Source organism: Vibrio sp. 10N.261.51.A4 (assembly GCF_041471945.1).
GTDB classification, from domain to species: domain Bacteria; phylum Pseudomonadota; class Gammaproteobacteria; order Enterobacterales; family Vibrionaceae; genus Vibrio; species Vibrio crassostreae_C.
The window spans coordinates 1-57671 of sequence record NZ_JBFRPJ010000024.1 but is presented as its reverse complement, the minus strand read 5'-3'; the positions used below and the strand labels follow the sequence as shown (position 1 = coordinate 57671).

The following is a 57671-nucleotide window of genomic DNA, read 5'->3' as shown; positions in this document are numbered from 1 at the left end:
GTTGCGATTTTGTCCATGCCGAGTGCGCGACATGCTTCCCACTGCCCTGCTGGAATGGCGTTGAATGCGCCTCTGAACAGTAGCGTGCTGTATGCCGCGGTGTTCAAAGCTAATGCTAACATTGCGCAGAACCAAGGTTGGCTTAACCAAGTCCACATGAAGCTTTCACGAATCCAATCGAACTGACCCGGGCCGTAATACACCAAGAAGATTTGAACCAACAATGGTGTGCCAGTGAACAGCGTGATGATGCCACGAGTGAACCAGTGAATCGCCGGTATTCTTAGAATTAGCGTTACCGTCATCAGCAGTGACAAGATACAACCAACAAGCAATGAAGCGCCTGTGAGTTGAAGACTGGTCACTAAGCCTTCAAGCATTTGAGAGAGGTATTGTTGATTCATGCCATTGCCCCTTTGTTACCCAAACCTTGAATAGAGAACTTACCATCAATCACTTTTACCAATCTTTGTGTGATTAAAGTGATGACCAAGTAGATTGCTGCTGCTGTCGCGTACCAAGTAAATGCTTCGTGCGTTGCCGCTGATGTTAGTTGTGCTTGTTTCAGCAAATCTGTTACGCCAATCAGCGAAACTAATGCAGTGTCTTTCAATAACACTAACCATTGGTTGGTTAACCCTGGTAGTGCGTGTCTTACCGCTTGAGGTAACACGATACGAAAGAATGAACGCGATTGAGAGATACCAAGCGCGCTTGCTGCTTCTCTCTGCCCTTTGCTTACTGCTTTCAAAGCACCACGGATGGTTTGTGAAGCGTAAGAAGCAAAGATAAGTGACAGTGCAACAACACCAGATAAGAACGGGCTCACTTCTATGAAGTCGCCAGTGATCATGAACAGAACTTGTGTCGAACCAAAGTAGATAAACAGTACGACCAGAATTTCTGGTAAACCACGAACAATCGTCACAAATGCAGTCGTTGGCCATTTGATTGCAATACGACGAGACATCTCACCACTTGCAAACAAAACTGCTAGAACCAATCCAACCAATAGGCTTACGAACGCAAGCTGAACAGTCATCCAGCTTGCTTCGACGAGCCCTAAAGAGTAACCCGTTAATTCCATAAATTACTTACCGAAGTACTTGTTGAAGATCTTATCGTATTCGCCGTTCGCTTTTACTGCTGCAAGTGCAACGTTAAGCTGGTCTACAAGTTCTTGGTTGCTCTTGTTTACTGCGATGCCAAAGCCGTTACCGAAGTACTCTTGGTTTGTTACTTGGTCGCCAACGTACGTTAGGTTGTCTTCTTTCTTGAACCATTCTGCTACAACGGCTGTGTCACCGAATACAGAATCGATACGACCGTTTTTCATGTCGATGAATGCATCTTGGTAGCTTGAGTAAGGTACCGCTGTTACGCCAGTCATTTGCTCAAGTAGGAAGCTCTGGTGAGTAGAACCGTTTTGAACACCAACACGCTTACCTTCTAGTGCTGCTTGATCTGCGACTTTGCCTTCAAAAGAGATGAATGCTGCAGAGTTATCGTAGTATGCGTTAGAGAAGTTCACTTGTTTAAGACGCGCTTCTGTGATGTCCATTGCCGAGATAGCCGCATCGTAACGTTTGAATTTAAGTGCAGGGATCAAGCTATCGAATGCTTGGTTGTGGAAAGTACACGTTGCTTTCAGCTCTTCACAAAGTGCGTTTGCTAAGTCTACGTCAAAACCCTGAATTTGGTTGTTCTCATCCATGTATTCGAATGGTGCGTACGTTGCTTCCATCGCGAATTTGATTTCTTCTTGAGCTGCTGCGTTAAAAGAAGCAAGGCCGATAAGTGAAGCTAGTAGAATCTTTTTCATTTTGTTACTCCGAATACTGTGTAATAGCGGCCTGTGGCCATTCTTATAATTTGATTGTTTTAATTGATGTTGTGTTTAGCTAGATCTAGTGAGTCAACTTTCTTTTAATAAGTGACTTACTTAATGAGTCAGATACTCGGCAAACTCAGGTGTCTGCGGATTAACGAATGAATCGCTGGTGCCGTGTTCAACGATGTACCCTTTTTCTAGGTACAGAACGTGGCTAGCAATCTTCTTCGCGAAATCGACTTCATGCGTCACGACCACTTGGGTAATGCCCGTTCCGCTCAATTCTTTAATAATGCTCACGACTTGGTTGGTGATCTCAGGATCAAGCGCCGCTGTTGGTTCATCAAACAACAACACATCCGGTTTCATCATCAGCGCACGTGCAATCGCAACACGCTGTTGTTGACCGCCAGACAGTTGAAGTGGCCAAGCGTCTGCTTTGTCGGCAAGTTGAAGTGTCTTTAGGACTTCTTGCGCTTGCTTAATCGCTTTTTGCTTATCCAAACCCGCTACTTTGGTTGGTGCTTCAATCAAGTTTTCCATCACCGTCATGTGTGGCCATAAGTTGTATTGCTGGAACACCATGCCGACTTTACGACGAAGTTTAAGCCCCTGCTTCTCTTGGATTTGGCTTGAAAAATCGAATTGCTCATTCGCAATGTCTAATTCGCCGTTGTCCGCGATTTCAAGCAGGTTCAATACACGCAGTAATGAACTCTTGCCCGCGCCGCTTGGGCCAAGCAATACCAAGGTTTCGCCACTCTCACAGTCGAAACTGATGTCGTGAAGAACTTGGGTATCACCGTATGATTTGTTGATGCTCTTTACTTGAATACTCATGCTACAATACTGCATTAATTGTCATTTGTTGGTTATTCTATTCAATCCGAGGTTTTATGCAAGAAAAATGTATAAAAAACTACTTTGTTGAATTTTTGTAACAAATATTCCACAAAAAACAGTCGCTATAACTGGTCTTACAACCAAAACTTACAAGTCATTGATAAAGCTAATATCGAGATAAATAGCAAACGTTTTGCTATCAATTTATAAATCATCGCACGGTTGCTTGTTTATGTGTGCACTCTCCTATCAACGCTAATTTACTTGCATAAAAATTAGGGTTAAATAGCTTGGTTTCCTATCAAACTGACTGGATCAAAATGCTTAGTTTTCCTTTAAGGTCGTTTCGAATTATTCACTTAGTGTTGATGAAATATTGGAAATTGAGTTTCCTAGGGAGCGTCACAGCGCAATAAATGCTTTAATGGGTTCGATTCTCAACAACAATTACTGCCCAGCGAACAACGCGCAGTACAGGCAATAAGTCATAAAGCAATTAGCCATAAGCAACAAGCAACAAGCCATCTATTTTTAAAGCGACAACACATTAAGGCAGTCATATGCAAAACGATGTCTCTTCTACGCTCGACTCGAACCAGCGACAGACTCAGCGATCGACTCAACAAGCGCCAGAACCCAAACCTGAGAAAAAAAGCCTCAGTATTTTGTTTGAGCTGAGTAAATTCATTCAGCCTTATAAAGGTCGTGTTATTGCTGCGTTGATCGCGTTGATCTTCACAGCGAGCTTAACCCTTTCAGTCGGACACGGTATTCGTCTTCTTATCGACCAAGGCTTCAGCCAACAATCGTTGTCAGACTTAGGCAGCGCGATTCAATTCATCATGGTGGTGGTTGTGCTGATCTCGATTGGCACCTTCTTCCGCTTCTATTTGGTCTCTTCTGTTGGTGAGCGAGTAAGTGCGGATATACGCCTGTCGGTTTTCAATCATGTCGTGACGCTGCATCCAAGTTACTTCGAGACCAATGGCAGTGGCGACATCATGTCGCGCATTACTACGGATACCACTCTGCTTCAAAGCATCATAGGTTCATCGTTCTCTATGGCGATGCGCAGCGCGTTGATGTGTATTGGTGCAATCATCATGCTGTTTGCGACCAATATTAAGCTGACGTTGATTGTATTGGCCTCGGTGCCGTTTATCTTGATTCCGATTCTTGTGTACGGGCGTCGTGTGAGAGCCCTATCTCGCCAAAGCCAAGATTCGATGTCTGATGTGGGTTCTTATGCAGGTGAAGCGATTGAGCACATTAAAACGGTGCAAAGCTACAGCCGAGAAGAGCAAGAGAAAGCGTCATTCGCGGTTGAAGTTGAAAAGGCATATGAGATTGGTCGCCAGCGTGTAAAACAGCGCGCGATTCTTATTTCTGGCGTTATCGTGATTGTATTTAGTGCTATTGCAGGCATGCTTTGGGTTGGCGGCAGTGATGTTATCAACGGCACTATGTCGGCTGGTGACTTAGCGGCGTTTGTGTTCTACGCAATTATGGTTGCTTCATCGTTAGGTACGATTTCTGAAGTGATGGGTGAACTGCAACGCGCGGCAGGTGCGACCGAGCGATTAATCGAGATCCTACAAGTTGAAAGCCATATTGTTGCGCCAGTTGCGAATCCAACTTCGCTTGCTAACGTAACGCCAGAAGTTGCATTTGATGATGTGACCTTCTGTTATCCATCAAGACCGGACCAACCCGCAACAAGCAACCTCACGCTTACTGCCCATGAAGGCAAAGTGTTGGCACTGGTTGGCCCGTCTGGCGCAGGTAAAACTACCCTGTTCGAACTGCTGCAACGTTTCTACGACCCACAAGTGGGTAAGGTCACCTTAGGCGGTGTTGAACTGAATCAGTTTGATCCTAACGAGCTAAGAAAGCAGATGGCATTGGTACCGCAACAACCTGCTCTGTTCAGTAACGATGTGTTCCATAACATTCGCTACGGCAACCCGCAGGCAACAGACGAGCAAGTGATCGAAGCGGCGAAGAAAGCGCACGCACACGAGTTCATTCAAAACCTACCTGATGGCTACAACAGCTTTCTTGGTGAACGTGGTGTAAGGCTTTCTGGTGGGCAGAGACAACGTATTGCTATCGCACGTGCCATCTTGAAAGATCCAAATATTCTATTGTTGGATGAAGCAACCAGCGCACTAGACAGTGAAAGTGAGCATCACGTACAACAAGCGTTAGAAGAGTTAATGCGTGGCAGAACGACGATCATTATCGCCCATCGATTATCAACAATTAAACACGCCGACCAAATTGCGGTGCTCGATAAAGGACAACTAGTAGACATCGGCGACCACCAGTCTCTCATCAATAGCTGCGAATTGTACCAACGCTTGGTTGAGCTGCAATTCAAACACCTTAGTGCCTAACTATTGAGTGGATGTGCAACTAAGTCACTGACATTGTGTGGTTTCAAGCTTCAAAAACTTAGATCACGCGTGTTGCAGTTTTGTTAATTTAGCGGTAGGGTTTTTATTCCAATAACAACTTATTTCGATGAAGGATAAGTAAATAACGTTAATTACACAGATAACAATAAGAGAGTTCGCATGGAAGCACTATTATCTGACTACCCGGTAGTAACAGAAATCCCTGTCGCTTGGGGAGAAATGGACGCACTCAATCACGTTAACAACGCTGTATATTTTCGCTATTTCGAAACCGCTCGCTTAGATTTTTTCAAGCACGTCGAGCTGATGGAAGAGATGGCGATTACCAAAGTTGGTCCTGTTCTTGGTGACACTTACTGTAAGTATTTCCGCCCAGTCACGTATCCAGATACCTTGATGGTCGGCTCACGTGTTACCGATATTCAAGATGACCGATTCACCATGGAATACGCGATTGTCAGTAAGGCTCAACAGAAACTGACGACCGTTGGCACTGCGACTATCGTGATGTTTGATTTTGCTTCGAACCAGAAAGCCCTGCTCTCGCTGCGCTTAACCAATGAAATCGAAAAGATGAACACGTTGAAAAGCCCATGCTTCAAACAAGAAGCCGTGACGGAATAACGTATTCGCTGATTGAGAAAGACTCAGACATTAAAAAGGCCACTCGATTGAGTGGCCTTTTGTATATTGGTTCAGAGTGCTTATAAGCGGTTGAGCGTTATAAACCTTGAACGCTCTTTGCGTTAGAAGCTATAAGCCTTACAGCCCATAGACATTGAACCCTATAAACCTTGTACGCTATAGACCTTGCACGTACTGAGCATTAGTTCGAACTTCAACCATCAGCTCTAGGTTCTGTTGTGAACCTTCAACGCCGTTCAGTAGCGCTTCGAAATGCTTGATAAGCTCAACTTTGTCTTTCACTTCTTTAGAACCTGCACCGATGTTGGTTAGGTCAATGAAGAACTCGTCGAACAGACCAGAGAAGTCAGTTACTGCGTCGTGGTTCAAGAACTGCTCGTGGTTGTAAATGCTTGGGTAGCCACCCTTCTGTTTATCAACCGCAAAAGAGATGCCTTTCACGTTGGTAATCGTGGTCGCTTTCTCACACTTCAACATACAACCTGCTTCGATGCTTGGCTTGTTACAACCCACGGTTCTTTGGAAGAAACACTGACGGCTGGTCATCATCAAGATTGGGTGGTAAATGCTGTAGAACAGTTTGAAGTTCTCTGGGCGACGAATATGACGAATCTGACCTTTGTTGATCTCGTTCGAAATGAATGCGCCTGCACAGTTCAGCTCTTCTTTCAGAGTAACCAGTGCGTGAGAGTTGGTCGTGTTCATGAACGGGCCTGCAACCCACTCAATACCCATCTCGTAAGCTTTGTAAGCAATACCCGTGTTGTTGGTTACGATGCGAGCTGGCTTGATCTCTTCAAGAATACGAACCGCTTCGTCGTAATCTTTACCGATCAATACCGCTGGGAACCAAGGAATCAAACGTGGGTTTGCTGCCAAGATGTCGATGTACTTGTTACAACGCTTCTTGAAGCTTTCTGGAAGTTTGAAGTAAACATCCGCGTCAGTCACGTCACACAGGTGTAAGTCTTCTACATCGGCGATAAGCATCGACATAGTCGGCTTCTCGTTCACTTTAGGGTGCTGAGGCAGTGCTGGCACTTCAACGTGCTTAATCACTTCCACAGAGCCGTTCAGAATGAAGTCGATCTCGTCTTTTAGGTCTGAAACTTCTTTTAGAGGAATCAACAAGCCTGCATCCACTTCACTGAAGTCGTGGCTTTCTAGCGTGTGAACTGCACTCTTCACGTTTTTGAAGCGCTTCTCAAGTAGCTCTTGAGTAATCGCCTTCTCTTCAACCGCTTTCAATAGCGATTTAGATTGAAGAGTAAAGTTCTCTTTTGGCGTGTTCACAGTCACCGTAAATGGTTGACCCACTTTTGCGCTGAACGACAGTGCTACTGGTGTCTTGCGAATATCAAGGAACTCGATCTTGTCACGCATTTCGTTACCAAGAACGTCTTTCGCTTGGTGAAGTTCGTTGGTCACTTCTTGAATCTGTACAACTGAGATTTCGTTGTTCTGCTCCGTCGCTTTTTCAACAGCGTAGTTCATGCTGTTGTCGCGCGGGTTATCGATGAACATGTCTTTCGTTAGGTTGCCCTTTAGGAAAGAGTTGGTGAAATCACGGTTGAATACTTTGTGTAGGTTCGAATCGTCTTCGATCAACAAACCACTTTCTACAAAGCTATCAATCTGTTTACGCCATGTGTCTACCACAGTGTAAACGTAGTGTGCGCCTTTAATACGGCCTTCTACTTTCAATGAGTCGACTTTCGCATCAACCAATTCAGGTAGGTCGTAGTAAGCTGAGTTATCTTTCAGGTTAAGTGGGAACTTGTTGCCCGCGTTGGTGATTTCGTACTCATCACGACACGCTTGGCTACAACGACCACGGTTACCTGAGTTACCCACACTTACTGAGCTTGAGTAACATTGACCAGAGAATGCGATACACAGAGCGCCGTGTACGAACACTTCGGTTAATACGTCGTGATCGTGTGCCACTTCCGTCAGCATCTTGATTTCAGGCAGGTTCAACTCACGAGACAAGTTAACGCGCGTCGCGCCAATCTTAGACAAGAACTTAATCTGACCTTCGTTGTGCGTAGTTAACTGAGTCGACGCGTGAACGTCTAACGATGGGAAATGCTTCTTAACCAGGTTGAATAAACCCAAGTCTTGAACAATGATGCCGTCCACTTTGGTGTTCACAAGCTGGTTCAGCAGTTTGGTGATGCTCTTAGTCTCGTGCTCCAGTAGCACAACGTTAAGAGTCAGGAACACTTCACAGCCGTATTCATGAGCAAGGCGAATCACACCATTCAATTCGTCTAACGACAGGTTAGAGGCTCTGTTACGAGCGTTGAATGTGTCTAAACCACAATAAACTGCATTAGCACCCGCTACGATGGCGGCTTTTATCGCTTCTACATCGCCACCTGGGGCTAATAACTCAATTTTTCTGCTCATTTTTGAAGTCGCTCACTTACTTATAATTTTTAAGCCGCGTATTCTACCCACATCACGATCTCTTTACCACCGTACAACACTTTTCAAACTAAATGACCTCAATAATGCCGAACGAATCCGATCTACCTATCCTTTATTCTTTACGCCGTTGCCCTTATGCAATGCGCGGACGAATGGGCATCGCACTATCACAGCAAAAAGTGTTACTTCGAGAAATCGTTACCAAAGACAAGCCTAGCGAACTATTGGCCAGTTCGCCAAAAGGAACAGTGCCTGTATTGGTGTTACCCAATGGACAAGTCATTGAACAGAGCTTGGATGTGATGAACTGGTCACTTCAACAAAACGATCCTCAAGATCTTCTGCGTTCAAGCAATCCAACGCTTAGCGAACAAGTTCAGCAGCTCATTAAAACCAACGATGAAGAATTTATTGGTCACTTAGAAAGGTATCGTGCATCGGTTCGTTACCGAAACATCGATGTTGAACAACGCCGACAAGCCTGCGAAACCTTCATTAAGCAGTTAGAAGTGCGACTTACCGATCAGCCCTACTTTTTTGGAGAAAGCCCAAGCTTGGCCGATTTTGCGGTGATGCCTTTCGTCAGTCAGTTTGTGCGAGTCGAAAAGAAGTGGTTTGTGAAATCGGAATATCAAAACGTAGGACGTTGGTTAAGAGCGCACCTTGAAAGTAAGCTCTACACCCAAGTCATGAAGCAATACCCTTTGTGGAATGAAACCAAGCAAGATTGTCTTTTTGGATAACTTAAGAGAATTTTGGGTGACTTAAGGGTATCTAGGGTGATCTAGGGTAATTCTGGAATAGATAATTCCTAGGTATTAAAGTAGTTACGTGACACTGTATCTTCTTTGTAAAGAACAGATATTCAAAGGCTTAACTGGGATTCCGTTGTCTCTTTACCGGTAACTACTGTCTCTTAACTGGCAAACACAGTCTAAGCTAAGCCTTTTGTTCATTTTAACCTGATCACTGAATCGCTATCGAAATCTCGACTTCAGTTTCACCTTTGTATAGTTCAAAATCTGTCGTGTAAGTTCTCACATGTGGGCAGTCAGCAGCGCTGAAATACGCCCACACTTCACCCCATAGATCGATGACCGCTTGAGGAAGTTCACCTTCAGCAGAAAACGTCAGATATTTGCCAGCTTGTATTTCGGTTTCTACAAGCGTATCAACATTCTGATCCGTAAGTGCATTAGTACACGCGATAACATCAAATTCGCCCGTAAAGTCAGACTCGTAATTAGTGTAGACACCGTACACTTTTGAATCCGGCGTCAGTTTGGGAAAAGCCTGATCAAAAAAGCCCTGCCACAATTGACCTATCTTCGCTTTAGTTGGGTCAACCTCATCCTGATTAGTGGTTCTTACTGAAAACCCATACGCCTTTACGGCTTCAATCGTTTCTACTTTCATTCGTTTTATCCCTAAGCCAACGATGGTTTGAGCATATTGAATCGATACCTAATCTTCAATCTCTTTGTGACCACACTTCTCACACACTATATGACGAGAAAATTCGTCCATAGATGCGATAAATGGGCCAAGAAACCAACCTTTTATCATGCCTGCCCAAAACTCGCTTCGCTTTTGGTTAGGTTTCTCTGCAAACGCACTCGTCTTTCTGACCAACACCACAACGTGCTGTGTATCTTCTCGGCATGCGGTGCAATAGCATTGTTCTATGGTGTTATTCATTTGAAAGCCTATGACGTTTTGAATGAAATCTGCTGAAAATGAGGGTTGTCGACACAAACTTCTAGTGTGGAAAGGTCTGTGAGTACGACAAGTTGTTCTAAACCTTGAATACTGACCTTAATGCACTCTTCACGGCTATCATTGCGTTGAGTATCTAATCCGAAACATTCAATCTGCTCGCCAGACTTCAGCGTTAATTTGATTGGGTATCGGTGCATACACACAATCTCAATATAATCGTAATCGTAATCGTTGCAACTAATCATAATACCCTTCCAATTCATCCACCACGCTAATGCGACATGCCATACTATTCAATATCTTTACAATCAATAAGTTACTCGTATCACAATCGCATTGCCATAATCAGATTATTGAGTAATTTGTTAAATTTAATCTCGTTCTCACCATTCACATTTCATCTGTGAACGACAATTTAAGGCTTCAAGAATCCTTTCCAATAATGGTACAAACCACCAATGTCTGAAGAACACATTAGCGACATTGCGCCTTTGATTTGTTCTTCGCTCCATTCCCACCATTTCATTTCTAGCAACTGAGCGATTTCAGTCTCATTGAAACGATAACGGATATGGCGTGCTGGGTTTGAACCGACAATCGAGTATGGCGCAACGTCTTTAGTCACAACCGCTCGACTTGCGATGATGGCTCCGTCTCCGACCTTAACACCACTCATGATCATGGCTTCTGTGCCAATCCACACGTCGTTACCAATCACGGTATCACCAGAGCGTTCAAAGCCGTCTATCGCACCTTCAAACTTCTCATCGTCTTGATAGAAGAACGGGAAGGTACTCGCCCACTGATTTTGGTGGCCTTGGTTGCCCGCCATCATAAACACAGCGCCAGAACCAATCGAACAATAGCTGCCGATGATCAGCTTATCGATGTCGGTTCTATCCGGTAATAGGTAACGCGCACAGTCATCAAAACTGTGGTTATGATAATAACCCGAGTAATAGCTGTGCTCGCCCACGATGATGTTTGGGTTGGTCACTTGTTCTTTGAGTGACTTTCCAACAAACGGGCTTTCAAAATAGTTTTTCATGGTTGTACTCTTAGTTTCGTTCTTTTAGTTAGGTACTTTTGTTGCGTGTTGATGGTTGTAACTTGTTTATATTAGTGTAAAGGCAAACGTGCCCTATCGACCGCCTGCAATATCAATAAACGAGCCGGTGACATACGAAGCTTCGTCTGACAATAACCATGCGATAGAGTTAGCGACTTCTTCTGGTGTGCCACCTCGTTGTAACGGTAACTGCGAAGCTAGTCTGTCTACGCGATCTGGCTCTCCGCCGTCTGCATGCATCTCAGTATAAATACAACCTGGCCTTACGCCATTCACTCGGATATTGCGTGAAGCTAATTCAAGCGATAAGCCTTTGGTGAGTGAATCCATCGCACCTTTCGATGCTGCGTAATCCACATACTCAAACGGTGCGCCAGTGCGAGAAGCGGCAGACGATACATTCACAATCGAACCCGCGCCATCGGCTTGTTTGATAAAGGCTTTACTGCACAGAAAGCAGCTTGATACGTTGGATTTCATCACCTTTTCAAAGCGATCCAATTCAATATCAACCAATGGTGACTGGGTAAACAAAATCCCGGCATTATTGACCAAGTGCGTCACTGGACCTAGCTTATTACGAGCAATCTCAAATAAAGATTTCACGTCCGATTCAACAGACACATCCGCACGCACACTAATCGCGGTTCCGCCTTGTTCGCGAATCTCATTCACTAGATCTTCAGCTCGCGACTCATTGTGTATGAAGTTAACGCATACAGCATAGCCTTTACTGGCCAACAATTTAGACGTCGCTGCGCCAATGCCTCGGCTTCCGCCGGTTACAACCACTACCTTGCTCAATGAAACCTCCTAATGTTTACTTATTCTGTGCAACCTGATTATTCGATACGACCTAGTTGTTCGTGACAAACTGATCGTATCGATACAAACTAATTGTTCGATACGATCTGAACCCACTGCGATCGCCACGCCGGCGCTTCGAATGGGTCTGGCCAAAACTCAGTTTGCTTTTGAATTAAACCGTCAACCACCGTGTGAAAGGTGATCACTCGGCCTTTCAACACACTGTCAGTGACCGAAACGTCCGTTACTACAGTATCACCTTCACAGACAATTGAATTGAGCGCGAACTCCCAAACACCATTAGCTGGGTATTCAGCATTGACTGCCGTGAAGTTGTCGCGCCCTACCGTCAATTCAGACGACTGCGGCCAATAGCCTTCAAAATCTGCGGTTAACCATTCACCTGCCTTTGCAAAATCATTACTGCGCATTGCATCCCAAATCCCAATACCACTTGTTTTGGTGTCATTATTCTTCCTTAAAGTTATTTACGTGTGGTGATTTTTAAATGTCTGCTTCGTTATGCGTACTTGCTAATGATCGTTAAAAGATCATCGACACTGTTAGCAATGTAATCGGGCTTGGTTTGCCAATTTTCAGGTTTCGATCGGCTATAACCTGCTGCAACGGCAATCACTTTTGCGTTTTTACCCAGCGCGGCTTCAATATTGCGAGCAAACTGTGTGTCCGCTTCATGGTCACCGATGTACATCAAACAAAGCTCGTTAGTCGGATCGGCGCCAAATATGTTCTCGACACATTTCACACCACCAAATGGATGGGGTTTTTGGTTACCGTTCGAGACATCGTCATAGCCCACGACCGATTTAAACAAATCACCAATGCCATAACTGTCGAGCACACCACGAATATTCAATTGAGAGTTTTGAGAGCAGATCCCATGTGGAAGATGAGCAAACTGATTAACCACGGTTTCCATTCCTTCAAACAAGGCAACGGCTGTTTGGTTTTTCTCTTGATGCTCTGCCCACATTCCACCAGCGATCAACATTTCATCGTGTGATAAGCCGTAATAGTCGATATATAAGGCTTGCCAGTTTTTAGCCCCGTGGTTGGCTTCATGATAAAGCGCTTCGCTGAGCAAATATTTAGGTAAGTTATCACCTGACAAGTGTGGCGCGACTAAAGAGATAATGTCTTTTGTGATTGCGATATTCTTTGGAACGGAATTGACTATGGTTCCATCGTAATCCCACAGGATGGCATCTAACTTCATACACTATCTCTTTGTTTCGATTAATAATTTGAATTTATCATTCATAAGCCTATTTAGGGCAATTTTATTGTCTTGAATTTCGAAATTTGTCGAATAGAAGCAAAGCTAGAGAACAAACCGTTACTAGCAAACAAAAACCAAACCGTGTTTGCTCACATCACTGCTTTATCAATTGCAATATATGCGTATAATCCCCGCTCCATTGCGCTATCGCCGTTAAAAATAGCGCCATTCAACATTTTTAATGAGTACCCAATGTCGAAACTATTTTTCAAAGGCCGTATCGAAACAAGACAGAACCACGTTCTTGCTGGCTACAACGTAAACCGCGATGTAAAAGCGGGTACTGAAGAATCTCCAATCGCAGTAATGGTTCAAACTGAAGCGCGCAAAGCAGAAGTTGAAGCACTAGCCGCTGAAAATACTATCTTCGTTACCGTTACAGTCGACGCAGACAAAGAAGAGAACACCATCGAGCTTGATACTCTACTAAACAAGCCAAAAACGATGACGTTTGAAAAGACCCCTAACCGTAACGATCCATGTTCTTGCGGCAGCGGTAAAAAATACAAGAAGTGTTGTGCATAAGCGCTTTGACTTGAAGAATTTAAAAACGGACCGGTAGCAATATCGGTCCGTTTTTTTATACGCTAAGCAAGCTTATTCAGCGTAAGACAAATTATTAGGCGTCAGACAAACTGAAGCCACTAAATTTGGCGAAATTAGGCGTCGCCTTACTGCCACTGAACGTATAAAGCATCACACCCTGTTCACTGCCTACTAACGAATCAAACGTGATCACTTCCTGCCATTGTTGTTTTTCTAACGGGCGGAAATGAGCGCTGACTTTTCCGCCTTGTTTGACGAGCTTTACCGACACACTAGATTCACTAAACAACAGACGTTCCTTGATCTGTGGCTGACCATTTTGTTCTACAACGAACACCAATGAACGCTCGCCCATGAACATCTCTTTGCTCACTTTAATGTAGTTGTCGTTATCCCAGTAAATACCTAACCCAGCTTGTTCAAATGCGAGGTTTGGATCTAATTGAACCGTCACTTCTGTGCTGTAATCCGAGCTAGATACTGGATGAACGAAGATATTATCAACATCAGCTGAACCCGCACCAAAGATATTGCCCTCTTGCACTTGCATCGTCAGCACGCCGTTTTCCAAAGACCGATGTTCCGGATTTTCATTTCTGATTTGCCAGTTAACGAGGTTATTCATGTTATTAGTCCTTGCTGCTAGATCATGCGTTGACGGAGTTGGTAAAACACATTGTCGAGTTCATCGGGATTTTGCTTTTGAATGCGATTAAGCTCTCTTTGTACAGAATCGTACATAAGTTGGTTATCCATGTCTTTCAATGCGGCGTAGTAATGAATGCGACGTCCCAAGATAAAGTTATTCTGGTCATTCTCACTCATCATATTGAAACGGTCTATTGTCGCTAAGAACTTCGCTTTATCCTGTGGCAGCTGTCCGTTCAGTTCCATCAACAAATTAATACCGTGATAGTTACCATAGTTGCCCGTCACGCGGTTTAGTTTACTGATCAATTGATATTGTTCTTCAAGCATTTCACGTTCGCTAAGTGGCGTGAACTCTCCATTCTGCACCAGTTCATCCAATTCGGTTCCAGGCTTCACAGCAAGCGACAGAATGCGTATTTCATCTGGGTTGATTTGGTTAAGTAAGGCCGCCGTTTCTTCAACATGCTGCGCCGAATATTCTTTACCACCCAAGCCAAGGATAATGAAGGTCATCATCTTCATACCCGCTTGCTTCGCGTATTCGGTCGATTTCAAAATAGATTTCGGAGTAATGCCTTTTTTCATCAATTTGAGAACATCAATAGAACCCGATTCCATACCGCAATAAAGCATGTTGAGCCCTGCATCACAGATGGCTTTCATCTCTTCAGGCGACTTCTTAGTCATGCTTTGCGCTCGTCCATAAGAGCTGATCTGCTTTAACTCTGGGAAGGCTTGTTTGAGTGTATTCAACACATCCAGCAAGTCTTCGGTATCCATAGTGAATGAATCACCGTCTTGCAGAAAACAGGTCTCAAATTTACGGTTCTTATAGAATGCTTTCGCAGCCCAAATGTCTTTCTTAATCTCTTCAACGGGACGAATTGCAAACTCCATCCCCTCAAACAGCGTACAGAATTTACATTTGTTCCAAGGACAACCTTGGGTGGTGCGAATCAATAAGCTATCCGCTTCTGAAGGTGGGCGAATATGCCCTTGTTGGAACTGATACTGTGTCATTTGAATGCCCAATAATTAACTATTCGCATAGACTACTAGAAGTTCATTCAATGAAAAACACGGTACAATTTGAATTATTATCAAATGAAAACGGATAATTAAAGAAGAAGAATGTTGAAGTATTAAGTAGGTTAAAGGCTAATCAAGGTTGTCCGGTGTACGTAAATTGGTTCCACACTTTGTACATTTATAGTCACCGTTTCCGCCACTTGAAGCTAGCGACGATAAAATCATTCCAAGCAACCCTGGCTTCTTTTCATGTTGTGGCGCTTTTTCGGCTTGGTTACTGAACATAGTGTACTTGTGCAGTGTCAGTTCCTTACAGTTACTACAGAACGCTCTCGTCTTCTCACTTCCATACATAATATCTATCTCCTTAACTCAAAGCACAAACTAAACATATGGCAAATATGCCACACGTAGAGTTAAATCTAAATATTTTCATGAAGTTATGAGTAAGTAAGAGCGTTTTAAAGAAAAGTAAACTCTCGACTGTTAAGTGAAGTGTTGGTGAACAAAGTTATTCAATTCAGTCACGCTTCTGATGATGTAAACCTCTTTCTCTTTAGCGCGCAATTCTAACTGCGCTCTAAAGTCGTCATTCCAAAATTTAGGACACAGTTGTAGTGTCTTATAGCTTTGTATCGTGCCTTTTATCACTGAGCTTCCAGCAGGCCAGCCTTCAGGTTTAACAAATAAACCTTTGAGCATTCTCTTGGTTACAAACCAGTAGCTAGTTGAATAAGGAATGTCGATATAAACCAAGGTATCAGCTGCATCTAAACGTGTGTTGAACGAGCCTAGAGGGCCAAAACCATCGATGATCCAGCTTTCTGACTTAAGTATGCTCTCATGAGCCTCCTCAAATACTTCACGTTCAACAAACTCTCCGTTGGCCTTGTAAACAATAGAGTCCAACTGGTGAAGCTCTATCCCTGTAGCTAGTGCTAACGCCTTGCTGACTGTGGACTTTCCACTCCCAGGCTTACCAAAAACCGCGATCTTTTTCATATGACTTCCTCTATTCAGATAAAACCCATAAGACAGCGACAAAAAACCCACCTTACGGGTGGGTTCGATAAACAAAGCGCATCAACAATCCCACCATTCTTATGGAATGATGATAATTCGTTGGTTAGATGGCGCTAAATTCAGTTTCATAAAACTACTTTTATATATTGTTGCTTAGTTGTCAATGCAGCCAAACGTTGATTGGGAAGCTATATCCTCGTCAAGTCGCACCCATTAATAGTCTTAATGAGTGCTAATTGGTCTTGGTTATTTCGCTTTCTTTTTCGCCACTGTCGCTTCTGATAGCTTGCTTAGTACACCCGATACTTTCTTAACGACCTCGTCACAGCCATTGATCGCGTGACGCTCTACCAAGTAATTAGGATCGTTGTAAGACAACCATACTTTCTTATTTGAATCTTCAGTGACTAACACCTTCTGCGGTAAATCTATCGCGACTTCTTGAGCACATTGCATTAATGGTGTCCCTACTTTCGGGTTACCAAAGATGATGACTTCCGTTGGTCTCAATTCAAGATCGACCTTACTCGCGTTTTTCTGATGGTCAATTCGCGCAAACAACGTCAAACCTTTGCTTATAGCGAGTTCTTCAAAGCGGTCAGCGGTCTCTTTCACTGAGTAATTACTTTGGTATTTAATCAAACCATCAGAAGCCGCAGCTAAAAATGATGCAGAGAGTAAAATGGCGCATAGTGGTAGTAATTTTTTCATCGTCACCTCAGAGATTTAACCTAATCAAACTTACATTCATAGCGCCACTTCTAAAATCAGCGACGTAACCCATGTCAGTATAGACGCGATTCGATTCTCAGTTTGCAGAGAGGATCACTTTTCTAATGCGTCTTATTATCATCAGTTTAGGTTAACTCGACGCTAACCATTGGCTTTGAAGCTTGAATGTTTGGTCATCAAAATCAATAGTGCCTTGCACACCTAGTGGCGTGACTAGCATGGGATGGGTGTGACAACTGTCGAAGCCATACAGGATCGGGACATTTTTACCGTTCAGCACTTCAAGAAGTACATCGAGTGGTGTTCGCCCTGTCCCTTTGTCATCAAACAACTCATGTTTGCCGAGTACAATAGCGCCTACTTTATCGAATACTCCGCAAGCCAATAAGTGCGCGAATGAACGCTCGACCGCTTCAATGCCTTTTAGTGAATCTTCAATAAGCAGAATATCGCCAGACTGAATTTCTGGCATGTATTCGCTGCCCCAAATCCCGGCCATCGTACTCAGGTTGCCGCCAATCACGCGACCGCTTACTTGACCTCTTCCCATGAAGTGCCATTCGTTATTGTAAACTGGCTTTGCAGAGTCTTGAGTTTCCCAATCGTGTTTAATGTCCGTCCAACTCTCAGGCATCGTGTACTGATGTTGGCTTGAATCCGAGCATAAGATGTCAGTAAACGATTGGAAGGTTTCGTCGACTAATGGCGGGAACTCACCAAATGACGCAACAAGTGCAGGGCCATAAAAAGTCACCAATCCAGTTTTGGCGTAGATGCCTAACAGTAATGCTGTGGCATCTGAATAGCCGACGATGATCTTAGGGTCGTCTCTAAGGGCATCATAATCGATGTATGACAACAGTGAGTTACTGTTGTTACCACCAATGGTCGACATAATGCAGCGCACGTCAGGATCTCGAATGAGCTGATTGAGTTCTTCGGCTCGCGCTTGAATGGAACCAGAACGATACCCTTCTGACTCTCCAGTTAACAAACCTTCAACTAGAATGAAGCCCTGCTTTTCCAAATAACGTTTAGCACGAGCAAATCGATTAGGTGCAAAGACCGTTGCGGGCGATGACGGTGAGAAAAATCCGATTTTGTCACCAATATTTAAAGCTTTTGGGTATATCACTCGTTTGTCCTCCATAACAAAATTGGAATAATACGCCTGACTGAAACTCACTAATTCTTAAAGCAAACGAGTTCTTTAAGCGAGTTGATTTCGGGGTTAGAGCTCAAAAAATTAAGGTTGAATCAAATTTTCATCCCCAATCAGTGCCACGACTTAGTCCCACACTTTTCACACTGGTATTCGTAATCACTGTCGACATAAAAACCGGGAACATTATGGTCACCTTTAAACAATAACGTCATCAGGTACTCCATCAACACGCCTAGCTTCCATTGTTTCTTTTCAGATTCAGTGTCCGCTTTAGATTCAGCATCGGAAGCGTTAACAGCAAGGTGCGGGGTAAGTGCGTTACACTGTTCGCAGTGATAAGGATGTTTAATATACTTATTATCAAGCATTTATATAAGCCAACCAATATTTATAAAGTTGATGCATACTAACAACTTATCACTCGGTTCTCGAACTTATTGTTGTCCACTAGATCTTTATTTGAAAGAAATGAGACACAAGGTAAGTGCCATGCATCTTGAATCAGTTGCCATCGAGATTTCCCTCATTGAACAGCTAAAGCTATTGTTACGCTTAGGTACGAAATTAACTTTTACTTTAATAGCCCTTTGTCCGCAGCACCTTCAAGCTGCACTTCTAGCTCTTTCCATAAGGCACGACTGCCTTTAGAAATACGCTCGCCATTGAAGGTCAGGACTTTGTCTTTGGATATGTTGTGCTTCTTCCAGCTATGACCACCACCATGGATGTTATGAAGCAAAGGCGGCACTCTATCGATCGCCTTACCAAATCTGGCTTCCGGTGACTCACCGGCTTCGAACTCAAGCCATAAATCCAAATACTCGCTTCTTGAATGGCTCGGCAATGATTTCAGCAAGCGCTCGACGCAGTTTCTCTCTTTGAGCTTGTTTTCTTCGGTTTCACTGGCATAAATGATGGTATCTCCCGCATCGATTTCCCCAAGGTCATGAATCAGCAACATCTTCATTACTCGGGTAATATCGATTTCTTCATTGGCATAGTCTTTCAACATAAGAGCGCTCAAACAGACGTGCCAACTGTGCTCGGCCGAGTTTTCATATCGGTCCAATCCAACTGGTTTCGTCTGTCGATGAACATCCTTTAATTGTTCAATTTCGACCATGAATTGCAGAATGCCTTTGATTTCTTCCACGATAAGCTTCCTTAACTTAAGTTGATGATTGAGCGGTGCGGAGGGTTAACCTAGCGACAAAGAAGCGTTACTCCCAATGAACCGACATTTTGTAATACGCAACACCCGATGGTTGTGGGCTAAGCTTATCTACCTGTTAGCCATAGGGTGTTCAGGATTTAACTGAAGCAGATCCCACAAGTTACCGTAAAGATCTTCAAACACAGCAACGGTGCCGTAGCCTTGCTCTTTAGGCTCTCGGACAAAGTTAATGCCCAAAGACGTCATACGTTCGTAATCACGCCAGAAGTCATCGGTGTTTAAGAATAGGAATACGCGTCCACCAGCTTGGTTGCCGATGAAATCGAGTTGCTCTGGCTTGGAAGCTCTAGCAAGTAACAGGCTCACACCGGTTGAATTTGGTGGAGCAACAACAACCCAGCGCTTATCTTCTTCTGGCAGATACGTGTCTTCGATGAGATCAAACTTAAGCTTGTTTACATAGAAATCAAGCGCTTCATCGTAGTCTTTTACCACGAGTGCAATGTGGACAATATTCTGTTTCATAACATACCTTGTTGGGGTTTTAGCTGCGTGGAATGATGCCATGAAGCAGGTAAAGACACTAGGTGTCGCATCATAAATCGTAGTATCTCGTCCGTCACAATCTAAAAGGTATACATCATTTATAACTGCCAGAATCCGAGCTCGACGCCACCTTGAATGACAATGGCACACATCCCGTGACGTGGTAACTCCATTGGCGGCACCGCAACTTCGGCGCCTAGTTTCTCGGCTGCAGTTACTGCAGACTGAATATCCTCAACCAACGTGTAATGACGAACAGTTGGTTCTTCAGTTTCACGAAGCGGTGCTCGAATGCCAATTACCCCGCCATTAGATAGCTTTGCAGTGCACGCCCCACCAAGGTTCACATCTGCACCACTGAATTTCACGTTGTAGAGCTGAGCGTATGTTGCACAAACGACATCGACCTCTGGGGTAACCACTTCAAGATATTGAACCTTCATCAAATTTCCTTCTCGTGTTCTTTAAGACTCTCAACCTGCATACAGCTGTGCAGGTGTTTCTCATCAATAATTTATTACTAAGCAATTCGACCGCGCATGATAAATTGCGGGCCTGCTGCGCCACCTAAATACTGTTGATTGATATCTTCGAAGCCGCCTTTCTTATAACAGTTGAATGCTGCCGGATTTTTGCAATTCACAGTTAAGTAAATCGACTCATACGCTGAGTAATTCGCTTTTAAATACGGAAACAAAGCCTTCACCGTGCCTGTTCCTAAACCTTTACCTTGCTGGTTTTTATCAAGCACAAAAGCTCTCAAGCCAATGCTTCCTTCAGGGCAGAATTCGTAGTGCTCTGCGTAAGCGATATCCAGCTTAAAGAAACCCACAACTTCGTTATCAGACTTAATCACGTGCAAGTGCGTCGTTTCACTGCCGTCTAATAAAAACTCTGCAGCTGTACCAGCGAACTTAACCTGTTCATCGGCGAGTTGGATGGCCTGAACTAACGCCACATGTGAATCTTCAAGCCTTTCGATAGTTATCATTGTTGTTCCTTCTGTATAACACGCGTGAAAAACCGACTAAAGCTCATCGCTAGTGTCTCGAGAACCGTAGTTTGGGAAGTTGATATTAAGAACGTTATCGTCCTCAAGAGTGAATAGAACACTTCCATTCTCTACACCGGTTTCGTTTCTATCTGAACAGCCTAGAAACAGCTCCCAATCAAACGAATATTGAAGTCGGTATTGATTCGCATTGATGTGGAGAACGCCTTTGATTTTGATACCGTTCACCACATGTGCCATATCATCGATGTATGACAGATCAGGGATTAACTTTTCTTCGAAATCACTCTTATGCTCGGTTAAGAAATTGAGCAGTTCAGAACATAACTCGGAGCCATGAACCTATGGTTTAGACAGACTAGAAAACAACATTTCTAAATACTCCAAGGATTGTTTTGATATTGGGAAGATGCGCGCGAGTCTGTTACAAATTCAAGCTCAATCGGAAACGGTAACTTCAAATTCCGACACTACATTAGAGTTTTGGATGTGTTGATACCAACTTTTTACGTCTTCAACCAGCAAGTGCATCATGTAATTGTAACAGTGCGCAGGTTCATAAAAGTTTTGCAGAAGGAAGGCACAACCGCCGTGTCGTAGATAGGCGATATCGTGAAATTCAGACATCACTTCAAAGCCGATTGACTGGTAAAAACGCTTGGATAAATCGAAGTCTTTCGAGGGTACGAAAGACTTAATCTCTGAGACTTTGAGGTTTTCCATCCTACATCCTTATAGTGTTGATGTTCTTGTGCTGACACGCTTAACGCTTTAAGTGGTTACGGTGTTTATTCAGAGTCTTGCTGAAATGAGTCGACTTCGGCTTTAGTTAGATAACGCCACTGGCCTGCTTCAACATCCAAACGAACGTCACCAATCTGTTCACGGTGTAGGCCAACAACTCGATTCCCGACCGCAGCAAACATTCGTTTTACTTGATGAAACTTACCTTCTGTAATGGTCAACAGCACTTCTTTACTGGTAATCACTTCGAGCTCTGCCGGACGCGTCGGTTTTTGTTCGCCCTGCAATTGAATGCCCGCTTTAAACTTATCAGCGACATCGTCTTTGATATCTCGTGACAATGTCACGCGATACACCTTCTTACACGACTTGGTTGGCAGAGTGATGTTGAATGACCATCGCCCATCATCGGTAATCAAGACTAAGCCTGTGGTGTCAGCATCTAAGCGCCCTGCAATGTGCAGTTCTGATGCTTTGTCTATCTCGATGTAGTTGAACAATGAAGGATAAACTTCGTCGATGTTAGAGCAGATAGTACCCGCAGGCTTATGCATTAAGAGGTAACGAAATTCACGTAATTTAAGAGGCGTGCCATTTAATAAGATGGAGTTGCTTTCATGAACCTGAGTCGATTCATCGGTGACAGTTTCACTGTTTACGTTCACCTCGCCATTATGGATGCGTTCAGTCGCTTCAGGCTTGGTTAGGTCAGTGCTTTTACATAGATATTTATCAAGGCGCATTAATCGTCGGCACCACATTTTGCGCATGGCTTATAAGTACGTTCGCCTTGAGCAATCACCACATAGTCTCGAACGCAGTTATCACATACTGCCAACTTTGGATAAGCGTCTTTCTGTTTCTTTGCGTTGATGTCGCCTTCGGTGGTGTATACGGTTCTCATCTTGATGCCTTTGCTTGAATAACGTGAGAGGCGCAAATTGTATCACTGTTTACAGCTTTGATTGGAGTGGCGGTTCATAGATAAATTGATTTTAAGTACCGCTATTCCAAGTTCCCGCCCGTAACGGCTTAACCATGAACAACAAAATCAACGTGCCACGCCTATCAGTGGTAAAATGATAAAAGCTCACCAACTTATGAAGCCGATAATGAAAGATTGTAATCAATGCGGAAAATGCTGTATCAAATACGGAGATGGCGACCTTGCCGCGACTCAAGAAGAGATCGATTTGTGGGAGTTGTTCAACCCAGACATCTTTGAATATGTTCGAGGAAGCGAGATCTGGTTCGACCCTGAATCTGGCGAACGTTTAACTCGCTGCCCTTTTCTGGAGCTGGTTCCGACGAAAGACACCAAGGCTCAAGCCAAGTACACATGTAGCATTTACTTAGACCGACCAGAAGATTGCCGACACTACCCAAGCCTAATTAATGAGATGGTACGAGATGAGTGTGAAATGATTGAGGTGGTGGATTTACAAAACACGAAGAAAGCTCAAAGGAAACTCGACCTATTGATGAAAGACAGCCGCCCTTCAAGCTATTCGTAAGCGATGATCTTTTGAAGATCAATCTTCAGTATTAGCTAGTAGCCGCTAAAACCTTAAGCCAAATACTGGTTCGCTTCTAACCAATCAAGCGCAACCAGTGCTGCCAATGAACATACCGCTCTGTCGTTGATATCCACATACTTAAGCTCTTCGATTTCAGCATCTGGAGACAGTTCGCCTGTATAATCAGCAAGATAACAAGTCAATTGCACTGATACGCCTTCCGCTTTACCATCAGCTTGGCCTGTAAACGTCTCGACGTATTTGATGGAATCAGGCACTAAATCGACTGAGATCTCTTCTTTGATTTCGCGAACCAGTGCTTGCTCATCACTTTCGCCAGCTTCACGCTTACCACCCGGTAGATAGAACAGTTCTTTGCCTTTTGATCTCACCATCAACAACTTGCCGTCTTTGATGAATATCCAAGCCAGCTTATCAATTACCTTATGCATGTCGTTAGACCTTATTTCTGTTTTAGTTCTCGTTCTTACTGAATCAAGCCACACCATTAGTCGCGACCAAACAAAGCCTGGGTATGTTACACGCTGGAAGGAATATACTCTATTGAATCGAATAGGAAATATCATCGCCAAAACGAAAAATGACAGCGTTCGAGACAATTCTCGTCAACTGTCATTGGCAATGTTTACTGATTGTTCGTTAGCTGCTCGCGAATATTATCAATCGACCAACCACTTAAGCGCAGAGTCATGGTCTTCGAATGACTTTATCTCACCGGACACAAACCAGCTCCCTACTTTTGAAGCGAATTCTTGCCAGCTTTTATCACCATATATCGCGATTTTGTCTATCTTCGAATTGAGCTCTAATCCAAGTTTAAAATCGTCCCAAGCAGCACGTAACTCCCAACCCGTTAAGGTGGAGATGTCGACCAGCATCTTGAGTTCAGATGAATCGAGTTCTTCTAGCGTGGTATTTAGAATTGGCATCATTGCTTGATAGTCATCGTGTGTAAGCTTGCCTTTCGCTTTAAACACAACGATGGTTTCACCGCTAACACGTTCAATTCCAACCGATATTCCATGACGTTCGATACTCATAACCTAGCCCTCATAGTGGAAACTAGAGTGTCGCCTACCATGGTGATCTCTTGTGGTGAAACACCGAGCTTAGAAATAATGGCAGGATAGAACCCCGACTCGAACTTAGAAAAGCCAATGCTCGCCTTACAAAAGTAACCCAAGATATATTGAGACAGGCCAACACGCTCAAAGGCTCGAATGATGTCGTCTTTACTGGAATCACCAGCATTGGTAGCAACATAAACTAGATGAGTTTTCGACAACTCCCCCAGTAATGCACGAGCACCACTCACTTCTTGTACGGTTTCCCAGTCACACATCTTCCCTTGTGCGTCTGGGAAATCGACCATCAGCGTATTGCCCCAGTCGAATAAGACTATTTCTGTTAATTCGATTAGCTTTGTCATCTTGCCTCCTGCATACGATGAATTATCTAATGTTTAAGCGAGCCTATAAAAACTTCTCGGACGGTTAGGCTCATTATGGACAACCTTGTTACTGTTTATGGAGCACGATCTTCTAAACACAAAATACCCTTTATTGATAAACCACTTTGAAACGCTCCAACATAAGTAACATGTCTTCACTTGGTGAGATCTTGAGCTCTTCACATTCACGAGAGAAGAAGTTCCAGTGAGCTTCTTTCCACCATTCGAGTGTTTTGTCACCCTCGCCTTCGGCAGCAGCAAACTCCGCCGTCACTTCGTTATATTTGCACTGTGAGACTGAAGTGATCTCTACAATGCAAACTGGCTTGCCATCCCAGTCAGTGACGACTTGCAAGTGACCAACTACTGGTCTCGTCTCGCCTTCATGGCTGTACCAATATTCAAGGCTGCAAGACGCTTGTTTTTCACCCTTGAGAATTAACTGGGCGCAGAGGTTGGCGTTGTATTCATCAGCACAGTAATAGTCGGCACTAAAAGAGGTGTATTGCGAAGCAACGTCTGCTGGTAATGTGTTGAGGTAGCTATCAAGATAAGCTTTGCTTCTTTCTTCCATGATCTTTCCAAATTCAATATCAGGTTGAGCCGATAAACACTTATAGATTAAGCATCTGGGTGCAGTGGGAGTAACCTATCAAGTCAGGTTATAGCTGTAAACCGAGTGAATATCAAAATGCGGGCTGAGAAAGAAGAATATAGGTAGGATTTCGAGGCCAGTACAAGGAGATCCAAAAAGTGAAAGAAGAGCCAAAAGCACCTTTAGTCGGTGCTTTTGGCTCTTAGTATCTCGTTACTAATAGCTCGTAACTGACGGGGTATTAACGGTTCAAGAAGTCGACCGCTTTGTCTGGGAAGTCGGTAAACACACCATCAACTTTGACTTGGTTGTAGAAGACATCCAACATGCCATCAAAGTTATCAGCATAAGCTGGGATTCTTCCTGGGTCAGCACGGAACGTGTACGGGTGAACATCTAAGCCCGCGTCTTTTGCTGACTTCATTAACGGTTTAATAATGATGTTATCTTTGGTCGATGCATCGTCCACCAACATTGGCTTCCAAGGGCCTATTCCTTCCGCATAAGACGCCACTTTTTCCATGCCACCAGCTTCAAACATCCAGTCGTAACTGTACGGTGTTGCTTTGTCACCTTGGTAGGTCATGGTTTCATTCCAATCTGTATAGGCCATCAACTGAACGAGCTTAAGGTCCATTTCCATCGCTGGCATGAGCTCATCATTAATGCGTTGAAGTTCATTGGCGTCGAAACACTGCAAATACACTTTGTCGTCTTTCGATAGGTAACCATATTGATGCAAGGTCGCAAGTACCGCTTTGGAGATGTCTTTGCCTTCGTGACGATGGAACCAAGGTGCTTTAATTTCAGGATAGATGCCCACGTCATAACCTAAGGTCTTATTTAGGCCTTGGATCAGCTCGATTTCTTCTGCAAAGGTAGCGACACGGAAATCAGACTGCCACATTGGGAAGCGCGTTGGGTACCCTGCCACTCTGTTGCCTTGTTCATCTAACTTAAAGCCTTCGGTCACCTTTAATGATTTGATCTCAGCGAGCGTAAAATCAATCGCGTAGTAACGGCCATCTGAACGAGCACGTGTTGGAAAGCGATCCGCGACATCGGTGACGCGGTCTAGATAATGATCATGCAAAACCACCAATTGGTCGTCTTTGGTCATCACGACATCTTGTTCGATGTAGTCGGGTTTCATTGCATAAGCGAGCGCTTTAGCGGGTAATGTGTGTTCAGGTAAATAACCAGAAGCACCGCGATGCGCAATCACTAAAGGGTCGGCGAACGCATTTGCAGATAAGCTTAGTGCTAATAAGGTCAGAGACAGTGACGTTGTTTTCATTATTGTTTCCCTTGATAAAACAGAAGCAGGATATACCTGCCTCTGTTGTTATTTATAGATGTGATTCAGTAAATACACTACTGAGCTAGCGCTTCTCTCTCTCGTTCGAGATCTTTTTGTTTATGGTGCGCACGCTCACCTAAGAAGGCGTAAAGCAGACAGATGATTGAAGCCACACAAGCGCCGACCAAAATAATGAAGCCGCCATCCCAGCCGTAATGGTCAACCATAAAGCCGAGTATTGCGTTCGCAGCAACCGCGCCACCTAAGTAACCAAACAAACCCGTTAGACCAGCCGCTGTACCCGCTGCTTTCTTAGGCGCAAGTTCCAGTGCATACAAACCGATCAGCATTACAGGACCATAGATAAGGAAACCAATCGCAACCAGTGCCAGCATATCAACCGTTGGGTTACCTGCTGGATTCAGCCAATATACCAACACAGCGACTGTCACTAGAACCATGAACAAGATACCTGCAGGTGCACGTCGGCCTTTGAATAACTTATCTGAAATCCAACCACACAATAAGGTGCCAGGGATACCTGCCCACTCATACAAGAAGTAAGCCCAAGATGATTTATCTACAGAGAAGTCTTTTGCTTCTTTTAAGTAAACCGGAGCCCAGTCGAGTACGCCATAACGGATAAGGTAAACAAACGCGTTAGCAATCGCGATTGACCACAACAGTTTGTTAGAGAAAACGTACTTAAAGAAGATCTCTTTCGCCGTCATTTCTTTCTCATGAGACGTATCGTAGTCGTCTGGGTAATCGTCTTTATGTTCTTCAATCGGTGGTAAGCCGCAAGATTGAGGTGTATCTCTTACAGTAAACCAAACAAAGACAGCAACGAGAGTGGCAAAAAATGCAGGAACATAAAAAGCGGTTCGCCAATCGTCGTTAAAAGCCCACAGCCCCAACAAGAACATTGGGCCAATCAAACCGCCACCCACGTTGTGAGCAACGTTCCATACTGACACTATCTCACCACGTTCTTTTCGTGACCACCAGTGGACCATGGTTCGTCCACAAGCTGGCCAACCCATACCTTGGAACCAACCATTCAAGAACAGCAGGATAAACATCGCAGTGATGCTGCCTGTTGCCCAAGGCATAAAGCCAAAGCAGAACATCACCAGTGCCGACATTAACAAGCCACCGCTGAGGAAGTAACGAGGGTTAGAACGGTCAGAAACACTGCCCATTAAGAACTTAGATAAGCCGTAAGCGATAGATACCGCCGCTAATGCAACCCCTAGTTCTCCACGGCTAAAACCTTGTTCAATGAGATAAGGCATCGCCAAACTAAAGTTTTTACGGACTAAGTAGTACCCCGCATAGCCAACGAAGATGCCAAGAAACAGCTGCCATCGTAGTCGTGTGTAGGTGCTATCGATCTTATCTGATGACAAGCGATCGATATGCGCCATAGGTTTGAATATTCCAAACATAGGAACCTCATAATTATTGGGCGAAGGAAGAATTTAAACGCTCGAACGAAAAAATTTAGCGCTCATTCGAAATCAAGGGAATTGTATGTGCTTCAGGATTAATTTCTGTGATAGAGGTAGTTATTAACAAAAAATAACTTTAAATACAGCATATTAGTTTCATTTAATTAGACTGCGCTTCATATTTTTGTTTGTATCTGTTTAATTAAACATCAGAACTTTCGAGTACGAATAAATCCAAAAAGAGCGAGCGAACATAAATCAACCAACAACAACTTTGTTATTACTGCGAATGCATAGTGAATAACAACAATTTTGGTTGAATCTGTGGAGTTATGAAGGTGGTTTGGGCTATTGGTTAAAGAAGTTCGCTAAAATCAATGCAAACAAAAAGGGTCTAGATTTCTCTAGACCCTTTTAGGTAATAACGCTTGGTGGCTTGATGTTGGCTAATTAAGCAAACATTAGCTAATTACTCGAATTATTAGCTAGCCACACGACGTGATTATGCGTCGATGTAAAAAGCTTCTACAGTGCCTTTTAGAGTAATAAGCATTGGCTGACCAAAACGATCTAGCGCTTTTGGAGAAGGGATCTTAACCCAACCTTCGCTGATGCAGTATTCTTCAACATCAGTACGCTCTTTACCATTTAGACGAATGCCGATTGGGTATTCGAAACACTCAGCAACGTGGTGTGGGCTGCGTGGGTTGCCTGCAAGATGATCTGGTAAAGCTGGTCTTGAATTAGTATCGCTCATGTTCATTACCTGTATGTACGTAAATAAAAAAAGTGCGTCATTCTAGTCAATATAGGCTTTGTGCTCAACAACTGCTGCAATAAATCGTCTTGATCGTTTTAATCAACAGCTAGTTGTTTGATTTAAAGGCGATATCGGCATGAGTTTCAACGGAAATTTAACAGGTTTATGCATTATGGATGAAAGGGAGAAATTCATTACTCGAACGGCAGATAAACTAATATCAGGCTTTTATTCCGAGCTTATCGATTAAGCTCAATACTCATCACTTTATGGTTCGGTTCTGATTCGATATTTACGATTGACCAACCTAGCCCTTGGTAGAGACCCATGATATTGGTGTACGCGTAGAGTTGAGTTTGCACTGCAGAAGAAACCTGTCTGACACCACGATTAATCAGTTCACTGGCAATGCCTTGACCGCGCCATTGAGGGTCGACAAACACAGCGTTGATCCACACTACATCACGAACTTGGTGAGGTTCTTGAAAATAGGAATACGCCAAGCCACCAATGACCACATTATCGCGAAGTACTGTTATTACTGGAGGGAGTTGTACGTTTTCTTTATATGTATCTTTAAACTTGAAATCAGACCATTCACTTTGAAATAAGCCCTCTAACTCATGCCAATAAGGTGAGTTTTCATCGCAATTTCTAAAGATTACTTTCTGCATTTTTCCGTCCTTTTAAAGAGAGTAATTCGGCTATCCTAGCCTTGTTTAATCTAAGTGTAGGTAAAGCTACTCTTCTTCGTCGTAATCGTCTGCTGGGTCTTGATTAATTTCTTCGCCGCATCCTATGCATTCACCTTGCAGATCCGTAGGCATCACAATAATCAAACCACAATGAGGGCAAAGATCGCCTTGTTGAAACATCCTGTATTCCTTCTACTTAATGGCTATTGCTTAGGATATTTTTGCTTACTCGCTTCTAGCCAGTCGTGAATCACTTGGCGAGCGGATTCCGACGGAGGTGCATTTCGTTTTCCGCAGATTTGGTCTATTTCAAAAGGAAATGCTTTGCTCGGGACGCGGCGTAAACCTATGGTTAAACGCTGAGGCTTGAGCATGCGGAACACCACATAACGATCGCTCATGATTCGGTTGTGATACACGCCAATACAGTGCTTCTGCTCGATGCCTTCGTGTTCAAGGTCGTAATAATCCGTGAGCGGATGAATGTTGTCATTGCCAAGTAAAGGAACGGGATAAGGGATGTCTTTATCCATTGGGCAGTTACCCTCCAAACGACGTAATTGGCGTTGCTCCGTCCAGCGGTCATGGAGTTGTTCAAACATCGCAAAAGAGTTCTGACTGGTAATCGCGCGCAGTGGATCATCCATCTCCAAATCTTGCCCTAGCAATATCGCATCTTGGAACATCGCCATCTTCGACGGTGCGTTAAGTCTGCCCTCTTCCACCATTGCAATCCCTAATCGGCTGCCAGTTAGAAATGGATGAACTTGGTCCAAACGCAGGGCTGTGTATCCAACTTTTGAGTAATGCTTAAACTTAAGGACTCGTCTTTGCAGCGGTTCGAGAATACGAACAATGTGGTCGAGTTCATCACCAACATTGTAATGAAGCTCTAGCTTGTCGATGAATTTGAGTGTCGCCTTGCTGCCGTCTAAGCCCAACTTGGTAAGGATCTTCTTCTGCCCTAAGCGACTTAGTGCCAGTGCTTTCTTGTTGTCGACACTGTATTTCATGCAGATCAAAGCCAAAATAACAGGCCTTAATTCAAGCAATTGCGCGGCTTCATAAGTATTCGCAGCAAGCCACAACATCTGGTATTGGTATTCTGGAAAGTCGTCGGTGATTTCACGATAACGCGCAGGTAATGAATTTAGCCAACGACCATTCACGTCAAACTGTTCAACAAGGTTGAGGCTCAGCCCAATGCCTCCATCAAGCGGTCGTCTACCATCTTCAAACACATGAAAGCCGACGAGCTTTTGAGACCAGTCTCGGATCTCAATATCGTAGTCGAAACCTAATGTTCGAGTGGGAATGGTTAGTAGTGCTGTCATTGATGCCTCTTCGTTATTGGCGCATTGAACTATCAAGCCTATCTAACAGCATAAGCTAGCGCTTCAACCACTATATCAACCTTTTGTAAATTTCTTATCAATCAAAGCGATATAAATACGATAGTGCTTAGAAGAACATTGAATGATGATTTTACGGAATATGAGATCTCTTCGATATCATTTGCGTCAACAGAAACTATGCTTGTTACATAACTCACAACAAGAGGCTTTAATTATGGATTACCGACATATTCTGGTCGCACTTGAACTGTCTGACGACACCAAGATTCTCATTGATAGAGCGACCTTCTTCGCTGATAAACTGGAGGCTGGCATTTCATTTGTTTATATCGATGGTACGCATGGAGAAATTTATCCAGAGCTCGTTGATATTCAGGGAAATGACGGTGATTTACCCATCAATGAAGATGCCGTTAAGCATTTGAAAGAGTTTGAAGCCTACGCCAAACACCCAATCAAGCACATTTTCGTGGGAACGGGTTATTTGAACGATAAGCTCAAAAATGCCATCGAAGCAAACGGCGTTGACCTATTGCTGTGCGGCCATCACCATGATTTTTGGCATAAGCTCATCTCCCATTCTAAACTGATCATCGATACTTCCCCTATCGATATTCTCGTTGTTCCTATGGAATAGAAGCTCCAGTTCGACACTCAAAAATAACCGGCTTTGCCAACCTCTATCGGTATTATTGGTTGGCTTGATATCCTCTTCAACACACTCATCCTGATCGAAATCTTCTATTTCCCACTTAGAGTAGAAATTTGTGATCTTGTCAGCTTATCAACTCGTAAGCGTCTAATAATTAACAAATCACGTCATTTCGATTTGAATCAACGTACTGAAATGTACGACCCAGACCATGCCTTCATCAATCAATGGACAGGCGGTAACGCAGTCTCAACAAACCTCACAAACCAGGACGCATTATGAAATTTAAAACGGTACGACTTGTATTAGGAGACCAGCTAAACATAGAGCACTCATGGTTTCGACAGGTTAACGATGACGTTATTTACATCATTGCTGAGCTCAAACAAGAAACGGATTATGTAGCGTCTCATATTCAAAAAGTGGCCGCTTTTTTCTGTGCGATGGGTTACTTCGCTGACGGATTAAAAGAACAAGGCCATCAAGTACTGCACCTAACTCTTGACGACACAACGCAATTTGAAAACCTAGATACACTTCTAAAGCACTATGTACACGAATTCGGCGCAGAGAAATTCGAATATCAAAGGCCAGATGAATATCGCCTTTTAGAGCAGATGAACAAGCTCAAGCTCACCAATGCGACCAAAGGTTGTTGTGATACAGAACACTTCCTCTTTCCATTCGAAGAGATCGAACAACAGTTTCCAAAAGACAAACACATCATGATGGAACACTTCTATCGCCGAATGAGAAAACGTTTCGACATTTTGCTAGAAGACGGAAAGCCCGTTGGCGGAAAATGGAATTACGACGCGAACAATCGAAATAAGCTCAAGAAACAAGACATCGAAAACCTACCTCAGCCGCTGATGTTTACCAATGATATAACCGACATTTTGCAACGTATCGAACGTCACCAAGTACAAACCATTGGTCAAGTCGGTAACCAGTTACTATGGCCGGTGAACCGCGCACAAAGCTTGTCTCTACTCGCTCATTTCTGCCAAGTCTGCTTGCCGTTATTTGGGCAGTTTCAAGATGCGATGACGACAGAGCACGACTCTAAATGGAGCTTGTATCATAGCCGTATATCGTTCTCGCTGAACAGTAAACTGCTGAGCCCTAAAGAAGTGATTGATGCAGCACTGTCGGCCTACCAAGCATCCTGTCTTCGAGACAGCTCACCAGATAAGCCAAGCATCGATATTGCACAGGTCGAAGGATTTGTACGCCAAATACTGGGGTGGCGAGAGTACATACGCGCCGTCTATTGGGCAAACATGCCTGCTTACGCCAACAAAAACCATTACTCAGCACATAATAACCTGCCCCATTACTTTTGGGACGGACAAACCAAGATGAACTGCATGAAGCATGCGATTGACCAGTCTCTTGAGTTTGCTTACGCGCACCACATCCAAAGGTTAATGATCACTGGCAACTTCTGTTTAATCACGGGTATAGACCCAGACCAAGTCGATAGTTGGTACCTCGGTATTTACGTCGACGCGATTGAGTGGGTTGAAATGCCAAATACGCGAGGTATGGCACTGTTTGCGGATGGCGGGATCGTCGGAACCAAACCATACTCTGCCAGCGGTTCCTATATCAACCGCATGAGCGACTACTGCAAAGGTTGTCACTACAAGATAAAAGAACGCAGCGGCGAACAATCTTGCCCTTTCAATAGCTTGTATTGGCGCTTTATGAACCAGCACCGCGATGCGTTAAACCGCAACCCACGCATGGGCATGTTATATCGCTCTTGGGACAACATGGACGAGCAATCACAACAAGCGATTCTCGATACCGCTGAAAAACGAATCACAAACTTGGAGGACTTATAATGGTGGAGCAACTCAGATTACACATATTGGTGGTCGGTGGGAGCGGCGGCATTGGTTTCGCTGTGGTTAAACACCTATTATCTGAGCTCTCTCGGTTTGATTTTCTTGATGTGCATGTAGACGCGACTTACCACTCTCAACAGCCGGAACTAGAAAACAATCGCTTGAGCTGGCACAAAGTCGACGCCACCGAAGAAGCTGATATCAAGCGTTTGAGTTCTGAGTTTGAACAACTTGATTGGTTGATCAACTGCGTGGGTATGCTCCACACTCCAGATCTTGGACCGGAAAAAAACTTGTCGTCTATCGACCCTGACTTCTTTCTGAAAAACATCTCTGTGAATACCCTGCCGAGCTTATTATTGGCAAAGCACTTCACGCCGATACTTAAAGCGAGTGACAATCCAAAGTTTGCTGTAGTTTCCGCAAAGGTAGGTAGCATTTCAGACAACAGATTAGGTGGTTGGTATAGCTATCGGTCATCGAAAGCGGCACTCAATATGTTTATCAAAACCATGTCGATTGAATGGCAACGCACCATAAAGAAAGGCACAGTATTAGCGCTACACCCAGGCACAACAGACACGGCTTTATCGAAGCCTTTTCAGACCAATGTCCCGGAAGGTAAGTTGTTTGAGTCGAGCTATGTCGCCCATCAATTGGTGGACATCATTCGCACTGCCACACCGGATAACAGTGGGCACTTCTACGCTTACGATGGTGAACAGTTAAATTGGTAGTTGATACGAGTGTCCGTCTTTCATTAGTGCTAAAAAAGAAAACCCAACAGAGTTGAAGCTCCATTGGGTTTTTATTTAGAAAGAACGCCTCTGTTTTAAAAGGCGTTTGGTTGATATCTAGCTAAAGATCAAAACTGATCATCACGATTATTCAGCCCAATTGAACTTAGTATCGTCAACACCTTCTTTCTCTTCTTTAGATCGCTCGCGTCGATGTTGTTCTTCAATTCGCGCAGCGTCTATCTCTTGCATGATGGCTTCGATATCAGCCAAGTCGTCGGTTTCCGTAAACTCACCCGTCAGTTTGCTGTCTGGCTTCAAGTCGCCTTTCTCGTACAGCGCCCACATTTCCTTGGCATACTCGGTTTTTGCCAGTTCAGGAGCAAACTGAGCGTAATAGTCACGGATGTTATTGATGTCACGAGCCAGCATCCACTCAGCGTTGTTGTTAGCCGAAGCGTCAACCGCTTGTGGTAGGTCGATAATTACTGGACCGTACTCATCCACCAATACGTTGAACTCAGACAAGTCACCATGGATCAAACCAACACACAGCATTTTAACTACGTAAGTCATCATCACGGCGTGGTCTTCGATCGCTTGTTCTGGCGGCATTACAACATCGTTCAATCTTGGAGCCACATAACCGTCATCATCAGTGACTAGCTCCATAAGCAGCACGCCATCAAAACAGCCATAAGGCACAGGCACACGTACGCCCGCTTCTGCCAGTTTATATAAGGCATCCACTTCAGCACTTTGCCAAACCTTTTCTTGTTGTTCACGACCAAAGCCAGAGCCTTTTTCCATCGCTCGAGCGCGGCGGCTATTTCGGACTTTTCGGCCTTCACGATACGCGGTCGCTTTTTTGAAGCTGCGTTGGCTTATTTCCTTATATACCTTGGCACAACGGATCGTATCGCCGCAGCGCACAATGTACACCGATGCTTCTTTGCCACTCATGAGTTGGCTTGTCACCTCGTCGACTAAACCGTCGTCAACTAAAGGCTGTATTCTTTTAGGTATCTTCATGCCGCCTTTATACATCACTTATCTTACAGATAGAAATATTAACTTGAGAAATGAATGACGAAACGATTAAAGGATCATCAAAATTACGACAAAGGAAGGAAATATTGGAGTTAACGGGTTTAGATCATGAGGATTGACCTGATCTATTCAGATTATGGGACTAAGACTTATTACGACGACAACGTTCAGAACAGTAGATCACGTCATCCCAACAGCGCTGCCATTTTTTACGCCATGCGAAAGGCTTTTGGCAAACAGGACATATCTTAGTCGGTAAATGGGGTTTCTTGTGCATGGCCGTTCCCTTCTTGAAGCATCCACTTCCTGCGTTTACTAGAGATTCCCTATTACGCTCGTACCTCGCTTTAGGGAATGACGAAGGTAATGCGAACAAATCTAGATTCCCTATTACGTTCGTACCTCGCTTTAGAGAATGACGAAGGCAATACGAACAAAGCCTAGTTCTCTATGACGTTCGTTCCTGACTTTAAGGAGTGACTGCGTAGTGATTTGTGACTACTCCCGACTCCGTCATCCTCGAGAAGGAGGAACGACTGAGTCGGGGATCTGCTTCATCTAGCTCTGCTTCTATTTCTGCGCAGATAAATTTAGCAAGAACCAAAGTAACAACCTAAGCGACAACCTTGTACTGCTTCTCCATCTCACTCACACCTAAGCCAGAGTGTTTTGTCACTTTAAGCTGAACGGGCACTCGCTCTTTCAGTGCTTCAACGTGGCTAATGACACCGATCATCTTGCCTGATGCATTCAAGTTATCTAACGCGTTAAGGGCAATGTCCAATGTGTCACTATCCAACGTGCCGAAACCTTCATCTAAGAACAGAGAATCAATACTGGTTTTGTAGCTCACAAGATCAGAAAGCGCTAATGCCAACGCCAAGCTCACCAAGAAGCTTTCGCCACCTGATAACGTCTTGGTGTCACGCATAACATCGCCCTGCCAAGTGTCGAGCACTTGCAGTTCTAAACCATCATCGGCTTTACGTTTTAGCTCGTAACGACCATGCAAACGCTGTAGCTGCTTGTTCGCCAAGTACACCAAGTTTTCCAGTGTTAGACCTTGAGCAAACTTACGGAACTTGTCGCCGTTCTTAGAGCCGATAAGTGAGTTCAGACGTGAAATATCATCAAAGTCGACCTGTTGCTCGTCGATTTGCTTGAACAGATCTTGTTGATTACTACGGTTCTGGTTATCCGTTTCAAGATTGGCAGAAATTGCGCCGATCTTTGTCGCATGGCTTTGCTGTGCGTTTTGACACTCAGTAGTCGCTTCTTCAACTTGCTGCTGGTTTTGCTCTTGCCATGCTTTCGCATTTTCATGGCTTTGTAGCTCCACTTGCGCCGCTTTAGCGGTGTTCAACCTAGCTTGCGCACTGACAATCGCTTCGTCTAAAGACTTCTTCAGGCTTTGAAGTTGAGCTCTAACCTCTTCGTCTAACAACGCTGCTTCAAAATTAGCCTCACCTTCGAATGGGCTCGTTTTCAGCGCTTCTAGCCAAGCATTTGTCGCCTGTGTGTGGCTTGACTGCTTGCTGACCAACTCGTCCGAGAAACCAGTGTGTTTGGTTTGCTCGGTTCGATGTTCAAGTTCACTACGGTTAAGCACCAACTGCGTGGCATCAAATGCATTTACCGCGTCAGTGACTTTTTGCTTCATCGCATTGCTGGTGGCTTGAATATCTTTGTCACCAAACAACTCTGTTCGTTCAGCCGTTACACGAGTGAGTTCTGACACTAAAGACTCACTCTGTTGCGTCAGTGTCGCGAGCTCTTTCTCAACACTGCTTAGCTTGTCGTCTAACGTTTTCAATTCGGCATTTTGAGTAATCAGTTGCTTCTCAATATCGGCCTGTTGCTGTTTGGTTTGCTGCCATGTGCTTGATGCTTGCGATTTCGCAGTAAACCAATCATCGATATGCTCAAGTTCAGGTGCTTCGATAGAAGTTTGAACAATGCTCTCTTTCAAAGCGTTCCATTGCTGGCCTTTCGCTTGAGCTATTTGAGTCACTTGCTCGTTTGCGACTTGGTTTTGCTTATTCAAATCAGCTAAGCGTTGCTCGGCCAACTCGAGATTAGACTGCGCCTTGTCAGCCATAACACTTACAGACAGGCGTTGTTTCTCAGCTTCAGCGTAATGCGCTTTAGCATCACCCAACGCTTTGAGTTGCTGCGCGCTCTGACTTAGTTGAAGTTCACACTGCTGAGCAAAGGTCGCGACTGTAGCTTCATTGCCTAAATCGTTAATCGTTAGCAGTGCCAGTTCAGGAGCCGTGCCAACGAAATCCGATAAGCTCTGTTGAAGCTTGCCGACAACGCCTTGCCAATTCAGCTGAGCTTGTTGAATATCCGCTTGCGCACGTTGAATGTCATCGTTAAGCGCCACAATCACAAGGGTAAGAGAATCTAACTGCTGACGATGCTCTTGGCCTTCTTTCTGAATCGCTGCTAATTCTTGTTCCTCAAGCTCTTTCTGGGCATTCAAATCCTTCGAACTTTGTGATTGTTCGATCGCATGGTCTGTTGAACCACACAATGGACAATCCATACCTGGCTTCAATGACGCTCGGTATTTCGCAAGGTCACCTTCTTGATCAATTAAGCGAACTAAACGTTCAAGTGAGGTCTTTTTTTCTTGGTATCGCAGAAGCAACACTTCACGCTCTTTCGAAAGCTTGTCGACCAACTGGGTGTTGGTTTGATGTGCCTGTGTTTTTGCGTGCAGCTGTTGTTGGGCATTTAGGAAACAACGATTGATCTCGAGTAATGAGTGCGTATTGCGATTCCAAAACTCCAACAGATCTTTTTGCGAATTCAACACTTGCTCGCTAGTGTTGCCTTGCAAGGCTTCCCACTGTTGCTTTGCACTACTTTCTAGCACAACCAATTCAGCTAAAGTTTTATCTTGCGTTGCTTTAGCGTCTTGAGCAGATTTGATAATCGTTTGCTGTGCATCAACCGCAGACAAGGCTTGCTTCGCTGAATTCAACTGCTCTGAATGCTGGCGCTCTAGAGTACGAACTTGCTCGACCTTTGCTTGCCACTGACCTAGGTATTTTTCCAAATGCTGGTCAGCTTGATGCGTATTTAAGTACTCAGTACTGCGTTGATCTTGTTGCTTTAGTGCATCTATTTTTTGAACCAAAACGACCTGTTGATTAAGCTGCTGCGTATGTTGCTCGTTTAGCGTGTTCGCTGCATTAACGGTCGCAGTTTGCTTATCTTTGAGTACGGCAATTTGGTTGTCTAGCGGACGCACGAGATCGATGATCTTATCTTGATCTTGTTGCTCACTTTTTACCTGTTCGACAATCGCACTGCTTTGAGTCAGTTTAGTTTGCGCGTCTTGCATTTCTGCATCACGAACGGCAAGTAACTTGGTGCTGTTATCTAGGTGAGCTTGAGTAGTGTTCACCTCTTGTTCGCAACGCTTTAAATCTTTGTGTACTGGACGCAGCTTTTCAGCCGGCTCACTGTTTGCCAAGCGCTCTAGTGACGGTTGGTTACGGTCTAGTTCATCTTGAGCGGTTTTCAGATCGAGCTCACTGGTCGCAATAGTTTGCTCAGCTTTGGTCACGTCTTTCCACCAGCTAAGATGCACTTGCCACTCTTTTAATTGCTCGGCTAAACGCTTCTGCTCTACTTCTAGCGTTTCACGCTCTGCGGTCAGCTCTTTGATTTGCTCTTCAGACAGTAAGCTCACACCTTCAGCTTTCGCTTTAAGTTGATTAAGCGACTCTTCACTCGACTTAAAATGATCGTAGATGCGCTCTGAGATCAGGCTATACACTTCGGTACCCGTTAGCTCTTCTAGTAGCTCTGCACGATCGTTGGCATTGGCATTTAAGAACGCCGCAAACTCACCCTGAGACAGCATGATCGATTTAGTAAAGCGTGAGAAATCGAGGCCCGTGACCTGCTCCACCAACTTGATCTTCTTAGTGAGCATGGTCTCTAACACTTTATCTGTGTCGGCATCTGCAAATTCACAGGTCGGCGTTTGCAGTGCGCCATCATGTTTGCCACGTGCGCGCTTTTGGTGGAAGTTAGAGCGGTACGTTTTACCCTGCACTTCAAATTCAAGCTCAGCAAAGCACTCGCCCGTACCACGAGTCATTAATTCATTATTACCTTTAGCAATGCTTTTCAAACGCGGTGTGCGATGGAAAAGTGCCAAGCAAATCGCATCAAGAATGGTGGTTTTACCCGCCCCAGTTGGACCAGTAATTGCGAACAGACCGTTTTCTGCAAACGGCGATTGGGTAAAATCGAGCTTCCAGCGCCCTTTCAAAGAGTTCAGGTTTTCAAATTCTAGGCTTAAAATCTTCATACGATTACTCTTCTACTTTATTGGGCGCTTGAGCGCTTTCAGACACTTCGACCATCACTTGTTTGAACTTCACCGTCATGCGCTCTAAACGCGCTTTTTCAGAATCGGTTTCAAACTCTTCTAAGGCAATACGCTTCGTAAACACGTCCATCGGGCTCAGTTCAGATAAGGTCTCTGCCGACTCTTGCTCTAATGCTTGATTACGACGCTCTCTTGCTCGGCGCAGTTGAAGTACTTCCACATTCAATCCTTCGGTCAGTGCGCGCATACGTTCTTGTAGATCCGACAAGTAATCTTGCGCTTGCACTTCTATCGATAACCATACGCTTTGGTCGCTATCTAAACCTATGTATTGGTTAAGCTGAGATTCGATCTCGCTCAAGTCGCCTTTGATTTCAGCTAGAGGTTGGAATGTGGGAACAGGCAGTTGAGAAATGGTGCGCTCACCTTCAACAAACTCAACCACACACACTTGTTTTTGAGACTTAAGTTCATCAAAACTTAGTGGGATTGGAGAGCCTGAATAACGAATGTATTCACGCTTTGCCACCACTTGTGGGCGATGGATATGACCAAGTGCGATATAGTCTGCGTCTGGGAAGCCATCAGCGGCGAAACCATCAAGGTTGCCGACATAGATATCACGCACAGAATCCGATTGTTGGACACCCATCGCCGTTAAATGACCGGTAGCGATAATCGGCATGTGCTCGCTGTTTACAAACGTCGCGCGCTTAGCAACCGCCGCATCATAAACACTTTGATAATGCTGTTTGATTGCATCGCCGAGTTGCTTCTGACGCTCAACGCCAGTGACACCCGCCTGGCTCATCAACACATCGCGAGGGCGAATAAAAGGAATGGCACAAACCAGCGCTTCTACATCGCCGTTCTTGCCTTTTAGTTCGACAACCTGAGTCGCATGATCTTCATTGGTATTAGGAATCACGTCTGCGCCCATGTATTTGAGCAGCTGTTGTGTCTCTTTAAGCACAGAGACTGAATCGTGATTTCCACCTAATAACACCAATTGGCAACCGATCTTGTTCGAATCGACCACAAACTTGTTATACATCTCACGAGCGTAACTCGGCGGTGTACTGGTATCGAAAATGTCGCCAGCAACAATGATCGCGTCGATGTCGTGCTCTGTAACTTGCTCAAGTAACCATTGTAAAAACCGTTCATGTTCATTCTTGCGGCTTTTATTGTAGAAGTTTTGGCCAAGGTGCCAATCGGACGTGTGAAGAATCTTCATTGCTGCTCACTGGAAGTCTGTAATACCTTTAATCTACCAAAATAGTCGGCATAATTCCCTTTTATAAGCTTGTGAAAACCAACTAATTTCAGGCTTTGGACCAACTCCGCCCATAGCGTGACCAATCGTTATTTTTGACATAAAAAAACCGCTCAACGTTAGAGCGGTTTTAGGTGTCCATAGCTTTAGCTTTAAGCTATTTCACAGAGGTCGTCAAAAATTGTACGAAGCGCCCAGAGTTACTGTGCTAAACGCTAAATCACGGCTTGCCAGTCTATTACCATTCGGGCCGAAGAATTCGATATTTACTGCATCTGCTTGTGAGATTAAACGTAAGGTTAGGCTTTCTACTGGCGTGTATTCAACACCTATACCAAAATGGAAGCCTAATTACGCGCAGCTAGACAATCAAAGATATTGCAATAGATGCCATGATCACGCCAACGACAAATTCCAACACCTTCCACGCTCTCGGGTTCTTAAACATTGGAGCCAAGAAGCGAGCGCCATATCCAAGTGAAAAGAAGAACACGAATGACGCCGATACCGCCCCAGCGCCAAACAACATTTGATCCGGTTGATATTGAGTTGAGATAGACCCCAGCAATACCACAGTATCCAAATACACATGCGGGTTAAGCCAAGTGAACGCCAAACACATCGCAATCGCTTTGGTTAATGAGTCTTTAGTTTCTGCCGTGGCTTCTAAGGCGTGGTTTTCGGTAAATGCTGATCGGAAGCTTAAGAATGAATAGACACCCAAAAAGATAGCGCCACCATAACGGGCGAACTGCTCTACTTGTGGGAACTGCTTAACGATTGCGCCAAAGCCCGTCACGCCAAAGCTAATCAGTAAGGCGTCGGAAATGGCACATACAGCACAAACTGCCAATACGTGTTGGTTCTTAAGCCCTTGCTTTAAAACAAACGCATTTTGAGAGCCAATCGCAAGAATCAGCGAAAGGCCAAGGGAGAAACCTGCAAAGTAAGTCGACATCTAAGGCTAGTCTCTTAACCCAACTCAATACGCATAAACTGGCTGTGCGGATCCAACACATAATCAGCAAAGGGTTCACAGTATCCAAAGCCAAACTTTTCATACAGGTTACGTGCGGCCTTAAAGTAGTCTTCTGAGCCAGTCTCTAAGCTGATTGTTTGATACTGGCGAATGGCCGCTGTATCTAATACGTGTTGTAAAAGTTGGCTGGCAACACCTGACTTTCGAGCAAACTGTGAGGTCCTCATTGATTTGAGTTCAGCGTGTTGGGTATTTAGCTCTTTAATGGCAACACACCCAAGTAGTTGGCTGTCTTTCCAAGCACTGAAAAAAGTAATCTCTGGTGACTTGAGCCCATCTAGATCCAGTGCATGAACGCTTTCGGCTGGCGAAGTGGCGTACATATCAGCGAGGTGCTCTTCAAGTAATTCAATGACTTCCCCACCCGACAAGTCATCCACCTTAATTTCTATTGAAGCACTGCTTTCCAATGCTGTTCTATTTTCCATTGAACCCTGTGCATTTATTGCTGATGTCATTGTTTCAACTCTCCTTGTTTAGTTCGCTTATTTAGCTTGAGTGATTTGGTTTTTATCAACAGCCCACTTTCCTGAATTGTTTCCTTTTCAAGAACTCGGTTTGAATCAGTAAAATTACTGATTAATCATAAAATTATAAATGTCACACTGGGTTTACCTAGATACCATATTTTTCCTATCTCGTCTCGTGATAAAAGCGTTCCGCAAAGCCCGTATGGTCGCTGCATTGAGGGAGCAACACCTGTTTTAGTTAACGAATAAGTAGTCAGGGCAAAGTGAATAGCGATGACACGCGTACTGATGTTGTTGGCAGCTTAAACATCCCTTTAAACGGTCTCATTTAAAACGACCATAAGTTAGAAAATAAAACGCTTTCATTGATCGAATATTTGATTGCGATTTTCCAATTTCGGTATATGATGCGCCACCCTAATTTTTCAGCTTATGCTGCAGGCAAATATGTCCGCCAACGCACTCTATACCGACCTATCCGGTTACTATGATTTAATGTGTGTAGATATTGACTACCAAGCGCAAAGTAACTGCGTACGTAGACTCCATCAAATCTTTGGAAATGAAGGAAAAACACACCTCGACTTAGCTTGTGGCACTGGCCCACACGTTCGTCATTTTATTGATTTCGGTTACCAAAGCGGTGGCCTAGATCTTAACAAGCCGATGTTAGATATCGCAGAAGTTCGCTGCCCGGAAGCCAAGTTCTCAGTACAAAACATGAGTAACTTTGAGGTCACGGAACCACTCGATCTTATCACTTGCTTCCTGTATTCCATCCATTACAACGATGGCCTTGAGAAGCTTAAAGAGTGTATTGAAAGTGTGCATCGTGCGTTAAAGCCAGAAGGTATTTTCTGTTTTAACGTGGTTGATAAAGACAAGATCAGCAACGACCTGTTTGTTAGACACACAACAAACCAAGACAAAGACGATTTCACGTTCCGTTCTGGTTGGTATTACTCTGGTCAGGGTGATAAGCAAGCGCTAAAGCTTAGCATCGAAAAGACGACTGCTGGTGAAACTCAAGTGTGGAATGATGAACACCCAATGGTGGCATTCTCGTTTAAAGAGTTAATCGAGATATTGAAGCCCTACTTCGAGGTTAATATCTTCGAGCACGATTACGACAAGCTGATTCCTTGGGATACTCAGTCCGGTAATGCGCTGATCACATGTGTCAAAATCTAGATTAATAGATAAACGGCAAATTAAACCAAATCTATAGATCAAAAAAGAACCCACACTCGCCATTCTCCTTTTAGAGCATCAGCCAGTGTGGGTTCTTTTGTATCAAGCTATCAGTTACTGAACTCTAAATTAGAAGTCCGCTGTCATACCTACGTAGTAAGTACGTGGCTCTTCAACATAGCCCATGCTCTCTAGCTCTTGTGATACAGCTTCGTCAGTTAAGTTCGTGATACCTGCACGTAGTCGTACTGAAGCATTCACGTTGTAGACAGCACCTAGGTTCAGCGTTGTGTAAGCGTCTTGAGTTAGATCGCTTTCGATCTGACGTTCACCACGGTAACGCGCACTCACGAAGGTACTTAGATCGTAAGTTGGGCTCCAGTTCAGTTTAACTAAACCCGAATGCTTGTAACGCTCAAGTAATTCGTCACCAGTAGACTTATCTTCAGTGTCTAAGAATGTGTAATTACCAGACACACCCCATTCATCAGTAATTTGGAATTGGCCTGTAAGCTCAGCACCTTGAACTACAGCCTCTGATACGTTTGTATAAGTACGCTTACCATTCACATAGCCAGTTGAGCTTGAACTATCAGCGCAACCTTTACCCGATTCAAACACTCCGCCGTTCTCACAATAGGTTTCATCACGATCAATTAGGTCGTTGATTTCATTTCGGAATAAGGCACCTTCAACATTCCAACGAGGTTGGCTATAAATCGCAGCGATCTCATAGTTCAAGCTGGTTTCGGGCTTAAGATCTTCATTACCATGTAAATCACATACGCCTTTACAGCTATTAACTGTGTAGTCTGTCTGATTTTGAGTCAATGTTGGTGCTTTAAATGCTTTACCCACACCACCCTTGATGATCAGGTCATTCGTTGTTTGATGAACCAAGTACACACGTGGGCTGAACTCTTCACCGTACAGTTCATGCTTATCTAAACGACCACCAATGGTTGCCGTTAGTTGATCCGTCATTAACCATTGGTCTTGAACAAATAACGCACCTTGATAAGCTTCAGATGTACCATTGACTAAGTTTTCTTTGTTGGTTAATTCACTCAACTGGTAGTCCATACCAAACGTTACGGTGTGACTATCACCAAGATAAGTGGTCGCCGAAGCTTCAACAATTTGAGTCAGCTCTTCGATGTCACTGCTGTAGTTAGTATCAGAATCCGCAGCGTCGTTGTCAGTCACATTTTCGCGTGAGTAGCGAACTTGTGTATCACCCCAGCTCCAAAATCCGCTGTGCGTAATAGCTTGGCTCTGACGCACTACTCGTGTGTCAGACTCAATCACAGACGATACGTTTTCTGCAGATGATTCACGTTCGTCGTCACTGTAACCAAAATCGAAATCAATGGTTTGGTTGTCTGTTGCATTCCATGTCAGGCTCGCGAGTAAGCTTAATGTCTCTCTTTCTTCTAACGCAGTAATGTCTGAACGATCGTAACCAGAGCTATGCGTACCAGAATAGGGTTGCCAAGCATCACGGCTAGTTTGGTTAACAGATAGGCGAGCAAACAACTCGTCTTCAATCAACGCACCAGATGTCGTGAAGCCCATCGAATACTCTTCCCCTCCATCACCATCAAGTGGAGATGAAGTGTCCATGCTCAGTGTAGAGCTCCAATCGTTTTCTGGAGCCTTAGTGATGATGTTGATTGTACCGCCCATACCATCTGAACCGTAAAGTGCAGACATTGGGCCACGGATGATTTCAACGCGTTCGATCGAATCAGCAGGAATCGTTGATAGGTCAAAGTCGTTACCACGGATGATGGCACTTGCAGAGCTTAAACGACGACCGTTCACCATGATAAGAGTGTAATCTGAATCCATACCACGAATAGAGATCATCTGACGGCCAGCACGTGTGCTATCAAAATCAGACTCTACACTCGTTGATTCTGCAACGATGTCCGCCAAGGTAATACCAGGGCTGTCTTCAATGTCTTGCGCGGTGATAACCGACATTGAAGCTGGCGCTTGTTTTAGTGCCATCTCGGTACGAGTTGCCGTAACAACCATTTGCTCATCTGTTGCTTGCGCTTCTTCTTGCGCCAACACGTTAGCTGAAAGTGAGGTACAAATAACAGCGACTGCGATCGAAAGGGGTTTACGAACCAAAAGGGGTTTGCGAATCAAAAGAGATCTCTCAGACATGATATTCATTCTTATATGTGATTGGTAATGATAATAGTTTGCATTAAACAACCAACTACCACTCTTATCAACGAAAGTTTCATACCAAAAATCGATTCTCGTTATTCACCATTCAAATAATGAAAGAGATCTATATCCAACTCGATAGGTATTCGTAATTTTCATTCACCCTGCAGATGGATTATGTATAAAGCTCTTTGAATATATTGCGAACCCAGCGACACATCGGGTCGTTATGAAAGCGCTTATGCCAGTATAAGTAGACGTCTTCTGATGGGTGGCGCAACGCTTTAGGCACGCGTTTACAAACAAGATCTCTTTGCGTAGCGGCTTGTTGAGCAAAAGGTGTCGGTAAATGAAAGATGATGTCGGTTGCTTCTGCCATATCCGGCGCGACGTTAAAATTGGAAAGCTGAATTGGAATGGACAGCTGGCGCTGCTTATCAATCAAGCCAAGATCTTTAAATCGACTTTCGATCGAGAGCTTCTTATCCCCTTGCAGTGAGATTTGACCAAGTTGGCTATTCAACAAGTCATCAACCGTGATCTCTTTGTCCGCCAAAGGATGTTTTTTACTCATCAGCAAACGGTAATCGCGGCTAATCACGAACATTCGATACAAATTTTGCTCTGAACTTAACGGCTCGTGGGTCGACAACACAAAGTGCGCATCACCGGATAACAGAGGCTCAAAGTGTCGTTTAGGAATCGAGTCGATATCAACAGTCATGTTTGGCGCTTGTTGACGTATCTCCGCAACTACCTTGGGCAGCAAGTGCGCGACATTAGGCACTAAACCAAAGAAGCGAACCGTACTGTCACTGCTTTGCGGTTCGAATACATCGCCATGTACCAGCTTTTCTAAACGTGTCAGTACCGAATTGAGATCTTGCTTAATGGCTTCTGCTTTTGGCGTTAACTCATAGCCATAAGCCGCTCGCACCAATAGATCATCATTGAAAACGGTACGCAGTTTTTGCAGAGATCGGCTCACCGTAGGTTGGCTCATATCCAGCGCCAATGCCGTGTTGGAAACGTGCTTCTCTTCAAGAAGGTGTTTAAGAATAACGAGTAGATTGAGGTCGACTTGAGCAAGATTCATTATGCAAATATTAACAATATATAAAATTCAATGTGCGCATAGTGCTATTTCTTAACATGTAATACAATTGATAATCACTCCTATTTTGATCTAGAGCAATATGCAGAGCAGAGTTTAAGGTTAAGTGGGTTTTAAAGCTCTAAGTCAGAACTGTTTAAACATAAAAAAGAGAGGCACAATGGCCTCTCTTTGATCGTCTACTTTATATTGCTAGCGTTGAGCTATCAGACTACAGCTTTGTCCAAGCATCTTGCCAGTATTGGCTATCTGCTGGAGCGTAAGACGCGCTTGCACACCATGCCGTGTATGGCCAAGGCTTACATTCGTACAAGCCATTATCGCTGCCGACCACAATGTCACCCGCTGCGTAGTTTGTGCCCGCTTCATATGGAGGGTAATCACCTGGAGGAGGTGTTGTTCCGCCACCGTCTTTAACAGCGAACGAATCGTTTACCATCACCATTTCACCGTCTGTCGCAGTACCAACCACTTCAAGTTTATACTGACCTTCAGCAACATCGTACAGGTCCATTGTAACGGTACGGCTATCAGTTAGGCTCACTTTAGTCTGTTCAACAACAGTGCCTGCGCTATTGATTACCATTGCAGTTACGTCAAGCGCTTCATTTGACGCTAGTGTGAACTCTAAATGTATGTTGCCATTATCTAGAATGTATTCAGACTGAAGACCAGATACGTTTAGCTCGAGATCATCACCTGGATCTGGGTTACCACCACATGAAGAGTCTGAAACTTTTCTCCAAACGCCCCACTCACCTGTTGTTCCTGGCTCTTCGCCGCGAGTGTACCAACCTGCTCCCCACGTTGAACCGTCATGAGATACTTGGTCACCTTCAACATAAACGGTGTCGGCATCCCATGCAGCAGCACAGTTAGAACCATCAGTTACAGACACTTTACGGTCAACGGTTACGGTTTGGTTCGCGCTGTCTGTCACGCTATACACAAGTGTGTAGTTGCCGATTTCATTTACATCGACACTGCCAGTGTGTGTAATAGTGCTTGTCAGGTCGCCATCTTCAGCATCATTCGCCGTCACGCCTGCCATAGCATCAAATGCAGTACCCAACACAACGGTTGTGTCAGATACGCCATTAAATACTGGCTTCTGGCTGTAAACCTCTACCGTTCTCGCTTTAGTGGTTTCGTTGTTATCGCTGTCTTTCACTCGGTAAGTCAAAACGTAAGTGCCAATAACACTGGTTTCAACGTAACCTTCAACATCGATTGATGACGTTAGATCGCCGTCTTCTTTGTCTGTTGCCGTCACGCCATCCATAGGATCAAACGTTGTGCCGTGAAGAACACGCGTATTTTCGACACCTTTAAGAACGGGCTCGCCCTCGACTGGTGGTGGCGTTACCTGACCGTGTACAAACGGGCCGTAGTCTTTAATGAACTGCTCGTTGTATTGTTGGCCGTTTTTGTTGGTGCCCATGTCCCAGTTGATAGACCAAGTCATCACACCACGTAGCGGTTGACCTTGCGCCGTTAGGCTATCGAACGCGTCGTACAAATCTTGTGGCTCTTGAACAAAACCGGTTGCTGCAGCATCGATACTTGAAGGGATACCAAACACAAGTTTGTCGTGTGGGATCTTATGGAAGCCACGCGTACCGTTGATTAGGGAATCAGAGATGTAGTAAATGAACTCTTCTTTTAGTGCATCATTGTTTTGAGCAATCCAACCGACACCTTCAACCCAGATGCCATCGCCACCTTGGTTGTAAAACTGTGGGTTTATCCAGTCGTAGTAGCCTTCTAGATTGTCGATGTAGGGAACATACTTACCGCCCGTCGTTAGATAAGGGAACTCAGGCGCCATAGTAATAAGGAAGTTTTTGCCTTCAGTACGGTAGTGATCTTTCACTAGCTTAAGTGCATCAGGAATTACCGTTTGGTTGTTTGCTGCAGTTACCGCGGCTTGTTCAAGGTCGATATCTAGACCATCAAAGCCGTATCGCTCAGTAAGACGAATGATCTCATCAGCAAAGGCTCTTTCATCACCGGTTTCAAGCTCTACGTGTGCATCTGCACCACCTAAAGCCAACAGCACAGAGCGACCTTGCTTGTTGAGTTCCGAGATTTGGTCAATAAATTGTTCTTCTGAAAGCCCAATGGTTGGGTCCAGTTTAAAAGTTGGGATTCGACCATCAGCCACATCGTAGACCTTCATGAATGACACATTCACGATGTTGTACATTGGGTTCACTTCATCCAGCGTCACACATGGCGCATTACCACCTTGGTAGCCGCCACCGTCACACCAGTTATGCCAATAGCCAACCACCACGCCAGAGTCTGGATTCGTCATATCTGAACCATTCGCATAAACAGCGCCAGACATTGCCGCCATGCCGAGCGATACTGCTAATTGTAGAGCTTTACGTTTCAACATTAGTCCCACTTCCTTACTTAACAGCTGTGCCAATCACAACCGAACCAATTCATTGTAATCATGAATATTTATAGAAAAGTAATGGAATTTTTAGGAAAAGATGACCTTTGATTTAACTTGTGATTTTAAGTCACAGATTGAATATCAGAATCAATATGACTTTGACTTTTCATTCAAATTGAAATGCTAAAAACTGTTATTTTCGGTCGAATACATTGACCATGAAAATACTTAATCAATCTTAATTCACTAAGATAATTAACCAAAAATATAAAAAATCACCGATAGGAAAAAATAAACTTTAAATCGGCAAAAATCACCCCAAATACGCCGTAATTACTGACCTAAGACCAGATACCATTGCGAGTGATATCACTAAAACAGCCTGGATATAGCCATCATACATGTGCTAGCAATACACACGTATAACGGAATATAGGAGCAAGAATTTGTAGGATTTTGAATGTATACGTCGGGAGTTTTTCAGTTAACCGTCAGTGCCAGATGAATAATATGCATCCAATAGTGAAATAAAATTCACCTTATCAAGTTCATTAAGTTGATTAATTCCAGCCGCTGCTTTTCTTCCTCCGCCAGTCGCAAAACTTGAGCAAATTTCGTCTGCACCCGTTCTATTTGATAATGGCGCACGTAAGCTCACCGTGTAAGACTCGCCGTCTTGGTTTTTCGTTAATACTGCTTGCGCTCGGTTTGGATCTTGATTAACGATTTCATTACCAAATACGCCACTGATGCGCCTTGCCCAAGTCTCGCCTGGTAGTTCAAACACACGTGCGACTTCACTTTCATAAACAGGAGCAAGGTTTGATAACTGCTGGCAATCATTTTGACAAGCAGCTCGCAGTCGATAAAACACCGAGTCTTTATCATCCAAAAGATCAAACGGGTTCGGGTATTGATAAAGGGTTTCGTAGAGCTCAGCTGGCGTGAAATGCAAATCACTGAGTGACGAACCGTAACCGTTGTAGTTAATCAAGGTACCTAGCTCTTCTAGAAACTCTTTTTGAGATTGAGCGAATCCATTTTCATCCGCTAGCCGCGCCGCCACCGTTTTTAGATTGTCGCCAAAGGCAGCTGCGATTGCCCAAGCCACATGCGCACCATTCAGCTTCTGGTTAATCAGCAAGCTCGTGCAGCTCTCTGGCGCGGTATCAATCAGAGTATCTAAATGACTAGAAGTTGGGACATCCCCTGTTCGGTGGTGATCGCAATAAAATACATTGATGTTTGCGTCTAGCAGTGAGTGCAGTGCAGGCAGGTTTTTCTCCATCGATACATCTAAAACGGTAACGGAAGAAACATCACCTTGCTTACCCGGCTCCATAGTTTGAGTAACAACTTGAGAGACCAACTTAATATCACGCTTAACACCAGTAATGAGCACGCTCTCTCTTGGCTCACTTAATCGCAGCTGTAACAACGCGATTATGCCATCTGCGTCTCCGTTGAATACGTCGTAGTGCATGTTGTTCCTCTTCCTATAGATTTAACCGTTTGCCAGAAACGCGCCAATTCGTTTGTGTGTTCGATAGTCTGTCATTATTTTAGTTATATTTCACAGATACTTAAGTCTATTTTGGAATGCCTTATTCTCATTAGATTGAAAAGATAAACACATTAATAATATTGTATGACTTATGTCACAGTAAAAGAATACGAAAAGATTATAAAATAAGCGCCTCCCACTTAATGATAAAGAGACGAATGAACACTACCACCACTCTTGTTTATGACACTTTGAAAAGCCTTGCTGCTCACGCTCCTGAGCAACATGCCGAGATTCGCCAGCGTTTATATGAGCAGTTGAGCCTGCCATTTAACAAGCAGCTCTCGTTATACGCTAATGTGCTTGGTCCTATCAGCTCAGGTAAGTTAGCGGGATGCGACAATATTGATAAAGCGGTTGAACTGGCACTGGATGTGCTGGAAGGCCGAAATAAGTAGTCCCCCCTTTAATACGTAATATAACGGCCCAGATCTTCCCCCAGATCGGGCCGTTTTTTTATTCTCGTCATTTATCTATTTGAATTTCAGGTACAAAAAAGGCGTAGATGATCCACGCCTTTTGTTTTAGTAAGTTCTATGTTGTTTATGAAGTCTTGAACTGCGCGACCGCTTGGTCCATATCGTTCGCTTGCTCTGCTACCTTGTCCACTTCAACTAAGCAATGCTGCGCCGAAGCGTTATTGTCGTTCGAGATAGTGTTCAGCTCAGTAATTGAGTCACTCACTTGCGCCATTACTGCGCCCTGCTCTTCAATCGCTGAAGCAATACGTTCTGAATTACCTTGGATGCTTTCCATGTCGCTCAAGATAAGTTGCAAGCTCGCATCCAGCTCTTCCGAATCTTTCAGCGTTAGTTGACCTTGTTGATTACACTCGCCAATCTCTGCCATCGACGCCTGCATCTGGCTTTGAATTGCACTCACCACTGAAGTTATCTCTGTGGTCGATTGATGCGTTCTGCTTGCTAGTGCGCGTACTTCATCGGCAACTACCGCAAAGCCACGACCTTGTTCACCCGCACGTGCTGCTTCAATTGCTGCGTTCAATGCCAATAGGTTAGTTTGTTCTGCAATGCCTTGGATGATGTTTACTGCATCGCCGATCTGGTCAACATGATGGTTCAGTGAACTGATCGAATCTTGGCTGCTTGAAAGACGTTCAGACAACTGGGTGATGTTGCTGATGGTTTCAACCACCACTTCACGGCCTTTATCGGCATTCACTTTCGCTTGATGTACACCTTCAGCGGCAACCGATGTGCTTTCAGAGATCTCGCCAATGGTGAGTACCATCTCTTGAACTGACGTTGTCATTGTAGATGTGTGATTTGCTTGAACTTCAAACTGTTTGATTACTGACTCTAGCTCATCATGCATGTTCGATGTGCTTTGTGTCAGTTGCAGTGACTTAGATTGAGAGGCAGCGATAAGCCCTTCCAGTTGATCCAACAGTTGGTTGAAGTATTGGCCTAAAGTGCTGAGTTCGTCTTTGCCATCAAGGTGCGAACGAATAGACACGTCGTTTGAGTTAACGATATTACGGATAACCGAAAGCAGTGACTCAATTTTGCCAATGATAGAACGGACGATTAACCAGCTGAACAGAATGATCGACACAAGTAGTGTGACGCAAAGGATGTTGTTGATCAGCGATAGTTTGTCCATCTCTTGCTGCGTTTGTTGGTCTAGCACCGCCGAGAATTCTTTAAACTGAGTCTCGATAACGTGCGAACCAGAACGCGCTTCGCCTAGCAGGCCTTCGTTATGCTTCAAACCGATCACGCGCTTTTGCTCAACCACTTGGCGAGCAGCGTCTATCAAAGCAGCTGAGCTACTCATATTTGAAGTTATAGAAAGAACACTCGGGTCAAACTCCCCCTTCTCAATTAAGTCATTGAACAGGTAAAGCTCGATTTTTTGTTCCGCACTGGCTGTCGCGCTGATGTTATCGAGCAAAACATGAAACTCGCCTAGCATACCTTTGTCACGTGATAGCCCATAGACTTCGCTCGCTTTAACTAAGTTAACAAAGCTGGTGTGGTAGGTTTCGATGTCTTCACGTAGGTGTGTGCTGTTGGCTAAACCTAAATCACTGAGCACTGTATCTAGCTCAGATTCAGACGCTAAGAATTTTTTGTAGTTTACGTCGAACTTGTCGAGGTATTTCATATCGCTACGCAGTAAAAAATCTTTCTCGTTACGGCGAAGGTTGAGCAAACGCACTTCAAGCTCTTTGGTAATTTGTTTGGCTTCGCTCATTTGAGCGGTGGTGTCTGCAAATTGTGATGTGGTAAACAGCAGTGAAATCATGCCGAAGATGGAGAACATCCCCAACGAATAGAGCTTTTTCTTTATGTTCATATACGTGGCTCGTCTTTACTAAATTAACTATGAGTATCTAAATAAATCGCATCAAAGAATGGATATCCAACTTGCGCGACCTGATTATTGTTATATTTTTTGTATCAGTAATGAGCACTAAATCTAGCGACTGTTCAGCCCACCAGCAGTGACATTCTCAATGGTATTCAAACAGAGAATGAATCTTTTCACTAAAGATAAAAGCATCAATAACACAAATTGAATACATGTACATTAGTTGAATGATAAAAGTGAGAGACAGCTATTTGACGGAGCATAAATGGCTTGAATGTCATGGTATACAAGGCATTGAATTAAAAGACTTTGACGCACATTTGGATGCATTATTTATGATGACATTTTTTTGGCTCTCCAGAAGAGCACGAGCGAAGCGCAATATTGGAGGTTTTGACTTGGTTTTTAAACAGTGAATCCGTCTATTGATGATTGTACAGTAGAGCGTAAACGGCGAAAAACATGGACCTACTCAATTCGAGTCAGGTCCATCTTTTGATTTTCTAGTCAATCGCTTTGCAGCTAAAGAGTTAGGTGCGAATTCAAGGCTGGCTAAAACGCTTTTACCATCTTGGTTAGGCACTTCAATAACACCGCTTTCTCGTCTTCTTCGATATCTTGCGTCAGCTCATTAACCAAATTCAAGTGAAGCTGATTGTGGTGAACGTGGATCTTCTGCCCTTCATCCGTCAAGGCAACCACAATCGCACGACGATCTGTTGGGTGTTCATGGCGCTCAATCAATTCAGCTTTAACCAACTTTTCTATTTGAACAGTAAGTGTACCCGTGGTAATATCCAACTTTTCAGCGAGCTCTTTCATTCTTAACGCACCATGCATACCAAGTACTTCAATGGTGTGTACTTGAGCCAGGGAATAACCCGTCTCTTTGACAACAGACTGCTCCCACGAAGACATTTTATCGTAGAACTCAGTCAGTATTTGGTTAAGCTGTTCTATATTTCGCATGGTCGTTTGAATGCACTTCAAGAGTAAGATGATTAATCTTATCAAACTTGGCGAGCATTTGTTTATATTCAGAGACGGTTTTATCACTGTTTGATTCAAGAGTAATCGCTGCTGAATAGTGATGCCCACTCACCTTCCACATATGGAAATCGGTGACCGACGCATAAGGCGTTAAGGTTTTTGTCACTGAGTCACGATAATCTTGGTCGATATTCTCATCCAGCAGGATTGGGCTGGTTTGTTTCATAAGGTTCATCGTCCACTTAGCAATCACGAATGCGCCAACCATTCCCATTGCTGCATCTAACCAGTTCCAACCGTAAAACTTACCAAATAGCAGCGCAACAATCGCAAGCAGCGAAGTTAGAGTATCCGCCAACACATGCATGTAGGCTGCGCGTAGGTTGTGATCATGATGGTGTCCGTGATGCTCGCCATGTTTATGACCATGGTCGCTGTCGTGCTCATGGCTATGTGAATGACCGTGATTCTTACTATGATTGTGGCCATGCTCGTGTCCGTGATCATGATGGTGATCGCCAAGTAAAAACATACTCACCACATTCACAGTTAAACCAATACAAGCAACGATGATCGCTTCATTGAACTGAATCGCTTGTGGGTTAAACAAACGATGTACTGATTCCACCAGCATCAACAATGCCACAATCCCCAATGCAATCGCGCTGGTGTAGCCCCCTAACACGCTGACTTTGCCAGTACCGAAAGAGAAACGTTCGCTCTCGGCATGTTTCTTCGCATAACGGTATGCAAATAAGGTGATACCAAACGCTGCGGCGTGCGTCCCCATGTGCCAACCATCGGCAAGCAATGCCATCGAGCCGTAAATAGTACCTGCAACAATTTCGACAACCATGGTAACGACGGTCAATAACAGGACATAGAACGTGCGTTTCTCACCTTGACTGTTATGTGAAGAAAAGTTGTGTTGGTGACGTGTTGGAAAACTCAAAATGGCGTCCTTAGCTTGTGTTTGTGGTTAGATGATCGTTGCAAATAAAAGCCCTTTGATTGACAAGTAATTTGACAATCAAAGTAATAATTTGAAATTTAGTTTGATTATCAAACTTTGTCAACGATGAATTTTGAAACTCTGATTTGCGGGACGAATAGTTGATGGTGAGCGCTAGTTTGTTCCAAAGATTATTGATTCAGTAAAAACGAGGCTTTCCAGGGACAAAAAAGCCCACTCGAGGTGGGCTGATTGAGTCAAACTCAATGATTGTATTTATTTGTTTTGCAATGAAATAATCTCATCATTCACCCAACCTAACAGCTGCTTGGTTGCTTTCGACAAGACTTGGTTCTGCCGAACAATATAACCAAGACTGGTGCTCGAGAAGTTGGTCAATGGTGTCACTTTCGAATGCAGGTGCTGCTTGGTTGATACCGCAAACTCCGGGACAATAGCCACACCAAATCCCGCTTCTGCCCAGTCGATTTGAGCATCGACACTCCCTACTTCCATCACCCTATAATTAGGTAGATTAAGGCTTGGTAAACCTTCATCAATAAAGTCACGCGTTCTCGTATCATGACCTAGTAGAATCAAAGTGAGCTCTGCATCAGAGTCTCGGATATCAAACCCATCGCCAAGCGCACACCAAGAAAGATCTTGCAGCTTAGTGAAATACAAAGACTCGTTGTGCTGCTCTTTGGCGATAACAAAACCAATATCCGCTTGAGCATTTTTAACTAAATTCGATGCCTGAGATGACGTGGTATTCAAGAGCGTAAGGTCAATACCGGGATACTGCGCTTTGAACTTCTGGAACGGACGAATTAGCAAAAATCGAGAAATGATGTCACTTACGGCAATGGTTAACGTCCCTATTTTAAGGTCGTTAATGGCATTGAGATCGGCCTGACAAATCTGCAGTTCGAGTAGCGTTCTTTGGCTTGTTTCCAATAGCCGTTCACCCGCTTGAGTCAATTGAAAAGGGCTTCTCTCTATCAACTTTATGCGTGTTTGTTGTTCCAGTTGTTTTAGGTGCAAACTCACATTGGGTTGTGTCATGTGCAGTGCATTGGCCGCTTTCCCAAAATGCTTGTACTCCGCAAGCGTCACAAACGTCTTCAACAAATTAATATCGAGCATCATGTCCTCTCTCTCGTGTCACTAATATCATTCCCTAAAAGTAAAGAATGCCCCATCGTCATTCCCTACAGTGAGGAACGAACGTGATAGGGAATCTCGTTTGTAGCTTAAGACTTTAAGTATATATGAAATCCTTATCAAGATAATAAAGATAATTAATTTCTCTTATCCACCTTGTAGGCCTAACATGATTCCTCAATCAGTTAGGAGAAAAATTATGCCATCTATCGTTGTTGTGGGCGCAAACTGGGGTGATGAAGGCAAAGGCCGCATCGTCGATTTTTTAGCAGACCAAGCTTCTGCTAGCATTCGTTTCCAAGGCGGAAACAATGCAGGTCATACTGTGGTAAATGACTTCGGTACATTCAAACTGCACCAACTACCTAGTGGTATTTTTAATCCTAATTGTACGGCGGTTCTTGGCCCTGGCATGGTGATCAGCCCTGCTGCGCTAACTGAAGAGATTGCAGAAGTTCAAGAGGCTGGCATCAAAGTGAAAATGGCGATCTCAGATCGTGCGACACTGTGTCTCCCTTTACATGCTCTTGAAGATACGCTTGAAGAAGAGCGTTTGGGCGATGGCGCTTACGGCTCTACACGTCAAGGCATTGCACCAGCGTACGGCGATCGTGTAATGAAGAAAGGCATTCTTGTCGGTTGGCTGAATCAACCTGAAATTTTAGAGCAGCGTATTCAATTCCTACTTGATTGGAAGATGCCTCAGCTTAAAGCGCTCTACCCTCAATGTGACTTCTCCCAGACTGCTTCTGAAATGACAGAATGGCTACTTGAAGTAACTAAAGCATGGCGCCCGTTCATCTGCAACGTAACTGAGCCGCTTAAAGCGCTGCAATCACAAGACGCAAACCTACTGTTTGAAGCTCAGTTAGGCGCAGGTCGCGACCTTGTCTACGGTGAATACCCTTGGACAACATCTTCGAATGTAACCGCAGCTTATGCTGGCATTGGTAGCGGTTTACCTGCACTTCGTCCTGAACGTGTTATCGCTGTTGCTAAATCATTCAGCTCGTCTGTTGGTACTGGCACGCTAGTAACTGCAATGGAAGAACAAGACAGCTTCCGCGAAAGCTCTAACGAATACGGCGCAACAACAGGCCGCCCACGTGACATGGGTTACTTCGACGCGGTAGCAACTCGCAACGGTGTTGACCTACAAGCTGCATCGGAAATAGCACTGACTAAGATCGATTGCCTGTCTGGTTTGTCTGAACTTAAAATCTGTACCGCTTACTCAGGTGAACATACTGAGAACCCGATTTGGCCACAAACGGCTGAGCTAAAGCCCGTATATGAAGATATGGCTGGCTGGGATGAAGACATCACGGGTTGCCGCACGTTTGAGAGCCTTCCTCAAGCAGCGCAAGATTACGTTACTCGTATCGAAGAGCTGATGGGTGTGCCAATCGTGATGGTATCGGTAGGTCCTGAGCGCGAGCAAATGATCATTCGAGCTTAGCTTAGAAGACGATAAGATCTACATCAAAGCCCACATTCAGTGTATCCGCCCCATGAACCC

General features: G+C 44.2%; 59 protein-coding genes and 4 pseudogenes (1 of these 63 running past the window's edge). 11 read left to right on the top strand and 52 right to left on the bottom strand.

Annotation, left to right across the window (positions count from 1 at the left end; genetic code table 11):
- From artM to artP, 4 genes are all read right to left on the bottom strand, one after another.
- On the bottom strand, positions 1-404 hold the 5' portion of the coding sequence (artM, locus tag AB4384_RS06440; RefSeq protein ID WP_017068344.1) for an arginine ABC transporter permease ArtM. 265 nt of this gene lie to the left of the window's left edge; 404 of the gene's 669 nt are visible here — the first part of the coding sequence; it begins with the start codon at positions 402-404; its stop codon lies beyond the left edge, outside the window.
- Positions 401-1087, bottom strand: a complete 687-nt coding sequence (artQ, locus tag AB4384_RS06435; protein ID WP_017083621.1) for an arginine ABC transporter permease ArtQ — start codon at positions 1085-1087, stop codon at positions 401-403. Before artQ ends, artM begins: the two co-directional genes overlap by 4 nt.
- Positions 1088-1090: 3 nt before the next feature.
- Positions 1091-1822, bottom strand: coding sequence for a lysine/arginine/ornithine ABC transporter substrate-binding protein (locus tag AB4384_RS06430; protein WP_004733839.1), 732 nt, complete (start codon positions 1820-1822; stop codon positions 1091-1093).
- 120 nt (positions 1823-1942) lie between these two features.
- Positions 1943-2671, bottom strand: coding sequence for an arginine ABC transporter ATP-binding protein ArtP (artP, locus tag AB4384_RS06425; protein ID WP_372129110.1), 729 nt, complete (start codon positions 2669-2671; stop codon positions 1943-1945).
- A gap of 563 nt (positions 2672-3234) precedes the next feature.
- Here artP and AB4384_RS06420 point away from each other — a divergent pair.
- The gene (locus AB4384_RS06420; RefSeq protein ID WP_017061820.1) at positions 3235-5070 is read left to right on the top strand and encodes an ABC transporter ATP-binding protein/permease; all 1836 of its coding nucleotides are present in this window, start codon (positions 3235-3237) and stop codon (positions 5068-5070) included.
- Positions 5071-5250: 180 nt separating this feature from the next.
- Entirely contained in the window at positions 5251-5715 is a 465-nt protein-coding gene (locus AB4384_RS06415; RefSeq protein ID WP_017061819.1) for a thioesterase family protein, read from the top strand.
- 177 nt (positions 5716-5892) lie between these two features.
- On the opposite strand, the gene AB4384_RS06410 is transcribed toward AB4384_RS06415, so the two are convergent.
- The gene (locus AB4384_RS06410) at positions 5893-8148 is read right to left on the bottom strand and encodes a peptidase U32 family protein (protein WP_372129108.1); all 2256 of its coding nucleotides are present in this window, start codon (positions 8146-8148) and stop codon (positions 5893-5895) included.
- 173 nt (positions 8149-8321) lie between these two features.
- Here AB4384_RS06410 and AB4384_RS06405 point away from each other — a divergent pair, with 173 nt between their 5' ends.
- Entirely contained in the window at positions 8322-8912 is a 591-nt protein-coding gene (locus AB4384_RS06405) for a glutathione S-transferase (protein WP_017061817.1), read from the top strand.
- 223 nt (positions 8913-9135) lie between these two features.
- On the opposite strand, the gene AB4384_RS06400 is transcribed toward AB4384_RS06405, so the two are convergent.
- From AB4384_RS06400 to AB4384_RS06370, 7 genes and pseudogenes are all read right to left on the bottom strand, one after another.
- Positions 9136-9585: a GyrI-like domain-containing protein gene (locus AB4384_RS06400; RefSeq protein WP_017070693.1), complete on the bottom strand. Its 450-nt coding sequence runs from the start codon at positions 9583-9585 to the stop codon at positions 9136-9138.
- A gap of 48 nt (positions 9586-9633) precedes the next feature.
- Positions 9634-9867: a hypothetical protein gene (locus AB4384_RS06395; protein ID WP_010441052.1), complete on the bottom strand. Its 234-nt coding sequence runs from the start codon at positions 9865-9867 to the stop codon at positions 9634-9636.
- 8 nt (positions 9868-9875) lie between these two features.
- Complete coding sequence (locus AB4384_RS06390) at positions 9876-10133, bottom strand: Rho-binding antiterminator (RefSeq protein ID WP_372129107.1); 258 nt, start codon at positions 10131-10133, stop codon at positions 9876-9878.
- A 170-nt stretch (positions 10134-10303) separates the two neighbouring features.
- Complete coding sequence (catB, locus tag AB4384_RS06385) at positions 10304-10936, bottom strand: type B chloramphenicol O-acetyltransferase (protein WP_372129106.1); 633 nt, start codon at positions 10934-10936, stop codon at positions 10304-10306.
- Positions 10937-11029: 93 nt separating this feature from the next.
- Positions 11030-11761, bottom strand: coding sequence for a glucose 1-dehydrogenase (locus AB4384_RS06380; RefSeq protein WP_017063921.1), 732 nt, complete (start codon positions 11759-11761; stop codon positions 11030-11032).
- Positions 11762-11850: 89 nt separating this feature from the next.
- Positions 11851-12233: pseudogene (locus AB4384_RS06375) on the bottom strand (nuclear transport factor 2 family protein).
- A 51-nt stretch (positions 12234-12284) separates the two neighbouring features.
- On the bottom strand, positions 12285-13001 hold the full coding sequence (locus tag AB4384_RS06370) for an HAD family hydrolase (RefSeq protein WP_372129104.1): 717 nt from the start codon (positions 12999-13001) through the stop codon (positions 12285-12287).
- Positions 13002-13256: 255 nt separating this feature from the next.
- On the opposite strand from AB4384_RS06370, the gene AB4384_RS06365 reads away from it, so the two are divergent.
- Positions 13257-13589 (top strand): PBPRA1643 family SWIM/SEC-C metal-binding motif protein, encoded by a 333-nt coding sequence (locus AB4384_RS06365; RefSeq protein ID WP_017068336.1) that lies wholly within the window; start codon positions 13257-13259, stop codon positions 13587-13589.
- A gap of 94 nt (positions 13590-13683) precedes the next feature.
- Here AB4384_RS06365 and AB4384_RS06360 read toward each other — a convergent pair whose 3' ends face one another.
- The 15 genes and pseudogenes from AB4384_RS06360 to AB4384_RS06290 all read right to left on the bottom strand — a co-directional run bounded on the left by AB4384_RS06360 (position 13684) and on the right by AB4384_RS06290 (position 22590).
- Positions 13684-14235, bottom strand: coding sequence for a DUF1349 domain-containing protein (locus AB4384_RS06360; RefSeq protein ID WP_017061809.1), 552 nt, complete (start codon positions 14233-14235; stop codon positions 13684-13686).
- Between the two features lie 17 nt (positions 14236-14252).
- Entirely contained in the window at positions 14253-15281 is a 1029-nt protein-coding gene (locus AB4384_RS06355; protein ID WP_017061808.1) for a radical SAM protein, read from the bottom strand.
- A gap of 138 nt (positions 15282-15419) precedes the next feature.
- Positions 15420-15644 carry a hypothetical protein gene (locus tag AB4384_RS06350; RefSeq protein WP_017061807.1) on the bottom strand — a complete coding sequence of 75 codons (225 nt, stop codon included), beginning with the start codon at positions 15642-15644 and terminating at the stop codon, positions 15420-15422.
- Between the two features lie 132 nt (positions 15645-15776).
- Complete coding sequence (locus AB4384_RS06345) at positions 15777-16292, bottom strand: adenylate kinase (RefSeq protein ID WP_136978486.1); 516 nt, start codon at positions 16290-16292, stop codon at positions 15777-15779.
- Between the two features lie 267 nt (positions 16293-16559).
- A complete protein-coding gene (locus AB4384_RS06340; RefSeq protein ID WP_017061805.1) occupies positions 16560-17024 on the bottom strand; it encodes a DUF302 domain-containing protein in 465 nt (154 codons plus the stop codon).
- Positions 17025-17175: 151 nt separating this feature from the next.
- Complete coding sequence (locus AB4384_RS06335) at positions 17176-18180, bottom strand: S66 peptidase family protein (RefSeq protein WP_017061804.1); 1005 nt, start codon at positions 18178-18180, stop codon at positions 17176-17178.
- Positions 18181-18320: 140 nt separating this feature from the next.
- Positions 18321-18578, bottom strand: coding sequence for a hypothetical protein (locus AB4384_RS06330; protein WP_102393703.1), 258 nt, complete (start codon positions 18576-18578; stop codon positions 18321-18323).
- A gap of 203 nt (positions 18579-18781) precedes the next feature.
- The gene (locus AB4384_RS06325; RefSeq protein ID WP_102321002.1) at positions 18782-19363 is read right to left on the bottom strand and encodes an HD domain-containing protein; all 582 of its coding nucleotides are present in this window, start codon (positions 19361-19363) and stop codon (positions 18782-18784) included.
- A 129-nt stretch (positions 19364-19492) separates the two neighbouring features.
- Entirely contained in the window at positions 19493-19909 is a 417-nt protein-coding gene (locus AB4384_RS06320) for a VOC family protein (RefSeq protein WP_017061801.1), read from the bottom strand.
- A 119-nt stretch (positions 19910-20028) separates the two neighbouring features.
- Positions 20029-20373 (bottom strand): VOC family protein, encoded by a 345-nt coding sequence (locus AB4384_RS06315; protein ID WP_372129102.1) that lies wholly within the window; start codon positions 20371-20373, stop codon positions 20029-20031.
- Positions 20374-20450: 77 nt separating this feature from the next.
- Positions 20451-20921 carry a GNAT family N-acetyltransferase gene (locus AB4384_RS06310; RefSeq protein ID WP_017070703.1) on the bottom strand — a complete coding sequence of 157 codons (471 nt, stop codon included), beginning with the start codon at positions 20919-20921 and terminating at the stop codon, positions 20451-20453.
- 36 nt (positions 20922-20957) lie between these two features.
- Positions 20958-21257, bottom strand: coding sequence for a hypothetical protein (locus tag AB4384_RS06305; RefSeq protein WP_240698158.1), 300 nt, complete (start codon positions 21255-21257; stop codon positions 20958-20960).
- Positions 21258-21383: 126 nt separating this feature from the next.
- A pseudogene (locus AB4384_RS06300) lies at positions 21384-21665 on the bottom strand (glyoxalase); the annotation flags it as partial.
- Between the two features lie 65 nt (positions 21666-21730).
- Positions 21731-22456 (bottom strand): pseudouridine synthase, encoded by a 726-nt coding sequence (locus AB4384_RS06295; RefSeq protein WP_372129099.1) that lies wholly within the window; start codon positions 22454-22456, stop codon positions 21731-21733.
- A complete protein-coding gene (locus AB4384_RS06290) occupies positions 22429-22590 on the bottom strand; it encodes a hypothetical protein (protein ID WP_372129098.1) in 162 nt (53 codons plus the stop codon). The genes AB4384_RS06295 and AB4384_RS06290 overlap by 28 nt, the downstream gene beginning before the upstream one ends.
- A 208-nt stretch (positions 22591-22798) precedes the next feature.
- On the opposite strand from AB4384_RS06290, the gene AB4384_RS06285 reads away from it, so the two are divergent.
- Positions 22799-23200 carry a YkgJ family cysteine cluster protein gene (locus tag AB4384_RS06285; RefSeq protein WP_102428720.1) on the top strand — a complete coding sequence of 134 codons (402 nt, stop codon included), beginning with the start codon at positions 22799-22801 and terminating at the stop codon, positions 23198-23200.
- Between the two features lie 53 nt (positions 23201-23253).
- Here the strand turns inward: AB4384_RS06285 and AB4384_RS06280 are convergent, their stop codons facing one another.
- The 10 genes and pseudogenes from AB4384_RS06280 to AB4384_RS06235 all read right to left on the bottom strand — a co-directional run bounded on the left by AB4384_RS06280 (position 23254) and on the right by AB4384_RS06235 (position 30809).
- Positions 23254-23655: an NUDIX domain-containing protein gene (locus AB4384_RS06280; RefSeq protein ID WP_017070706.1), complete on the bottom strand. Its 402-nt coding sequence runs from the start codon at positions 23653-23655 to the stop codon at positions 23254-23256.
- Between the two features lie 228 nt (positions 23656-23883).
- Positions 23884-24264, bottom strand: a complete 381-nt coding sequence (locus tag AB4384_RS06275) for an STAS/SEC14 domain-containing protein (protein ID WP_017099881.1) — start codon at positions 24262-24264, stop codon at positions 23884-23886.
- 23 nt (positions 24265-24287) lie between these two features.
- A pseudogene (locus tag AB4384_RS06270) lies at positions 24288-24653 on the bottom strand (HAD family hydrolase); the annotation flags it as partial.
- A gap of 130 nt (positions 24654-24783) precedes the next feature.
- Positions 24784-25248 (bottom strand): ASCH domain-containing protein, encoded by a 465-nt coding sequence (locus AB4384_RS06265; RefSeq protein WP_017059207.1) that lies wholly within the window; start codon positions 25246-25248, stop codon positions 24784-24786.
- Between the two features lie 262 nt (positions 25249-25510).
- A complete protein-coding gene (gene glpQ, locus AB4384_RS06260; protein ID WP_372129097.1) occupies positions 25511-26566 on the bottom strand; it encodes a glycerophosphodiester phosphodiesterase in 1056 nt (351 codons plus the stop codon).
- A 77-nt stretch (positions 26567-26643) separates the two neighbouring features.
- Complete coding sequence (glpT, locus tag AB4384_RS06255) at positions 26644-28017, bottom strand: glycerol-3-phosphate transporter (protein WP_029235174.1); 1374 nt, start codon at positions 28015-28017, stop codon at positions 26644-26646.
- A gap of 505 nt (positions 28018-28522) precedes the next feature.
- Positions 28523-28777, bottom strand: a complete 255-nt coding sequence (locus AB4384_RS06250; protein WP_017059204.1) for a DUF3297 family protein — start codon at positions 28775-28777, stop codon at positions 28523-28525.
- Positions 28778-29019: 242 nt separating this feature from the next.
- Positions 29020-29454 carry a GNAT family N-acetyltransferase gene (locus AB4384_RS06245; RefSeq protein WP_017059203.1) on the bottom strand — a complete coding sequence of 145 codons (435 nt, stop codon included), beginning with the start codon at positions 29452-29454 and terminating at the stop codon, positions 29020-29022.
- 66 nt (positions 29455-29520) lie between these two features.
- The gene (locus tag AB4384_RS06240) at positions 29521-29655 is read right to left on the bottom strand and encodes a hypothetical protein (protein ID WP_372129096.1); all 135 of its coding nucleotides are present in this window, start codon (positions 29653-29655) and stop codon (positions 29521-29523) included.
- Between the two features lie 23 nt (positions 29656-29678).
- Complete coding sequence (locus AB4384_RS06235) at positions 29679-30809, bottom strand: PcfJ domain-containing protein (RefSeq protein WP_017059201.1); 1131 nt, start codon at positions 30807-30809, stop codon at positions 29679-29681.
- Positions 30810-31044: 235 nt separating this feature from the next.
- Between AB4384_RS06235 and AB4384_RS06230 the strand changes: the two genes are divergently transcribed.
- The 3 genes from AB4384_RS06230 (at position 31045) to AB4384_RS06220 (ending at position 34072) form a co-directional block, all read left to right on the top strand.
- Complete coding sequence (locus tag AB4384_RS06230; RefSeq protein WP_372129095.1) at positions 31045-31467, top strand: universal stress protein; 423 nt, start codon at positions 31045-31047, stop codon at positions 31465-31467.
- Between the two features lie 293 nt (positions 31468-31760).
- Positions 31761-33332, top strand: a complete 1572-nt coding sequence (locus AB4384_RS06225; protein ID WP_372129093.1) for a cryptochrome/photolyase family protein — start codon at positions 31761-31763, stop codon at positions 33330-33332.
- A complete protein-coding gene (locus tag AB4384_RS06220; protein WP_372129091.1) occupies positions 33332-34072 on the top strand; it encodes an SDR family oxidoreductase in 741 nt (246 codons plus the stop codon). The genes AB4384_RS06225 and AB4384_RS06220 overlap by 1 nt, the downstream gene beginning before the upstream one ends.
- Positions 34073-34219: 147 nt before the next feature.
- Here the strand turns inward: AB4384_RS06220 and AB4384_RS06215 are convergent, their stop codons facing one another.
- The 7 genes and pseudogenes from AB4384_RS06215 to AB4384_RS06185 form a co-directional block, all read right to left on the bottom strand.
- Positions 34220-35104: a PA4780 family RIO1-like protein kinase gene (locus AB4384_RS06215; RefSeq protein WP_372129089.1), complete on the bottom strand. Its 885-nt coding sequence runs from the start codon at positions 35102-35104 to the stop codon at positions 34220-34222.
- Between the two features lie 160 nt (positions 35105-35264).
- Positions 35265-35399 (bottom strand): DUF2256 domain-containing protein, encoded by a 135-nt coding sequence (locus tag AB4384_RS06210; protein ID WP_081324519.1) that lies wholly within the window; start codon positions 35397-35399, stop codon positions 35265-35267.
- Positions 35400-35735: 336 nt separating this feature from the next.
- Complete coding sequence (locus tag AB4384_RS06205) at positions 35736-39452, bottom strand: AAA family ATPase (protein ID WP_372129086.1); 3717 nt, start codon at positions 39450-39452, stop codon at positions 35736-35738.
- Between the two features lie 4 nt (positions 39453-39456).
- Complete coding sequence (gene sbcD / locus AB4384_RS06200) at positions 39457-40710, bottom strand: exonuclease subunit SbcD (protein ID WP_017063974.1); 1254 nt, start codon at positions 40708-40710, stop codon at positions 39457-39459.
- Between the two features lie 213 nt (positions 40711-40923).
- Positions 40924-41097: pseudogene (locus tag AB4384_RS06195) on the bottom strand (porin family protein); the annotation flags it as partial.
- A 13-nt stretch (positions 41098-41110) separates the two neighbouring features.
- Positions 41111-41707, bottom strand: a complete 597-nt coding sequence (locus AB4384_RS06190) for a LysE/ArgO family amino acid transporter (RefSeq protein WP_372129083.1) — start codon at positions 41705-41707, stop codon at positions 41111-41113.
- A gap of 14 nt (positions 41708-41721) precedes the next feature.
- Positions 41722-42246 carry a GNAT family N-acetyltransferase gene (locus AB4384_RS06185; RefSeq protein WP_372129081.1) on the bottom strand — a complete coding sequence of 175 codons (525 nt, stop codon included), beginning with the start codon at positions 42244-42246 and terminating at the stop codon, positions 41722-41724.
- A 459-nt stretch (positions 42247-42705) separates the two neighbouring features.
- Here AB4384_RS06185 and AB4384_RS06180 point away from each other — a divergent pair, with 459 nt between their 5' ends.
- A complete protein-coding gene (locus AB4384_RS06180; protein WP_029235856.1) occupies positions 42706-43449 on the top strand; it encodes a class I SAM-dependent methyltransferase in 744 nt (247 codons plus the stop codon).
- A 129-nt stretch (positions 43450-43578) separates the two neighbouring features.
- Here AB4384_RS06180 and AB4384_RS06175 read toward each other — a convergent pair whose 3' ends face one another.
- From AB4384_RS06175 to AB4384_RS06160, 4 genes are all read right to left on the bottom strand, one after another.
- Complete coding sequence (locus AB4384_RS06175) at positions 43579-45624, bottom strand: TonB-dependent receptor domain-containing protein (RefSeq protein ID WP_102321013.1); 2046 nt, start codon at positions 45622-45624, stop codon at positions 43579-43581.
- Positions 45625-45805: 181 nt separating this feature from the next.
- Positions 45806-46726, bottom strand: a complete 921-nt coding sequence (locus AB4384_RS06170; protein WP_017059189.1) for a LysR family transcriptional regulator — start codon at positions 46724-46726, stop codon at positions 45806-45808.
- 229 nt (positions 46727-46955) lie between these two features.
- On the bottom strand, positions 46956-49145 hold the full coding sequence (locus AB4384_RS06165; protein WP_372129079.1) for an immunoglobulin-like domain-containing protein: 2190 nt from the start codon (positions 49143-49145) through the stop codon (positions 46956-46958).
- A 487-nt stretch (positions 49146-49632) separates the two neighbouring features.
- Entirely contained in the window at positions 49633-50631 is a 999-nt protein-coding gene (locus AB4384_RS06160) for a DHH family phosphoesterase (protein ID WP_372129077.1), read from the bottom strand.
- A gap of 239 nt (positions 50632-50870) precedes the next feature.
- Between AB4384_RS06160 and AB4384_RS06155 the strand changes: the two genes are divergently transcribed.
- Positions 50871-51110, top strand: coding sequence for a PAS factor family protein (locus AB4384_RS06155; protein WP_004733935.1), 240 nt, complete (start codon positions 50871-50873; stop codon positions 51108-51110).
- Positions 51111-51255: 145 nt separating this feature from the next.
- Here the strand turns inward: AB4384_RS06155 and AB4384_RS06150 are convergent, their stop codons facing one another.
- The 4 genes from AB4384_RS06150 to AB4384_RS06135 all read right to left on the bottom strand — a co-directional run bounded on the left by AB4384_RS06150 (position 51256) and on the right by AB4384_RS06135 (position 56137).
- Complete coding sequence (locus AB4384_RS06150) at positions 51256-52980, bottom strand: methyl-accepting chemotaxis protein (protein ID WP_029236381.1); 1725 nt, start codon at positions 52978-52980, stop codon at positions 51256-51258.
- 618 nt (positions 52981-53598) lie between these two features.
- On the bottom strand, positions 53599-54015 hold the full coding sequence (locus AB4384_RS06145) for a MarR family winged helix-turn-helix transcriptional regulator (protein ID WP_372129075.1): 417 nt from the start codon (positions 54013-54015) through the stop codon (positions 53599-53601).
- Positions 53993-54988, bottom strand: coding sequence for a CDF family Co(II)/Ni(II) efflux transporter DmeF (gene dmeF, locus AB4384_RS06140; RefSeq protein WP_017059184.1), 996 nt, complete (start codon positions 54986-54988; stop codon positions 53993-53995). The genes AB4384_RS06145 and dmeF overlap by 23 nt, the downstream gene beginning before the upstream one ends.
- Positions 54989-55264: 276 nt before the next feature.
- Entirely contained in the window at positions 55265-56137 is an 873-nt protein-coding gene (locus AB4384_RS06135; protein ID WP_372129073.1) for a LysR family transcriptional regulator, read from the bottom strand.
- A gap of 214 nt (positions 56138-56351) precedes the next feature.
- On the opposite strand from AB4384_RS06135, the gene AB4384_RS06130 reads away from it, so the two are divergent.
- Positions 56352-57611: an adenylosuccinate synthase gene (locus AB4384_RS06130; RefSeq protein WP_372129072.1), complete on the top strand. Its 1260-nt coding sequence runs from the start codon at positions 56352-56354 to the stop codon at positions 57609-57611.
- Positions 57612-57671: the final 60 nt, after the last annotated feature.

What these genes read in the sequence shown, in the direction of transcription:
- AB4384_RS06350 (WP_017061807.1), bottom strand. Translation starts at nt 15,644, where the DNA reads ATGTATGGAAGTGAGAAGACGAGAGCGTTCTGTAGTAACTGTAAGGAA.
- AB4384_RS06165 (WP_372129079.1), bottom strand. Translation starts at nt 49,145, where the DNA reads ATGTTGAAACGTAAAGCTCTACAATTAGCAGTATCGCTCGGCATGGCG.
- AB4384_RS06410 (WP_372129108.1), bottom strand. Translation starts at nt 8,148, where the DNA reads ATGAGCAGAAAAATTGAGTTATTAGCCCCAGGTGGCGATGTAGAAGCG.
- AB4384_RS06275 (WP_017099881.1), bottom strand. Translation starts at nt 24,264, where the DNA reads ATGAGTATCGAACGTCATGGAATATCGGTTGGAATTGAACGTGTTAGC.
- AB4384_RS06190 (WP_372129083.1), bottom strand. Translation starts at nt 41,707, where the DNA reads ATGTCGACTTACTTTGCAGGTTTCTCCCTTGGCCTTTCGCTGATTCTT.
- AB4384_RS06265 (WP_017059207.1), bottom strand. Translation starts at nt 25,248, where the DNA reads ATGGAAGAAAGAAGCAAAGCTTATCTTGATAGCTACCTCAACACATTA.
- AB4384_RS06170 (WP_017059189.1), bottom strand. Translation starts at nt 46,726, where the DNA reads ATGAATCTTGCTCAAGTCGACCTCAATCTACTCGTTATTCTTAAACAC.
- artQ (WP_017083621.1), bottom strand. Translation starts at nt 1,087, where the DNA reads ATGGAATTAACGGGTTACTCTTTAGGGCTCGTCGAAGCAAGCTGGATG.
- AB4384_RS06180 (WP_029235856.1), top strand. Translation starts at nt 42,706, where the DNA reads ATGTCCGCCAACGCACTCTATACCGACCTATCCGGTTACTATGATTTA.
- AB4384_RS06330 (WP_102393703.1), bottom strand. Translation starts at nt 18,578, where the DNA reads ATGCTTGATAATAAGTATATTAAACATCCTTATCACTGCGAACAGTGT.
- AB4384_RS06390 (WP_372129107.1), bottom strand. Translation starts at nt 10,133, where the DNA reads ATGATTAGTTGCAACGATTACGATTACGATTATATTGAGATTGTGTGT.
- AB4384_RS06400 (WP_017070693.1), bottom strand. Translation starts at nt 9,585, where the DNA reads ATGAAAGTAGAAACGATTGAAGCCGTAAAGGCGTATGGGTTTTCAGTA.
- AB4384_RS06355 (WP_017061808.1), bottom strand. Translation starts at nt 15,281, where the DNA reads ATGACACAGTATCAGTTCCAACAAGGGCATATTCGCCCACCTTCAGAA.
- AB4384_RS06205 (WP_372129086.1), bottom strand. Translation starts at nt 39,452, where the DNA reads ATGAAGATTTTAAGCCTAGAATTTGAAAACCTGAACTCTTTGAAAGGG.
- AB4384_RS06240 (WP_372129096.1), bottom strand. Translation starts at nt 29,655, where the DNA reads ATGTTTCAACAAGGCGATCTTTGCCCTCATTGTGGTTTGATTATTGTG.
- AB4384_RS06360 (WP_017061809.1), bottom strand. Translation starts at nt 14,235, where the DNA reads ATGAATAACCTCGTTAACTGGCAAATCAGAAATGAAAATCCGGAACAT.
- AB4384_RS06395 (WP_010441052.1), bottom strand. Translation starts at nt 9,867, where the DNA reads ATGAATAACACCATAGAACAATGCTATTGCACCGCATGCCGAGAAGAT.
- sbcD (WP_017063974.1), bottom strand. Translation starts at nt 40,710, where the DNA reads ATGAAGATTCTTCACACGTCCGATTGGCACCTTGGCCAAAACTTCTAC.
- AB4384_RS06320 (WP_017061801.1), bottom strand. Translation starts at nt 19,909, where the DNA reads ATGAAACAGAATATTGTCCACATTGCACTCGTGGTAAAAGACTACGAT.
- AB4384_RS06315 (WP_372129102.1), bottom strand. Translation starts at nt 20,373, where the DNA reads ATGAAGGTTCAATATCTTGAAGTGGTTACCCCAGAGGTCGATGTCGTT.
- AB4384_RS06245 (WP_017059203.1), bottom strand. Translation starts at nt 29,454, where the DNA reads ATGCAGAAAGTAATCTTTAGAAATTGCGATGAAAACTCACCTTATTGG.
- AB4384_RS06420 (WP_017061820.1), top strand. Translation starts at nt 3,235, where the DNA reads ATGCAAAACGATGTCTCTTCTACGCTCGACTCGAACCAGCGACAGACT.
- AB4384_RS06430 (WP_004733839.1), bottom strand. Translation starts at nt 1,822, where the DNA reads ATGAAAAAGATTCTACTAGCTTCACTTATCGGCCTTGCTTCTTTTAAC.
- AB4384_RS06175 (WP_102321013.1), bottom strand. Translation starts at nt 45,624, where the DNA reads ATGTCTGAGAGATCTCTTTTGATTCGCAAACCCCTTTTGGTTCGTAAA.
- AB4384_RS06150 (WP_029236381.1), bottom strand. Translation starts at nt 52,980, where the DNA reads ATGATTTCACTGCTGTTTACCACATCACAATTTGCAGACACCACCGCT.
- AB4384_RS06280 (WP_017070706.1), bottom strand. Translation starts at nt 23,655, where the DNA reads ATGCATAAGGTAATTGATAAGCTGGCTTGGATATTCATCAAAGACGGC.
- AB4384_RS06250 (WP_017059204.1), bottom strand. Translation starts at nt 28,777, where the DNA reads ATGAGCGATACTAATTCAAGACCAGCTTTACCAGATCATCTTGCAGGC.
- AB4384_RS06160 (WP_372129077.1), bottom strand. Translation starts at nt 50,631, where the DNA reads ATGCACTACGACGTATTCAACGGAGACGCAGATGGCATAATCGCGTTG.
- AB4384_RS06135 (WP_372129073.1), bottom strand. Translation starts at nt 56,137, where the DNA reads ATGATGCTCGATATTAATTTGTTGAAGACGTTTGTGACGCTTGCGGAG.
- AB4384_RS06155 (WP_004733935.1), top strand. Translation starts at nt 50,871, where the DNA reads ATGAACACTACCACCACTCTTGTTTATGACACTTTGAAAAGCCTTGCT.
- AB4384_RS06220 (WP_372129091.1), top strand. Translation starts at nt 33,332, where the DNA reads ATGGTGGAGCAACTCAGATTACACATATTGGTGGTCGGTGGGAGCGGC.
- AB4384_RS06285 (WP_102428720.1), top strand. Translation starts at nt 22,799, where the DNA reads ATGAAAGATTGTAATCAATGCGGAAAATGCTGTATCAAATACGGAGAT.
- AB4384_RS06415 (WP_017061819.1), top strand. Translation starts at nt 5,251, where the DNA reads ATGGAAGCACTATTATCTGACTACCCGGTAGTAACAGAAATCCCTGTC.
- AB4384_RS06210 (WP_081324519.1), bottom strand. Translation starts at nt 35,399, where the DNA reads ATGCACAAGAAACCCCATTTACCGACTAAGATATGTCCTGTTTGCCAA.
- AB4384_RS06310 (WP_017070703.1), bottom strand. Translation starts at nt 20,921, where the DNA reads ATGATAACTATCGAAAGGCTTGAAGATTCACATGTGGCGTTAGTTCAG.
- catB (WP_372129106.1), bottom strand. Translation starts at nt 10,936, where the DNA reads ATGAAAAACTATTTTGAAAGCCCGTTTGTTGGAAAGTCACTCAAAGAA.
- AB4384_RS06230 (WP_372129095.1), top strand. Translation starts at nt 31,045, where the DNA reads ATGGATTACCGACATATTCTGGTCGCACTTGAACTGTCTGACGACACC.
- AB4384_RS06130 (WP_372129072.1), top strand. Translation starts at nt 56,352, where the DNA reads ATGCCATCTATCGTTGTTGTGGGCGCAAACTGGGGTGATGAAGGCAAA.
- AB4384_RS06345 (WP_136978486.1), bottom strand. Translation starts at nt 16,292, where the DNA reads ATGAAAAAGATCGCGGTTTTTGGTAAGCCTGGGAGTGGAAAGTCCACA.
- AB4384_RS06405 (WP_017061817.1), top strand. Translation starts at nt 8,322, where the DNA reads ATGGGCATCGCACTATCACAGCAAAAAGTGTTACTTCGAGAAATCGTT.
- artP (WP_372129110.1), bottom strand. Translation starts at nt 2,671, where the DNA reads ATGAGTATTCAAGTAAAGAGCATCAACAAATCATACGGTGATACCCAA.
- AB4384_RS06145 (WP_372129075.1), bottom strand. Translation starts at nt 54,015, where the DNA reads ATGCGAAATATAGAACAGCTTAACCAAATACTGACTGAGTTCTACGAT.
- glpQ (WP_372129097.1), bottom strand. Translation starts at nt 26,566, where the DNA reads ATGAAAACAACGTCACTGTCTCTGACCTTATTAGCACTAAGCTTATCT.
- AB4384_RS06295 (WP_372129099.1), bottom strand. Translation starts at nt 22,456, where the DNA reads ATGCGCAAAATGTGGTGCCGACGATTAATGCGCCTTGATAAATATCTA.
- AB4384_RS06185 (WP_372129081.1), bottom strand. Translation starts at nt 42,246, where the DNA reads ATGACATCAGCAATAAATGCACAGGGTTCAATGGAAAATAGAACAGCA.
- AB4384_RS06215 (WP_372129089.1), bottom strand. Translation starts at nt 35,104, where the DNA reads ATGAAGATACCTAAAAGAATACAGCCTTTAGTTGACGACGGTTTAGTC.
- AB4384_RS06290 (WP_372129098.1), bottom strand. Translation starts at nt 22,590, where the DNA reads ATGAGAACCGTATACACCACCGAAGGCGACATCAACGCAAAGAAACAG.
- AB4384_RS06370 (WP_372129104.1), bottom strand. Translation starts at nt 13,001, where the DNA reads ATGAAGTTAGATGCCATCCTGTGGGATTACGATGGAACCATAGTCAAT.
- glpT (WP_029235174.1), bottom strand. Translation starts at nt 28,017, where the DNA reads ATGTTTGGAATATTCAAACCTATGGCGCATATCGATCGCTTGTCATCA.
- AB4384_RS06235 (WP_017059201.1), bottom strand. Translation starts at nt 30,809, where the DNA reads ATGACAGCACTACTAACCATTCCCACTCGAACATTAGGTTTCGACTAC.
- AB4384_RS06225 (WP_372129093.1), top strand. Translation starts at nt 31,761, where the DNA reads ATGAAATTTAAAACGGTACGACTTGTATTAGGAGACCAGCTAAACATA.
- AB4384_RS06340 (WP_017061805.1), bottom strand. Translation starts at nt 17,024, where the DNA reads ATGAAAAAATTACTACCACTATGCGCCATTTTACTCTCTGCATCATTT.
- AB4384_RS06365 (WP_017068336.1), top strand. Translation starts at nt 13,257, where the DNA reads ATGTCGAAACTATTTTTCAAAGGCCGTATCGAAACAAGACAGAACCAC.